The sequence below is a fragment of the Nocardia uniformis NBRC 13702 genome, from assembly GCF_001613345.1.
GTDB lineage: Bacteria > Actinomycetota > Actinomycetes > Mycobacteriales > Mycobacteriaceae > Nocardia > Nocardia uniformis.
Window position 1 is genome coordinate 1 of the sequence record NZ_BDCE01000093.1, and the last position, 55792, is coordinate 55792.

Here is a 55792-nt window from a genome sequence, read left to right on the forward strand (position 1 = left end):
ATGAGCGCACCGCGAGCACCGGCAACCGTAGCTCCGCCACCCGTGGCGACGAGCGTGCGCCCGGAACCGGTGGTCGCGCGCACGCCGGACCGTCGGGCAGCCGCAGCGCTCGCCCGCAGGGCGGTCGCACCCGCGACCAGGCCGCGGCACCGCGCTCCAACCGCTACTGATCTCAGGACCGAATAGCGAACTCCGGCCGTCGAATCGACGGCCGGAGTTCGCTATTTCCGGCCCGACAAGGATCAGGACGCCAACTGCACCTTTACCGTCACCCGGCCACGCTCGTCACGCCGAGCGACGGCGTGCCCGGTCCGGTCCACACCATTGAGGTGCAGTGAGATGGGTCCGCCCTCCCCCAGGAAGTTCCGCCACCACGTCTTCTTATCCGCCATCGCCACACCGATGGTGAGCGTGTCCCCCTTACGCCGGTAGTTCACCGGCGTACTGATGGTCTTCCCCGAACGCCGCCCGACGTAGGTGATCACGACAAATCCGCGCCCCATCAGCCGACCGATCACCGGCGCGTCGATCAGCGCGACGACAGCACCATTCATCCGACGGTTCATCGAACCTACAACCGCTGCGAATCCCACAACATCCTCCTCGTCGCCCCGGAATGTGCCTTGCCCGCCAGCCTACGACTCTCGGGCCGGCAGCGGCGGTTGCGTCCGGCAGCCCGGTAGGGTGCGGCGTACTTCGGTACGCTCGCCCGCGTGTCCGATGTGCGGTGCGCCAGGTCGCGGCGGTCGGGCACCGTACCGTGGTGAATCATCTTGCGGTGACGGTGTTTTCGGTATAGACCCCATCAGTGCGACGCCAGACCCGGTTCGCTCCAGATATCCGGGGTGACAACGGAGATCGAGCGGCCCTGTGGGTCGAGAATACGGCCGAGCAGTTTCTCGTGGCGGAGGGTGACGACGCGTTCGGTCACGTGGAGTTCGGGATGGTCGGTGGCGAGCTGGGTTTCGAAGCGGAGCACGTCGCTGACCGCGTGCAGGCTGGCTTGCAGAATGAGATTGTGCGGGCCGCTGATGGCGGCACAGTTGCGGGTCTGCGGGAGGGCGACCAGAGCGTGGCCGATGCGCTCCAGATCGGCTGCGGGGGCGGTGGCCCAGAAGGTGACGGCTACCGGCCAGCCGCCGAGTGGCCGGGCGAAGTCGCAGCGGAACCGGAGCAGGCCCAGCCTGGTCAATTCGTCTATGCGGCGTTTGACGGTGGCGGTGCCGGTGCCGAGGGTGGTGGCGAGCGCCGCGTAGGAGGCGCGGCCATCATGGGCCAGCGCGGCGATCAGCACGCGGTCGTGGTCGGTGACGCGCCCGCGATCGCGGGCGGACGGTCGTGCCGACGGCGTGGTCAATTGGGTGCGCTGCTCTGGGGCGAGAGCGTCGATCCGCCAGTCACCGCCCTCGGTGAACATATGCGTGACCAGGTGCGCGCGGACGGTGGTGAGGTGCGGAACGGCGGGCAGGATATCGAGGGTGTAGCGCGACATGGCGGCCAGATCATCGGTGGCCACGGTGGCGAGGATCTGATGGGTTCCGGCCGCGCGTTCGAGGGTCAGCATATGCGGATGCGTCGCCAGGTCCGCGATGACGGTGGCGGATTTCCCCGCAGCACAGTCGAGTTCGAGGTAGGCGACGCAGACCCGTTCGAGCAGTCGCGGCCCGGGTGACATACCGACCCACGCCGCGCCGCGCCGATTCAGCCGCTGCCAGCGCCGCGCGGCCGTGACCGGGTCGACGTCGAGCGCACTACCGAGTTCGGTCCACGACGCCCGGGGCCGCAATTGCAGGGCGTGGATGAGCGCGAGTTCATCCTCACTCAGCAACTCACTGTTTTCCTGCATTCAATGGGTCCTCTTCTTAGGATTCCTGCACCTTGACCTAGTCGTCGACTCGATATCGCACAGTAGTGGTGCATACACCGTCGAGGAACAGAGAGGTCCCGGAGATGGCATTCGGCGACTACCAGAACGAGATCTACTTCAATGGGCTGCGCGGCGTGGTCCCCACTCTGCCGATGAAGTTCGAGGAGCTGCGAGATCGAGCCCAGGCCGCGATGCCGCCGTCGATCTGGTCCTATGTGGCGGGTGGCGCGGGCGATGAGCGGACCCAGAACGCCAATGTCACCGCCTTCGACCGCTGGGGGCTGGTCCCGCGCATGTTCGTCGGCGCCAAGGAGCGCGATCTCTCGGTCGATTTGTTCGGAATGACCTTGCCCGCACCGGTCTTCATGGCCCCGATCGGTGTGATCGGCCTGTGCGCGCAGGACGGCCACGGCGACCTGGCAACCGCCCGCGCGGCGGCGCGCACGGGGATACCGATGGTGGCGTCGACCCTCATGGTCGATCCGCTCGATCAGGTTGCGGCCGAATTCGGGGATACCCCAGGGTTTTTCCAGCTCTACACCCCCACCGATCGCGATCTCGCGGCGAGTCTGGTGCAGCGCGCCGAGGCGGCGGGTTACCAGGGCATTGTCGTCACCCTCGACACGTGGGTCACCGGTTGGCGGCCCCGCGACCTGTCGACCGGAAACTTCCCGCAGTTGCGCGGTCACTGCCTAGCCAATTACTTCACCGATCCGGTCTTCCGCGCCGCCCTGTCGAAAACCCCCGAGGAGGATCCGCAATCGGCGATCCTGCGCTGGATTCAGGTCTTCGGCAATCCGCTCACCTGGGATGACCTCCCCTGGCTCCGCTCTCTGACCGATCTCCCGCTGATCGTCAAGGGTATCTGCCACCCCGACGACGCCCGCCGCGCGATCGACGGCGGAGTCGATGGCATCTACTGTTCCAATCACGGTGGCCGCCAAGCCAATGGCGGCCTACCCGCGATCGATGTCCTGCCCGAGGTCGTCGCCGCCGCCAATGGCGTGCCGGTGCTGTTCGACTCGGGCGTGCGCAGCGGCGCGGACATCATCAAGGCGCTCGCGCTGGGGGCGACCGCGGTGGGTATCGGCCGCCCCTACGCCTACGGCCTCGCACTCGGCGGCGTCGACGGCATCGTGCACGTTGTGCGCTCGATGCTCGCCGAGGCCGATCTGATCATGGCTGTCGACGGCTACCCCGCCCGGAAGGACCTCACGCCCGAGGCTCTTCGGCGCGTTCCGAGGTAAGCGCACTCCCGCGCACGTCCGAACCCTTTGCGCTGCGGCCGAGTACCGCCGCGGCCGTAGCGCCGAGGGCGACGACCGCAATGCCCGCGACGAGAGCGGTGGACATACCGGTGCGGAAGCTGTCGAACACGCTGTCCAGCAGCCAGGGTGGTGCGCTGGGTGCCGATCCGACCGCGACGCCCGCCGCCACGGAATCCTCGATGCGGTGGGCGATATCGTCCGGCAGCAGCACCACCGCATCGGAAACGCTATTGCGGTAGACGGTGCTGAATACGCTGCCCAGCAACGCGATTCCGAGCACCGCACCGAGTTCACGGGTGACGTCATTGAGCGCCGAGGCGACACCGTACTTCTCCGGCGGCAGTGCCGCCATAATGGCCTCGGTGGCCGGTGTGGCCGCGAAGGCGATACCGCTGCCGAGCAGGAAGACGCCGAATCCGATCGCAAGGTACGAAGACTCGGCACCCACGCCGCTCATGAGCGCCAAACCGGCCGCGATAAGCGCCATTCCGAGCAGGACGACCGGTAGGAAACCCCATTTTCGGTGCAGGGCAGGCACGATCGGCGAGAACACCATGGCGGCCAACGCCAGCGGCAGCATGGACAGCGCCGCCTGGAACGGCGAGTAGCCCTTCACTAGTTGCAGATATTGCAGGCCGACAATGAAGAATCCGAACATGGCCAGGCATTCGGCGGTGATGACGATGGTCCCGGACGCCAGCCCGGGATTCCGGAACACGCGCGGATCCAGCAGTGGGCGAGGATGTCTCAGCTCCCAGCCGATGAATGCGGCCGCGCCGATCCCGGCGAGCAGGAAGGCCGCGACCACCGGCACGGAGACCCAGCCCCGCTCCGGTCCCTCGATCATGCCGAAGACCAGTGCGGCGACGGCCAGCACCGAGAGCAGTCCACCACCGATATCGACCCGCGCACGGCCCGACGGTGATTGGCGTGGCACCAGCACGGTGGCCACCAGTGTGATCACGGTCAGCGCCACATTGAAGGCGAATACCGAGCGCCACGAGTACCACTCCAACAGCCCGCCCGCGCTGAGCAATCCGATCAGCGCGCCGCCGACCACGACGCCGGACCAGACACCCACCGCGCGCCCGCGCTCCTCCGGCGGGAATACGTGGGTAATGATCGACAGTGTCGTCGGCATGATCGCGGCGGCACCGACCCCGGCGAGGGCCCGCAGCACGATGATCGCCTCGACGTCATCGAAGACCAGTACCGCCGCGGACGAGACGCCGAAGACCAGCAGACCGAGAATCAGCATTGCCTTGCGCCCGTAGCGGTCTCCCAGTGCCCCGGCCAGCATCAGCAGACCGGCGAAGGTAATGCCGTAGGCGTTGACGATCCACAGCAGTTGCGATTCCGTGGCGCGCAGGTCGGTGGCGATATCGGGGACGGCCACCATGAGCGAGGCCATCATGCCCATGACGGCGACCAGCGCCAGGCACATCACCACCAGAATCAGATTGCGCCGCAAGGCACTCGGTACCGGCGTCGCACCGGCGTGCCTCGTATCCATGTGCACCATGTCAGAACTCCTTTCAGGTCGGATGGACGACGGGCGCGATCAGTGGGCGCTCACCCGCATTCCGGCGGGCGGCTTTCCGGCCGGGACGAAGACCGCGGCAGCCGCCGCCACAGTGAGCGCGAGGATCGCGCTGAAGAGGAAGGCGACGGTGAACCCGGAGGTGTCGGCGCCGCCGCTGCGCAGGCTGACCGCCGCGATGGTGGAGATCACCGCGACACCGAGGGCGGCACCGATTTCGTGGAAGGTGGTGACCACCCCGGAGGTCACTCCGGAGTGCGCGTGGTCGACGTGGGCCAGTGCGGTGGTCGTCGCGGTCACGATGACAGCGCCCTGTCCGATGGCCGCGACGCTGAGCCCGAGGATCAGCGCCGTGCTGCCATCCCAGAACGCGGGTACGGCCGCGCCCGCCGCCGCGATCAGCAGCCCGGCCACGCCGACGGGACGGTATCCGAAGCGGCCGATGACGTGACCGGCATTGTGCGCGCCGACAATCGTGCCGAGGGCGATCGGAATGAACAGCAGCCCGGTTATCAACGCCGAATTGCCTTGTCCCTGTTGTAAATAGAACGATCCGAGGAAGAATCCGGTAATCAGCAGGGCGGTCGCCACGAGCATGAGCGCCGCGCCCGCGGCGATCGGGCGCCGTGTCAGCAGCCCCGGATCCAGTAGCGGTTCGGCGGTCGAGCGTTCGACGACGACGAAGACCGCCGCGAGCACCACCGCCGCCGCCAAGGCGCCCAGGGGCAGCGGATCGGCCCACCCAACGTCACCCGCGGTAATCAGCCCGTAGATCGCGGCACCGACAAATGCGGTGGCCAGGAGCGCCCCCACCACATCGATGCGTCGACCGTGCTGGGCCGGACGGACCGGAACGACGCGGGGGATGGCAACCAGCAGTGCGATGCCGACGGGAACATTGACGAAGAAGATCCAGGGCCAGCCCGGTCCGGCGGTGAGCACGCCCCCGATCAGCACGCCGGCGGCAGCGCCGGTGCCGCCCAGCGCACCCCACACGCCCAGCGCCCTATTGCGTTCGGCGCCATGGAAGATCGTGGTCAGGATGGACAGCGCCGCGGGCGACAGGAGCGCCGCGCCGATCCCCTGCCCGACGCGGCCGGAGATCAGCATCGGGGCATTCAGCGCCACACCGGCCAGCAGCGACGACCCGGTGAATACCGCCAAGCCGAGGGTGATCATCCGGCGTGCCCCGAACAGGTCCGCTGCCCGGCCGCCGAAGATCATCAATCCGCCGAACAGCAGGGTGTAGGCGGTAACCACCCATGTGGTGGCGGCTCGGCCCAGCTCCAGGTCCCGGCCGATATCGGGCAGCGCGACGGTGACCACCGTGATGTCGAGGATCAGCATGAACTGGGCGACGGCGAGCACCGCCAGGGCCCGCCACCTGCGTGGATCCGGTGCCATATCGGCGTCGTGGGAGTGCTGAGCGGGCGTCTGCTGATGCACGACGACCTCCTAAGTTGAACGCGGATGTTCGAGTTACGCTCCCACCATAACCTGAACACGCGTGTTCGAGAAGAGCGCGATTCGGGACAGGCGGCGGCGACCGCCGAATCAGGCGAACCACCGGAGCCGCGCTATATTGGCGACACAACCCGTACAGCCCTGTTCGAAATGAGGCGTGGTGTGGCGACAGCAGCAAGCACCGAGCAGTCCGGCCAGAAGCGGGCCGACGCCCGCCGCAATATCGCGGCCATTCTCGACGCCGCCCAGGAATGCCTGATCGCCGACCCCGAGGCGAATATCTCCCATATCGCCAAGCACGCGGGCGTCGGCCGAGTCACCCTGTACGGCCACTTCCCTTCACGGGCCGACCTGATCGACGCGGTCTTCACTCGCGCGGTCACCGAGAGCGACCGCATTCTCGATGCGGTCGACATCGACGGCGACCCCCGCGAGGCCCTGGCCCGCCTCGTCACCGCGTCCTGGAAGATCATCGACCAATTCCGCGCCCTGCTACTGGCCGCGCAGAACCACATTCCGGAAGAACGCATCCGCGCCGCCCACGACCGCCCCATGCGCCGAGTTCGCCGACTCATCGAAAACGGCCGCGCCACAGGCGTTTTCCGCGATGACCAACCCGTACCGTGGATGGTCGCGGTCTATCACAGCGTCGTGCACGGGGCAGCCACGGAAATCACCGCGGGCCGACTGACCGACCAGAACGCGGCCACACTCATCACCGGCACACTGCTCGCCGCCTATTCGCCACAGCCAGCGCCATAACGGGGGCAGCCGGTTCGATAGCGATGAGTTCGGCGAGCTCGCACAGTCTCAACGGATATGAACGCAGACACCGCACCGCACGCGCCCATCCGGCTCTACATGTCCATGTCGCTCGACGGCTTCATCGCCGGACCCGATGACCGCGTGGGGCAGGAACTCGGCCGCGACGGCGGGCGACTGTTCAACTGGCTCGACGACCGCCTGTCGGATGGCCCGAGCGGGCAGGTGTTCAGCGAGGCCATGGCGACCGGCGCGGTGATCTCCGGCCGACGCACCTTCGAGTTGGCCGGCCGCTGGCAGGGCGATCACCACGACGGCGTACCGATCTTCGTTCTGACCCATCACATCGCCGACGACGATATCCCGCCGGGCAGCGCACAATTCGTCACCGATACCGCGGATTGCGTTGCCCGCGCCCGCGCCGCCGCGGGCCACCGTGCCGTCATGGTGCACGGCGCGTCCGCGGCACAGTCCCTCCTGCGGGCCGGTCTCCTCGACGAAATGGAAATCCACCTCGTCAATGTCCTGCTCGGCGACGGCCGACGACTTTTCGACGGCCTGGGCCGCGACCACATCGAACTCGACCTGGTCCGGCAGCTGCAGGCGCGCGACGTCACGCACCTCCGCTACCGGGTGGCGCCGACACAACCCTGATGGCCCCGACCCACCGCCTCGAGATCGACAGGAAGCTGCCCTCGCCGCGTGGCGAGGGCAGTCCGAGCTGGATACGACCGGTTATCAGACCAGTTTCAGTGACCGGCCGATGATCTCCTTCATGATCTCGGTGGTGCCGCCGTAGATGGTCTGGACGCGGGCGTCCATGTACGCCTTGGCGATCGGGTATTCGCGCATGTAGCCGTAGCCGCCGTGCAGCTGTAGGCAGCGGGTGATGAGGTCGAGCTGTTCCTCGGTGCTCCACCACTTGGCCTTGGCGGCGTCTTCGACCGAGAGCTTCTCCTGGTTGAGCAGGGCGATGCAGTGGTCGACGAAGACGCGGACGGCGGTGGTCTTGGTGGCCAGTTCGGCGAGGACGAAGCGGGTGTTCTGCTGGGCGCCAATGGGTTTGCCGAAGGCCTTGCGGTCGCGGACGTACTGGCAGGTGAGGTCCAGGCAGGATTCCATGGCGGCAGCGGCGGCCACGGCGATGGACAGGCGCTCCTGCGGGAGGTTCTGCATCAGGTGGATGAAGCCCTGCCCCTCGGTGCCGAGCAGGTTCTTGCCGGGGACGCGGACGTTCTCGAAGGTCAGTTCGGCGGTGTCCTGGGCCTTGAGGCCGATCTTGTCGAGATTGCGGCCACGGGAGAAGCCGGGCATATCGCGCTCGACCACCAGGAGCGAGAAGCCCATGGCGCCCTTATCGGGGTCGGTCTGCGCGACCACGATCACGATATCGGCGTTGATGCCATTGGTGATGAAGGTCTTGGAGCCGTTGAGGATCCAGTCGCCACCGTCGCGCACCGCGCGGGCCTTGATGCCCTGCAGGTCCGAACCGGTACCCGGCTCGGTCATGGCGATGGCGGTAATGATCTCGCCGCTACAGAAGCCGGGCAGCCAGCGCTGCTTCTGCTCCTCATTGGCCAGATCGACCAGGTAGGGTGCGATCACGTCGTTGTGCAGCATGAAGCCCAGACCCGAGTAGCGGCCGTTGGCGCATTCCTCGGTGACCACCGCGTTGTAGCGGAAGTCCTTCACACCGCCGCCGCCGAACTCCTCCGGTACGGCCATTCCGAGGAAGCCCTGCTTACCTGCCTCCAGCCAGACCGCGCGATCGACGACGCCCGACTCTTCCCACTCCTCGTGGTGCGGGGCTACGTGCTGATCGAGAAACTTGCGGAAGGACTCCCGGAACAAATCGTGTTCGGGTTCGAAAAGGGTGCGCTCCACGCCAACCTCCAAAGTGACCACCAATGGCGACGATGCCAGTGGCATATACGGTACACGGAAGTCGAATCGCGGTTTACTTCTGTCCCCGAAAAAGCGGTCGGTACTGCGACTGTCCCCAGTCCAGCCGCAGCCCGTCCGTTCAGAACGACGGTAAACCTGACCGGGGATTCAGTCGCGGTCGAGAGCCTGCATCGCGCGCCCGAACAGGCTGCGGCCACGATCGGCCCTGCGCTCGGCGAGCAGGAACTCGAGTTCCTCTTCGAGGGATTTGCGGACCAGGCTCTGCAGCTCGTGCGCCGCCTCCTCCTTATCGGAGGCCTCGGCCCACGCACTGGTGTCGATGGGGTCGCCGAGGGAGAAGTAGAAGCGCTCCGGCTTGGGCAGCCAGGTCGGCCCGAGGCCGCGAATCAGCGGCGGCGTGAGACTCGCGCGCAATCCGAGCGCCGTGACCAGATTGCGGACCGGACTCATAGCCGGATGCGCACCGTCGAAGACGACGTCGTACACATCATCGCCACCGACCATCCCCATCGGCACGATCGGCGCTCCGGTCTCGATGGCCATCCGCGCGAACCCGGTGCGCCCCCGCCAATCCAGTACGTACTTCTCGTGCTTACCGCTCATGGCTTCCCGCCCACCACCGGGAAATACGGCCACGATCTCACCCTTGCGCAACAGCGTCGTGCAGTTGTGCCGATTCCCCCGCACAATGCCGAAGTGGTGCAGGAAATCCCGCAGACCCGGCATATCGATCAGCACATTCTCGGCCAGCCCACGCGGCAATCGCCCGGTGCGGCGCAGGATTTCGTGCCCCAGCAACGGTGCGTCCAACCCGCCCGCGAGGGTGTGGTTACCGACCAACAGCACCGGCCCGTCGGTCGGCAACTTCTCCAATCCATGAAATACCGGACTGAACCAGGTCCGCCCCGGCGCCCCCAGCACCTCGAGAAAGCGGCGATCGGTATCGGATAGCCGCACATGCAGCGGCGCTCCGTCGGTGAGCGCCGGTACAGCGTTCTTTTCGGACAAATACGTGACGTTTCCGGACACGAAGTTTCCCTCCCTGCAAGAAATTCGATTACGCCATGGTAACGAAAACCACTGCAGGGCATCGACTATGGGGTACCTACCCCGGAACGTGACTCAGATCACCCGACGTGCGCGAATTCCGTGAGCACTCCGGCCAGCGAACGCGGCACCCTCGCCCGCAGCTGGGTACCGGCCTCGACGTGCTCGGTACTGAGGATGCGGCCGTCGGCGTGAATACGGGACAGCAGGTCGCCGCGCGAATACGGCAGCAGCACGGTGACCTCGACATCGAGTCCACTGAGGATTTCCGCGAGCCGGTCCTTCAGGTCCTCGAGACCCTCGCCCGTTTTCGCGGAGACGAATACCGCCTTCGGCAGGGCACTACGCAACTGGGTCAGTGCCGTCGGATCGCCGGCATCGATCTTGTTGACCACCAAGAGTTCCGGCGGTGCGGGATCGTCGTTTTCGCGCAACACCTCGGTGATGACCTCGCGCACGGCCTTGATCTGCTGATCCGGCAGTGGATCGGAACCGTCGACCACATGCAGCAGCAGATCGGAGCCGGTGACCTCTTCGAGGGTGGAGCGGAACGCCTCGACCAGCTGGGTGGGCAGATGTCGCACGAATCCGACGGTGTCGGTGAAGACGACCTCGCGGCCATCCTCCAGCGCGGCCTTGCGGGTGGTGGGATCCAGGGTGGCGAACAGCGCGTCCTGCACCAGCAGGCCCGCCCCGGTCAGAGAGTTCATCAGGCTGGACTTGCCCGCGTTGGTGTAGCCGACAATGGCCACCTGCGGGATACCGCTCTCGGTACGCCGTTGCCGCTTGGTGTCGCGGGCGGTCTTCATTTCGCGAATCTCGCGGCGCAGCTTCGCCATTCGCTCACGAATGCGGCGCCGATCGGTTTCGATCTTGGTCTCACCGGGACCACGCGTTCCGACACCACCATTGGCGCCCGCGCGACCACCGGCCTGCCGGGACATGGACTCACCCCAGCCGCGCAGACGCGGCATCATGTATTCCATCTGGGCGAGGGAGACCTGCGCCTTACCCTCACGCGAGGTGGCGTGCTGGGCGAAGATATCCAGGATCAGCGCGGTCCGGTCGATCACCTTGACCTTGACGACCTTCTCCAGCGCGGTCAGCTGCGCCGGGCTCAGTTCACCGTCGCAGATCACCGTATCGGCACCGGACTCGAGCACGATGGCCCGCAGCTCCTCGGCCTTACCGGAACCGATGTAGGTGGCCGGATCGGGCTTGTCGCGACGCTGGACGAGGGCATCGAGGACCTCCGAACCGGCGGTTTCCGCGAGCGCCGCCAATTCGGCCATACTGGACTCGGCCTGCGCGGCGGTGCCCTCGGTCCACACTCCGACCAGCACCACGCGCTCGAGGCGCAGCTGCCGGTACTCGACCTCGGTGACGTCGGTGAGTTCGGTCGACAGCCCGGCCACGCGGCGCAGGGCGGCACGTTCATCGAGCTGCTGCTCGCCGACGGTCGGATCGGCGGACCAGCCCTTGCCGGGCTCGTCGTCGAAGTCGTCGGCGGGGGTGAACTCGTAAGTTTCTTGTTTACTCATACGCTTTCCATGATCCCACGAAGGAACCAGACTGCGCATTCGGATATTTCCCGCGAGTCTCAGGCGAGGTCGTGCCACCACTTCGCGGCGATCCGGCCGGAGGCCAGGAGCACCGAGGGACCGCGCAGGGTGGCGGTGCCGTGGTCGATGGCGACGGTGACCTCACCGCCGGGGATGCGCACGCGCACCTGTCCGCCCTCGTTATCGAGGTCGACACCGTCGCGAACCAGTGCGGCGGCGGCCGCCGCGACGGTTCCCGTTCCGCAGGAACGGGTTTCGCCGACACCGCGTTCGTAGACGCGCATATCGACGGCGCCGTCGTCGAGCGGGGTGAGGATTTCGACATTCACGCCGTGCGGGAAGACACCACGGTCGAAGGTGGGGGCGGCGGCGAGATCGAGACCCGCGAGGGTCGCGAAGGTCAGGGTCGGGTCGACGCAGGCCAGGTGCGGGTTGCCGACGTCGATGCCGATTCCGCTGAATTCGCGGCCGCCGAGTGTCGCGGTGGATTCGCCGAGCCGGCGTACGCGGCCCATGGCGACGGTGACCTCACCGTGGATGTCATCGGCGTGATGCACGGTGACCGGGCGGGCACCGGCGCGACTGCCGACCACGAATTCCGTGCCTGGCTGCAGTCCGGTGGCGGCCAGGTAGTGCGCGAATACCCGCACCCCGTTGCCGCACATCTCAGCGATGGAACCGTCGGCATTGCGGTAGTCCATGAACCAGTCGTCGGCGCCGACGCCCTCGGGCAGGTCGGCGAGCACACCGGTCTCGATGAGCGCGCTCGTGCGGGCCACCCGCAGCACACCATCGGCGCCGAGGCCGCGTTGGCGATCGCACAGCGCCTCGACGCGCGCCTCGGTCAGTTCCAGCCACGCGTCGGGATCGGGCAGCACCACGAAATCGTTCTGGGTGCCGTGCCCTTTGCTGAATTCGATATCAGCGATATCAGCGGCGCTCTCGGTCTCCATAGTCCTCATCGCAACAGCCGGCGTTGCCGGGAAATTTCGTACAGGGCCACCGCCGCGGCCGCGGGCGCGCCGAGCGGGCCCGCGTTCGAGACGCTGACCAGCTCATCGCACACCGGAGCCCAGGTCGAGCCGAGGGTTTCGGTCTCGTCACCGAGCACCAGAATGGTCGCGCCGCCGAAGTCCACTTCGTCTAGCGCCATCCCGCCGCGATCGTCACCGCCGACGATACGGGGGTCGAGGCCGCGGGCTTCCAGGGTGTCCCGGAAAGCCGACACCTGTGCCGGGCCGGGGACACGGAAAACCGGAATGGCGAACAGTGCGCCGTCGGAGGCGCGCACCGCCTGCGGATCGTAATGGTCTGCGCCGGAACCGGTCACGAATACCGCGGCCGCACCGAAGGCGGCCGCCGAGCGGATCACGGCACCGAGGCGCAGCGCCGACGCGGGCTGGTCGATCACCACCACCACCGGCAGGTCCTGCGGGCTGCCGGGTGCGAACTCCTCGAGTCCGGTGCGCTGCGAAACCGCGATGGCCACCAGCTCGGGCACCGATTCGGCGGGTTCGGCCAGCTCCGCCATGAGTTCGGGGACGAGCCCGACACTCGGTACTCCGCTGGTGTCGATGACCCGTCGCGCCCACTCCGATGGTTCGGGCGGACCCAGCCGGTAGACCAGAGTCTCCAGGGGCCAACCGGTTTCGAGAGCGCGGGCGATCGCGCGCTCGCCGTAGACGAGGAAACGACCGTCGCGGGCACGTCTGGCGCGATTGTTCAGATACGCCTGCCACACCGGGACCGAAGCGTTGCGAGTACTGCCGCGTTGCGTCACTACCGAACTCGTTCCTGTTCCTCGAGGAGGGCCAGCGTCGTCACCACCAACTGCGGATCGGCGCCATCCACCCAGTGCACCCGGGGGTCTCGGCGGAACCACGAGCGCTGTCGTCGAACATAGCGCCGGGTGCCGATGAGGGTGCGTTCACGGGCATGGTTCAGGTCGTATTCGTTGTCGAGGTACGCCAGGACTTGTGCGTACCCGATCGCCCGGCGCGCCGTAACCCCTTCGCGCAGACCGTGATCGAGTAGGCCGCGCACCTCGTCGACCAGCCCGGTCTCGAACATGTGCGCGGTGCGGAGCTCGATTCGGGCGTCCAGTCCGGCGGTTTCGCGGTCGACGCCGATAATGGTTGTCCCCCAGCGCGGTTCACCGATGGTCGGCGCCGACGCCGCGAAGGGTCGGCCGGTCAGCTCCACCACCTCCAGCGCGCGCACCATGCGGCGGCCGTCGGTGGGCAGGATGGTCGCCGCCGCCACCGGGTCGGCGGCGCGCAGGGCCTCGTGCACCGCGACCAGGCCCTGGTCCTCGAGCATCCGCTCCCATTTGGCGCGGATCTCGGTATCGGTCGCCGGGAAATCCCAATCGTCGAGCAGCGCTTGCACGTACATCATCGAACCGCCGACGATGACCGGGGTGTGGCCGCGCGCCATAATCGCTTCGACATCGGCGCGGGCGGCGGTCTGATAGGCGGCGACGGTGGCGGTCTCGGTGACGTCGAGGACATCGAGCTGATGGTGTGGGATGCCGCGCCGTTCGGCGGGCGGCAGTTTCGCGGTGCCGATATCCATGCCGCGATAGAGCTGCATGGCGTCGATATTGACGATCTCACCGTTCAGCCGCTGCGCCATATCCAGTGCCAGATCCGACTTCCCGGTGGCGGTGGGACCGACCACGGCGATCGGGTGGATCACCGCGAGTCTCCCGGCCGCCAGACGCTCACGTGATAGCCGACGCCGAAAGGCGCTGCCGCGTAGCTGGTCTCGACCAGCGGGTCGACCGGGTCGGCGGCGAAGAGGCCGGCGAGCGCCTGATAGGCCGGGCGACCCGCCACGCACAGCTGCTCGCAGAGTTCGGAATTCAATGCCGCGAGCCCCTCGCGGTCCCCCGCCGTGAGTGCCCGGTCGATCTCGGTCTGTACGGCTGTGGCGCGCTCGTCGAAGTAGCGCGGCGAGGCGGTGGACAGGGTTGCCGCCCCGTCGCCGACGACCAGTACGCCGGTCGGCGCGGCGTCGGAGTCGAGCTCCTCGCGCAGTCGGGCACCGAACTTCCGCGCCGCGTCGCCAGGGGTGTGCTCGGCGAGGAGCCGGGCCTGCGCGACCGTGTTCGGGGCGAGGATTCCGCGCAGCCAGCCACCGATCAGCACCGGCAGCGGCAAACTCGGATCGGCGCGGGTGCCATTGCCGAGCGCGGCGGCCGACAGCCCGACGGGCAGGTCGAGCCCGAACCCGCGAAAGGTGCCCACCGCCTCCGGACCGATATGCCGGTCGGTATCGGATACGCCGACGACGACCCACCGCTGCGCCCGCTCCGACAGCGCTTCGACAGCGTGGAAGACCGCCGCCCGAACCGCCGCCACCTGGCCGCCCTCCGCCACACCCGCCGCACCCCCCATTTCGGGCACCAGCACGGGCGGCGAGGGAACCAGGGCCGCAACACTGAACACGCCGTCAACCGTAGCGCTAACCCGCCACACCAGCCCCACCCCGCCCGCGCCGCCGCGCGGTGACGCGGCCCGCAAACGCACCATTTCACCACTCAGCCTGGTTGAATGGGGTCAAGCTAGAGGGATGACCAGGGCGTAACCAGGCAGCCGTGACGCGCGGCAGGGACGAGGAGCAATGACCGACAACAGCGGAAACGAGAAGGCTACCCAGCCGGAGTCGACCCCGACCCCGACCACTGCGCCTCGACCGGACGCGGTAGCCGCGAAACGACCGTCACCAGTCCCCGGACCCGCCGGCAACCGTCCCGGCGGCCCGGCCCGCAAACCCGGCACCGAAGCCCCCAAGCCGCATGCTGTGAAACCCGCTCCCGGACAGACGCATGCGCACCCGCATCCGATCGTGGTGCCCACCGTCAGTGATCCGAGCCAGTACGGCCGGGTCGACGAGGACGGCACCGCCTGGGTCAAAACCGCCGACGGCGAACGGGTCGTCGGCTCCTGGCAGGCCGGTGACGCCACCGAGGGCCTGGCCCACTTCGGCCGCCGCTTCGACAATCTGGCCACCGATGTCGTCCTGCTCGAGGAGCGCTTGGCCGCCGGTGCCGATGCCCGCAAGATCAAGGCCGATGCCGCCACGCTTGCCGAGTCGTTGCCGACAGCCGCTGTTATCGGCGATATCGACGGTTTGGCGAAGCGGCTGCGGGCGATTATCGAACACTCCGACGAGGCGGCCGCGCACGCCAAGGAGGAGAAGGAACGCGCCCGGCACGAACACACCGAACGCAAGGAAGCCCTGGCTGCCGAGGCCGAGCAGATCGCCGCCGAATCCACCCAGTGGAAGGTCGCGGGCGATCGGTTGCGGGAAATCCTGGACGAGTGGAAGACCATTCGCGGTGTGGACCGCAAGGTCGACGACGCGCTGTGGCGACGCTTCTCCAAGGCCCGCGAGGCGTTCAACCGCCGCCGCGGCGCGCACTTCGCCGAACTCGACCGCGAACGCGCCTCGGCCAAGACGTCCAAGGAAGAGCTGTGCGTCCGGGCCGAGGAACTGTCGACCTCCACCGACTGGGTGGGTACGGCCGCGGTATTCCGCGATCTGCTCACCGAGTGGAAGGCCGCCGGGCGCGCGCCACGCGAGGCCGACGAACAGCTGTGGAAGCGGTTCAAGGCCGCGCAGGACGTCTTCTTCGCCGCCCGTAATTCCGCCGCCAATGAACGCGATGCCGAATTCGAGCAGAACGCCACGGCCAAGGAAGAACTCCTGGCGGCCTACGAGCACATCGACCCGAACGCCGACCTCGATGCCGCCCGCGCCGCCCTGCGCGATCTGCAGGAGAAGTGGGACGGGATCGGCAAGGTGCCGCGCGAACGCATCCACGAGCTGGAAGGCCGACTGCGGGCCATCGAGAAGAAGGTCCGCGAGGCCGTCGACGCCCAGTGGAAGCGCAGCGATCCGGAGGCGATGGCGCGGGCGGCCCAGTTCCGCGAGCGCGTGACGCAATTCGAGGAGCAGGCGGCGAAGGCACAGGCCGCAGGGAAGACCCGCGACGCGGAAAAGGCACTGGAACAGGCGAAACAATGGCGGGAATGGGCGGAAGCGGCGGAGGGTGCGGTCAGTCAGCGCTGAGCGAGGACGTAACCGCACCTGACTTCGGTACCGAGCGGGTCGCACCCGACTCCGAGCTGGACGAGATCGAAGTCGGGTGGTGGCCCACCTTCGAGAAGACCCCGAACCGGCTCACGTTCGCCGGGCTATTCGTGCTGGGCGTGCTCGCTGGCATCGTGCTGACGATTGTCTGCATCTTCGTGATGATCTGGGTGCTGTGGCCCGTTGCGCTCCTGGTCGGGCCGATTGTCGCGCTGGTGATCTGGCTGCTCTTCGCCGCTTTCAACGTGCGCAGTGAAGAGCGGAATCCGACCAGGTTGTGGTTCCTGGCCGGATTCGGTGTCATCACTTGCTTCTTCGGTATCTGGACGACGCTCAGCTTGATCGGCTGGATGCTCGACTAGCTCACTTGTCGTCGTCGCCGGTGAGGAAGCGCCGGTCCGTGTCCTCCGCGGCGGCCGCGGCCTGGCGGCGGCGCTCTTCGGCCTCCAACTGGACGATGGTGCGGCTCCACACCACCCGGACCCAGTGGAAGGTGAGGACGATGGCGGCGATGACCGCCAGGATCAGGCCGATGCCCGGACCCGAGACCTCGTAACTACCGAGGCCGGGGGTCTGGCGGTGCCAGATGGAGAAGACACCGAAGACGGTGGATACGGCGGTGCCCGCCACCGCGATCCAAGCCAGGGCCCAGCGGCGGGTGACCAGCGCCAGCACCGAGAAGCCGATGCCGAAGACGACCACGAACCACTCGAAGATCCGCGACGGCAACCCGATATGTTCCTGCTGCGCGGCGGCATCGTAGAGCAGCACATCGAAGCCGCGGGCAGCACCGGCGTGCGGCAGTACCAGCGACAGCAGCAGCACGAACACCGCCCCGGCCACGACCAGGGCGCGCGCGCCCGGGTCGATCTCCCCGGCGATCTTGCGTTCCACCGCGTCGAGTTCGGAGCGGAATGCGTCGAAATCCTGGTCCTGCTCGGCTGACTTCATCGTCTCCTCGTTCGTCTCGGCTGAAAACTCTTGTGCCGCTGGATCATCGGGGCGGTCGCGATCGTCGTCGCGGCCGGAGTCAGCGGCACCCTTGCCATCGCTCATAGCGCGCCATTCTGTTCGATAGCGGAAGATTCCGACCTCGAGCGCGCCGGAAGGACGGGTGCCGACATCAGCGAAGGCGAGATCACGCCGAACAACCGCCGGTATCGCAGCCGCTCACGACCGGCTCGAGCGCGGGTGCGCCGAGACGCGGCAACCCCAGTCCGACGCCGATGGGCGCGGTCTTCGGGGTGATCCCGCGCTCGCTGGCGTCGCCCGCGCGGGTGCGGCGGTGATCGCGAACCTCGCTGTCGGCGATCAGGTGATGCGGAGCCGCCTCGGTGATATCGACGGTAATCAGGTCACCGGGCCGGATTTCGGTGCCGGGCACGGGATTCGCGGGCGGGCGGAAGTGCACCAGGCGGCCGTCGCGGGCGCGGCCGCTCATGCGGGCGGTGGTGGCGTTCTTCTTACCCGAACTGGTCTCGGCGACGAGCAGTTCCACCTCGGTACCGATCAGCGCCTGATTGGCTTCCAACGACACCTGCTCCTGCAGGGCGATGAGGCGCATATAGCGCTCCTGCACCACTTCCTTGGGCAGCTGGTCGGGCATATCCGCGGCGGGCGTGCCGGGGCGGATGGAGTACTGGAAGGTGTAGGCGCTGGTGAACCGCGCCTGCCGCACCACATCCAGGGTTTCCAGGAAGTCCTCCTCGGTCTCGCCGGGGAAGCCGACAATAATATCGGTGGTGATGGCCGCGTGCGGCATTGCCGCCCTGACCTTTTCGATAATGCCCAGGTACTTCGACTTCCGGTACGAGCGGCGCATGGCCTTGAGTACGCGGTCGGAACCCGACTGCAGCGGCATATGCAGTTGCGGGCAGACATTGGGGGTCTCGGCCATCGCCTCGATCACGTCATCGGTGAATTCGGCCGGATGCGGGGAGGTGAAGCGCACCCGTTCGAGGCCCTCGATCGCACCGCAGGCGCGCAGCAGTTTGGCGAAGGCGCCGCGGTCGCGCTCCTCGGTCGGATCGGCGAAGGAGACACCGTAGGAGTTGACGTTCTGGCCCAGCAGCGTCACCTCCAGCACGCCCTGATCGACCAGGGCCTGCACCTCGGCCAGCACATCACCGGGGCGGCGGTCGACCTCCTTGCCGCGCAGCGCGGGCACGATGCAGAAGGTGCAGGTGTTGTTGCATCCCACCGAGATGGACACCCACCCGGCGTAGGCGGATTCGCGCTTGGCGGGCAGCGTGGACGGGAAGGCTTCCAGGGATTCGATAATCTCGACCTGGGCTTCCCGATTGTGGCGGGCGCGCTCGAGCAGCACCGGCAACGAGCCGATGTTGTGGGTACCGAACACCACATCGACCCAGGGGGCCTTCTTCACGACCGTATCGCGATCCTTCTGGGCGAGGCACCCGCCGACGGCGATCTGCATACCGGGGCGCTCGGCCTTGATGGGCGCGAGATGGCCGAGGGTGCCGTAGAGCTTGTTATCGGCGTTCTCCCGGACCGCGCAGGTATTGAAGACGACCAGATCGGCGGTCGCACCGGCATCGGCCTTGACGTACCCGGCTTCCTCGAGCAGTCCCGAGAGGCGCTCGGAATCGTGCACATTCATCTGGCAGCCATGGGTGCGGACCTCATAGGTCCGCGCGCTCTCGAGGTCCACCGAGTCACGTGTCGAAACCTGCGCCAACGAATTCACCTGTCCAGGGTAAAGGCTGCCGATTTCGGTCGTCTCACCCCATGGGACTATGGGTGACCTGGCTCTCCGCCGTAGCCGGGACGTCAATCCCCGGTTACGGCGCGATGTCGAGTCGAGGCACAGTCTCGCTGCGGGGACCAAAGGCGAGCATTTCGGGCACGTTCCCTCTAAGGTCACTGGTCATGACCGACGCCGTCCCATCCCTCACCGAAGACGCGCCGATGATCTCGATGCGCACAGTGGACAAGCACTTCGGTGCCCTGCATGTGCTGCAGGACATCAACCTGGAGGTCCCGAAAGGGCAGGTCGTCATCGTGGTGGGGCCGTCCGGCTCCGGTAAGTCCACGCTCTGCCGCACCATCAATCGCCTCGAGACCATCGACTCCGGCACCATCGCCATCGACGGCGTGCAACTGCCCGCCGAGGGCCGGGCTCTCGCCAGGCTGCGCGCCGACGTGGGCATGGTGTTCCAAAGCTTCAATCTGTTCGCGCACAAGACCATCCTCGAAAACGTCATGCTCGCACCGGTGAAGGTGCGCGGTATCGATAAAACCAAGGCCCGCGCCCGCGCCATGGAACTGCTGGAGCGAGTCGGTATCGCCAATCAGGCCGATAAGTACCCGGCCCAGCTCTCCGGCGGCCAGCAGCAGCGCGTCGCCATTGCCCGCGCGCTCGCCATGAGCCCGAAGGTCATGCTGTTCGACGAGCCCACCTCCGCGCTCGACCCGGAAATGGTTTCCGAGGTGCTCGAAGTGATGGTGCAGCTGGCCAAGGACGGGATGACCATGGTCGTGGTCACCCACGAGATGGGCTTCGCGCGTAAGGCGGGCAATCGCGTGCTGTTCATGGACGAGGGCCGGATCGCCGAGGACACCGATCCCGACACGTTCTTCACGGCACCGAAATCCGAACGCGCCAAGGACTTCCTCGGCAAAATCCTCAGTCACTGACGCCACCCGTTTTCACTAGAGAGAAGGATTCGATGAGCTTCAAGAAGACGCTTCGGCTCGCCGCCGGGATGATCGCCATCGCGGTCGTCGCCAGCGGTTGTGGCGGTGGTGACGACAAGACCGCCACCGAGAACGCCGCCGACGGCAAGCTGACCATCGGCATCAAGTACGACCAGCCGGGTCTGGGACTGCGCAATAAGGACGGCTCGTTCAGTGGTTTCGACGTCGACGTCGCCACCTATGTGGCCGACAAGCTGGGCGTGAAGGCCGAGGACATCACCTTCAAGGAGGCGCCGTCCGCGCAGCGCGAAACCCTGATCGAGAACGGGCAGGTCGATTTCATCGCCGCCACCTACTCGATTACCGATAAGCGCAAGGAGAAGGTCGATTTCGCCGGACCGTACTACATTACCGGCCAGTCGCTGCTGGTGCGTTCGGACAACACCGATATCAACGGTGCCGAATCGCTGTCCGGTAATAAGAAGCTGTGCTCGGTGAAGGGCTCCACCCCCGCGCAGAACATCAAGGACCAGTACGCCAAGGATGTTCAGCTGCAGGAGTACGACACCTACTCGCTGTGTGTGGAGGCGTTGAAGGCCGGGGCCGTGGACGCGCTCACCACCGATGACGTCATTCTGCGCGGTTTCGCCGCACAGAACCCGGGCGCGCTGAAGGTTGTCGGCGAGCCGTTCACGGTCGAGAAGTACGGCATCGGCGTCAAGAAGGGCGATACCGAATCGCGCGACAAGATCAATGACGCCATCCAGGACATGATCACCAGTGGTGCGTGGGCCGCGGCGCTGGAGAAGAACTTCGGCGAGACCACCGGCTTCCAGGTTCCGGCCGCGCCGGAGATCGACCGGTACTGAGTTGACCCCGTGTGCCGGGCGGAGGCGACTCCGCCCGGCACACGACGTATTTCGGACGGAGGGATGCGTACGCCGTGTTCGACTTGATCTCTGATTATCAATCCCAGCTGCTCGACGCCTTCTGGGTGACCGTCAAACTGACCGTCCTCTCGGGAGTGCTGGCGCTGGTCCTGGGCACGATAATCGCCGCCATGCGAGTGTCGCCGGTGCCGATCGCGCGCTGGGTGGGCACGGCCTACGTCACCGTCTTCCGCAACACCCCGCTCACGCTGATCATTGTGTTCTGCTCGCTGGGCCTGTACTTCCAGCTGGGGATCACGCTCGCGGCCGAGGGAACGAATGATCTGGCGGAGAACAACTTTCGCTGGGCGGTAATCGGATTGGGTGTCTACACGGCGGCTTTCGTCTGCGAATCGCTGCGCTCGGGCATCAATACGGTGTCGCTGGGGCAGTCGGAGGCGGGACGTTCACTGGGGCTGACTTTCACCCAGAATCTGCGAATGGTGGTGTTGCCGCAGGCTTTCCGCGCGGTGATCGCACCACTGGGCAGCGTACTGATCGCCTTGACGAAGAACTCCACCGTCGCCGCCGCCATCGGTGTCGGCGAGGCCGCCTACCTGATGGCGGAGATGATCGAGATCGAATCCGCGACCCTGGTCATCGGCGCGATCTTCGCCTTCGGCTTCGTCATCCTGACCCTGCCCACCGGCCTGCTCTTCGGCTGGCTGGCCAAGCGATACGAGGTAGCCCGATGAGCGCCGTATCCGTTCTCTACGACGCCCCCGGCCCCAAGGCGCGGGTGCGCTACACGATCTACTCGATCGTGGTGGCCGCGGTGGTCCTCGGGCTCGCCTGGCTGGTCTTCCGTGGCCTCGACGCCAAGGGCCAGTGGGCCGGCGATAAGTGGGAACCGTTCCTGGAAGGGCAGATCTGGACCACCTATCTGCTGCCCGGTATCCGGGGCACCCTGGTGGCGGCCGTGCTGTCGATTACCTTCGCTCTGGTCATCGGCATGCTCTTCGGCATTCTGCGCATGTCGGAGCACCGCATCGTGCGGGTCGTCGCGGGCACCATCGTGGAATTCGCCCGCGCGATCCCGGTGCTGATCCTGATGATCTTCCTGTACGCGGTCTACTCGCAGTACAACGTCTTTCCGAGTACCCAGCTCGCACTCGCCGCGGTAGTGACGGCACTGACCATCTACAACGGCTCCGTTATCGCGGAGATCGTGCGCTCGGGCATCAAATCGCTGCCGAAGGGCCAGACCGAGGCCGCGGTCGCGCTGGGTATGCGCAAGTCCCAGGTGATGGCCGCGATCCTGCTGCCGCAGGCCATTACCGCCATGCTGCCCGCGCTGCTGTCGCAAATGGTGGTGGCACTGAAGGATTCGGCGCTCGGCTACCTCATCGGTTACGTCGAGGTGGTGCGCTCCGGCCAGCAGTTGGGTGCCTCCGAGCAGATCACCTTCCAGGCGCTGATCGTCATCGCCGCCATCATGATCGCCCTCAACTACTCGCTCACCTGGAGTGCGACCCGGCTGGAGCGCTGGCTGCGCACCCGCAAGCGCGGGGGGCGGACGGTCGTGGGCGCGGACAGCACATTGACCGCCACCCCGGGGATGGACCTCACCATCGGTAAGTAGGCAGCAGTGGGTGTCGAGCGCGCGGGGCCGGTCCTCGCGAGGACGAGCTGCGTGCGCTCGACATGCTCATCGGTATCTACCGGTCTCACCGACGGGCAGCCGGTAATTCGGCTCAGCGATAGGCCATTCGACCCCGCGGGCTAACGACACAGCGCGGCGGCGAGGCGGACGGCGACGTCGGTGGTGAGCGGATCTCGACTCACTGCCAGGCGGTACCAGAGCAGGCCGTAAGCCTGCTCGACGAGGAGTTCGAGGTCGGCATCGGGGAGTTCGCCGCGTGCCTGTCCGCGTTCGAGAATGCGATGTAGCGTCGCACGGCGATCGCGGGCGAATTCCGTGAGGAGGTCGGCGGTCTGCGAATCATGTTGCGCCTCGGCGAGAATCGCGCGCAGCAGCGGTGCGGCCGGTGGACCACTGACGGCAGCGAAGGTCGAGCCGAGGAATGTCGCCAGGTCGTCGAGTACTCGGCCGGTATCGGGTTCGGGGGCGCGCGTGCGTGCCCATTCGGCCATGGCGTCCAGGAGTACCGCGCCCTTCGAGGGCCACCAGCGGTAAATGGTCTGCTTGCTCACCCCCGCCGCCGCCGCGATCTGGTCCATGGTCGCGTGCACTCCCCCGGATTCAGCCAGTAGCTCGGTCACCGAGACCAGAATCGCTTCTCGCGCAGCTGGATTGCGGCGTCTGCCGGTATGCGGTCGTTGCGGGGACATTGGCACGATTCGAAGTCTACCGTTGACGGAACTGAGAGTCTCGACAACACTTGTAAGTACTACCAGTTCCGACAATGGAGTGTGATCATGACAACCACCGCAGCCAAACGCAGACGTGTCACCTGGTTCCATCGGCGCATCGCCAACCCACTCATGCGCTATGTCGCCGGGTATCTGCCGGGCAGTGCTCTACTCGAGACCACGGGGCGGCGAACGGGACTCCCCCGGCGCACCCCGGTCGGCGGACGAATCGTCGACGGGGCCTTCTGGATGGTCAGCGACCATGGGGTGGCTTCGAACTATGTCCGCAATATCCTGGCCGAACCCCGTGTGCGCGTGCGGATCAGGGCCCGATGGCAGGAGGGGACGGCGCAGCCGATGCCGGACGACAACGCCCGCGAGCGGCTGCGTAGCCTGCCGGTATTCAACAGCCTGCTGGTGCGGGCGCTCGGCACCGAATTGCTGACCGTACGCATCGACCTGCGGCCGTAGGCGAACTCGCCGGTGCGCCAGCCGATCGGCGCGACAGCCCGTGGCGCGAATGCCGCGACCCCGCCGAACCGGCGTCAACCCATCGCGTCGGTGCGCCCCGGTGTGTGGCTACCATCGCCGCCATGACCGGAGATATGACGCCCGACCAACTCGCCGACCGCACCGCACGCGCTCTCGACGCGGCCGTCACCGCGGGACGCAAGCTCGGGCTCACCGTGACCGAGCCGATTGTGCTCCACGATATGTTCTCCGTTGTCGTGCATCTAGCGCCCGCGCCCGTGGTGGTTCGGGTGCCGACGGTGCTGCCCGCCTATGTCGACGTGGATTTCCTCGCTGCGCGGCAGCGGGTGGAGCTCAATGTGGTGGCCTGGCTCGCCGGACAGGGACATCCGGTGATCGCGCCGAGTCCACTGGTGCCACGGGAACCGGTGGTGCGCAATGGCTTCTCGATGACGTTCTGGCAGCTCGTCGAGTTGGACAAGGGCATCGAGCCTGACTACGTACACAATTCGAGACTGGTCGCCGACCTGCACGTGGCGCTGCGCGACTATCCGGGTGAGCTGACTTTCCTGTCCACGGCCGAACCGAAGTTCGTCACCGACGGACTTGCCGTGTTGGAGAGACGTCCCGACCTGCTCGACCCGGCCGATCTCGATCGGGCACGACGCGAATGGGCGGTGCTGGAACCGGTCGTCGGTTCACGCGCGGGGTTCGAGGCGGCGTTCCCCGGAATCGACCTGCAACCGATCCATGGCGACGCGCCCGCCGCCAATATCGTCAACACGTCGGGCGGCGAGCTGTACTCCGACTTCGAACTGGTCACGCTCGGACCGGTCGAGTGGGATCTGGCGGCCTTCGGCCCCGAATGCGAGGCCGCCTACGACTCCGCCGCACGGCAGCGCGGGTTGCGGCCGCTCGACCAGCGCGTCATGCGGGTCATCAACGCGATCGGTATGTCGCGGGCGGTCGCATGCCTTGCGCTCGCACCGCAATTGCCGATGCTCGTGGAGGCGATGAAACCGGCCGTAGAGCACTGGCGCACACTGCCTTTCGCCGGCGGGCTGCGGGACTGACCGGCCGCCTCACCCTCGCGGACGGACCGGGAGATCGGCCATGCCGCGAATCAGCAGACTGTTCTGCCAGTGTGGGGTGAACGCCTGATCCGCCAGATCGAGGTCCGGGAAACGGTGCAGTAGTGCCGTGAAGGCGATCTCGGCTTCCAGACGGGCCAGTGGCGCGCCGACACAGAAGTGGATGCCGTGACCGAAGGCCACGTGACCGGAGGCGTTCGCGGTGATATCGAGGTGGTCGCCGCTGTCGTAGCGGGCGGGGTCGCGGTTGGCGGCCGCCAGGGCGATATAGACGAGTTCGCCCGCGGGAATATCGATCTCGCCGACGCGGATCGCTTCATCGGTGAAGCGGACGGTGGCCCAGCCGACCGGGCCGTCGTAACGCAGGAACTCCTCGATCGCGGCGGGTACACCGGCCGGATCGGCGCGCAGGGCCTGCCATTGAGATCTGTTGCGCAGCAACGCATAGGTGCCGTTGGCAATGAGATTGACGGTGGTTTCGTGCCCGGCGACGAGAAGCAGGAAGGCCATTGCCACCAATTCCTGCTCATCGAGCCGGTCGCCGTCTGCGGTGGTGTGTATCAGGCCCGAGAGCAGATCATCACCCGGCTGTGCCTGCTTGGCCGCCACCAGTTTGCGCAGATACTCCGACATTCCCACCGTGGCGGCACTGCGTGTCTCGAGGGCTTCACCGGAGCTGACCAGCACCCTGGTCCAGGCCTGGAAATCGTCGCGCTCGGCGAACGGCACACCGAGTAGTTCGCAGATCACGGTGACCGGTAGCGGGTTCGCGAAGGCCTGCATCAGGTCGACTTCATCGTGGACCGACATCTCGTCGAGCAGCCCGGCGGTGATCTCCTCTATGCGTGGCCGCAGCGCCGCCATGCGTCGGGGTGCGAAGGATTTGTTGACCATTTTCCGCAGCCGGGTGTGTTCGGGCGGATCGCTATTGAGCATATGGGAGGCCAGCGCCTGGGTAGTGGCATCGGTGAGTATGCGCGCGCTCTTGCGCTCGAAGAGGTGGTAGAGATCGGTGGAGTTCTTGCGCAGCCGGTGATCGGCCAGGGCCGCACGGCCCTCGACATGGCCGATGATCACCCAGCTGGGGATGCCGCCCGGGAATTGCACATGATGGACGGGGCCCTGCGCCCGCCATCGGTCGTAGTACTTGTGCGGGTCGGCGTGGAAATCATCCCCCACCAGTTCGATCGGTTTCGAAGCCTCGATGTCGACCATGCGATCACGCTACCGAAACCATTGCCGCGCCGCCGTTTTCGCAGCTGAGCGGACTCTCCCGGGACCGCTCGATGCCGCGAGCGGCTAGTGCGAGTCCGGCTCGGTCAGGTCCATATCCGCCCTGTCCGCCAGTTCGGCTTTCACCACGGTGAAGGCGGTCGACTGGTTGTAGCCGCGCCGGGCCAGCATGCCGACCAGTCGCCGCAGGATCTTCTCGCGGTCCAGATCTCGCGGGAGGGTACGGAGTTTGCGCCGGACCAGTTCGGCGGCGCGCTCGTACTCGTCGTCGTCGGTAATGGCGGCCAGTGCCGGTTCGGCGTCCTCGTCGGCCACGCCTTTGCGACGCAACTCCTGGATGAGTGCCCGTTTCCCCTTACCGGAGAAGGTGTGCCGCTGGTGCACCCACTGTTCGGCGAACGCGGCATCGTCGATGAGCCCGACCTCGGTGAGCCGATCGAGCGCACGGTTCGCGATCTCGACCGAAAACCCTCTGGCGGCAAGTCGATCCGCCAGTTCGGCGCGGCTGCGGGCGCGATCCCCGAGCAATCGCAGGCACACATCCTTGGCCTGAGCCTCGGTACCGCCGCCGGGCAACCCGCCGTCGGAGTCCTCCGCGCCCTCGCCTGACCGTCGCCGACCGCGGCCACGGCCACGCCCGCGCCGCTCGGACCCTCCGCTCGATTCTCCGAAAGAAGCCTCGTCGCCTGCGTCCGTTCGCCGTCCGCGACGCGCATACCGATCGGAGCTGTCGTCGAACTCAGCGGTATCGGGATCGAATCGCTCCCCGGCTTCAGTGCCCGAGGATTCGCCCATCCTGGAGTCGGTCCGCTCCCCCGTGTCAGAAGCGAACCCCCACTGGCCCGCACCGAGGCCGGCGGATTCCTCCGCGCCGAGGCCGGACCATTCATCCGCACCGGAGCCGAATCGCTCGTCGGTGTCAGAGCCGAACCGCCCCACCGGCCCGGAACCGAACCGCTCGCCCGCCTCGGGGCTGAACTCATCCGTTTCGGAGGGGGCTGGCGACGCTTCCTCCCGCCGCCGCCCCCATGACGAGTTCTGGCCAGCCTCAGCACGGCGCTCACCTCGTGCGGAACGGCGCTGTGTGCGACCCGGTTTTGTATTCGGATAATCCGCTTCGGCACGGGCGTACTCGCGGCCGCCGTAGGGGGCGGTGTCGACCGCTCCGGAGCCGGTGCCACGGCCCTGCGCGGACAGTTTGTCCAGCTGTCGGCGCAGCCGTTCGATGGCCTCCAGGCGGGTGTCACCCGACCCCGGCCGCTCGGGCCGGGAGTCGGGGGATTCCCGATATGTCATCGCAGGTTTCGTCCGAATCAGAAGTCGGCCGGAGCCGCCTCATCGGTCGCGGTGACGTCGGCACCGATACCGAGCTTCTCCTTGATCTTCTTCTCGATCTCATCGCGCACGTCGGTGTTCTCGAGCAGGAATTTACGGGCGTTCTCCTTGCCCTGGCCGAGCTGGTCACCCTCGTAGGTGTACCAGGAGCCGGACTTGCGGACGAAGCCGTGCTCGACACCCATATCGATGAGCGAGCCCTCCTTGGAGATGCCGTGGCCGTAGAGGATATCGAACTCTGCCTGCTTGAACGGCGGGCTGACCTTGTTCTTGACGACCTTGACGCGGGTGCGGTTACCGACCGCGTCGCTGCCGTCCTTGAGGGTCTCGATGCGGCGAACGTCGAGGCGGACCGAGGCGTAGAACTTCAGCGCCTTACCACCGGTGGTGGTCTCGGGCGAGCCGAACATGACGCCGATCTTCTCGCGCAGCTGGTTGATGAAGATGGCGGTGGTGCCGGAGTTGTTCAGCGCACCGGTCATCTTGCGCAGCGCCTGGCTCATCAGTCGGGCCTGCAGGCCGACGTGGCTGTCACCCATTTCGCCCTCGATCTCGGCGCGCGGCACCAGGGCGGCCACCGAGTCGATAACGATGATGTCGATGGCGCCGGAGCGCACCAGCATGTCGGCGATCTCGAGGGCCTGCTCACCGGTATCGGGCTGGGAGACCAGCAGGGCATCGGTATCGACGCCGAGCTTGCGGGCGTATTCGGGATCGAGCGCGTGCTCGGCGTCGATGAACGCCGCCACACCGCCGAGGGCCTGCGCATTGGCGACCGCGTGCAGGGCAACCGTGGTCTTACCGGAGGATTCCGGACCGTAGATCTCGACAACGCGACCACGCGGCAGACCACCGATACCGAGCGCGACATCCAGCGCGATGGAGCCCGTCGGAATCACCGAAATAGGCTGGCGCTGCTCCTCGCCCAGTCGCATGACCGCGCCCTTGCCGAAGCTCTTCTCGACCTGCGCCAACGCCAGGTCGAGTGCCTTGTCGCGATCAAATGCCTGTGGTGCCATCGTCTGGTCCCCTTCTCGATGGGTGAGTCTCAATCTGTGGTTGGCGCCCACGTTAGAGGGCGGCACCGACAAGTTCCGCCCCGAGCTTAGACGAACAGGTGTTCGATGCAATCAACACGCCCCGCGACACGCAGAACCAACCCGGCAAACGCGTCCGTCACCATCCCGGACTGATCCGGTCGCCGCCCACGAGCGTCTGCGCCTGCTTGAAGACGCGCAGCGCCGAGGTCACCTCCACATCGGTAATGCCGTCGAGCCCACCGAGCCGCTCGGTGAGGTAGCGATACAGGTGCGCGGTGTCGCGGCAGGTGAGGGCGACCACCAGATTGGTGGGGCCGGTGGTCGCCGCGACGAAGGCGACCTCCGGATGGGTGGCGATGGCCCGGCCCACCGTTTCCAGATCGGCGGGCCGGGTGCGCAGCCACAGCGCCGCGCGGGTGGTGTAGCCCATGCGGGTCAGCGCGAAATCGAGATCGAAGTACAGCACCCCGGAGAACACCAGTTCGGCCATCCGACGTGCCACACGCGTTGCGCTCCAACCGGTTTCGTCGGCGATCTGCGCGTACGGCGCACGGCCGTCGCGAGCCAGCATCGCCAACATGATCTCGTCGGCGCGGGAAAGCTCCGGCGGCGTATCGGCACCGGCCATATCCTGCCAGGAGCGACGGGTACCCAACTCGCGCAACTGATCCGCCGTGAACAGACCGCTCCAGCGCGGCCATTCCTCGTCGAGCTCGAAACGGTGCATCACCTCGTGCGCGATCAGGCCGGTGACCTGTCGAGCGCGCGGAATCACATTCAGCAGCAGTGCGTCTCGGCGCTCCATGGTCCGCGGGTGGCTGACACACAGCACCTCCGAACCCGTCGACAGCAATGACACCCAGCTCAAATCCACCTGCCGCGCCAGCGATTCCGCGAGCCGGACCGCACCGTCGGGGGTGGATCGAATGCGCAATACGAAACGGGCATGCCCGAGCGGAACAATATTGACCTGCCCGGAGACATGAACCATGCCGCGCTCGCGCAGTGACCGATACCGTCTCGCCACGGTCTGTTCCGAGACATCGAGAATCGCGCCCAGCTTGGCGAATGGAATACGAGCATCGACCGTCAGCGCATGCACGATCTGCTTGTCGAGCGTATCGAGAATGGAGGAATCCTCCGGCACAGCATCCAACACAGGAGGAATCTAGCGCGAAAAGTCCTCCAGATATGAAGAAGCCAGCGCCCATCACAGTCTTGACGGCGAAACCGTTCGACTCTGGAGGTTGCTGTGCGGAAATGGTTCCCCTTACTCGCCGCGTGCCTGGGCACGCTGATACTGCTCATCGACGTCACCATCGTCACCGTGGCGCTGCCCGATATCGCCGCGGATCTCGAGACCGGCCTATCCGGATTGCAGTGGGTGGTGGACGGATACGCGCTGGCACTGGCGGCGCTGCTACTGGTGTTCGGCGCGCTCGCCGACCGACTGGGCGCGAAATACCTCTATCTCACCGGGCTGGCGGTGTTCGCCGTGGCATCCCTGGCATGCGGCATCGCCGGATCGGTGACGATTCTCATTGCGGCGCGCGCGATTCAGGGGCTAGGCGGCGCGGCGATGTTCGCGACCACACTGTCGCTGCTGCACGCCACCTATACCGGTCGCGATCGCGGAATCGCCTTCGGCGCGTGGGGCGCTGTGGCCGGTGCCGCGGCCGGACTCGGCATGGTGCTCGGTGGAGTCCTCACCGATCTGCTGTCGTGGCGGTGGATCTTCCTGGTGAATCTGCCGATCGCGGCGGTAGCGATCATCATGTCCGCCATGGTGTTCCCGGCGTCACGTCGGCAGCCGGCACGCGGTGTGGACGTGCCCGGCATGGTGGCGTTCGCGATCGCGGCGACGGCCCTGGTATTCGGGATCATTCGCGGTGGTGAGCATGGGTGGACCGATACCGTCGCTGTCCTGGCACTCTTGGTGGGCGTACTGGCGACAGCGCTCTTCGCGCAGATCGAATCCCGCAGCACCGCACCGATATTCCCCCTGGCTCTGCTGCGAAACCGATTTTTCGGCGCGACCCTGATCGGCGCGGCCGGGCAGACCTTCGCCGGATTCGCGAGCGCACCACTGCTCTCACTGTGGCTGCAGCAGCAGTTGCACCTCTCCCCGCTGCGCGCCGGCCTGGCCATGCTGCCGATGGCGGCGGCCGCGTTCCTGGTGTCCGGAGTTCTCGGTCGGCACCTGCACGCGCTCGCCCCACGCTGGTCGATCGGTGCGAGCCTGGTGCTGATAGGGGTTGGTACCGGACTGCTCACCCTTATCAGTGTCGAATCGTCGTGGGTGGCACTGATTCCCGGGTTCCTCGTGATCGGCGTGGGTGTGGGCGTCAGTTCACCGGCACTGGTGGCGGTCGGAATGGCCGCAGTGCCACCGCAGCAGAGTGGGACGGCGGCCGGTGCGGTGAATACGGCGCGGCAATTGGGGCTGGCGATGGGAGTCGCGGTGTTGGGCAGCGTATTCCACCGGGTGGGCGGTGCCGATCATGCGGTGGACCTGGCGAGCTTCATCGACGGCCTGAACGCGGCGTGCCTGGTGGCGAGCGTGGTAGGTGTGGTGCTAGGACTACTGGCTTTCGCGCTGTTCCAGCGCCGCACACCAGCCACATCGACCGACATCAGCGACGCCGTGCTCGTCGGGTAGTCGCCTTACGGAGAAGGCTGTCCCGCCATGGCGTGCCGTGGCGGGACGTCGCCGCCCTGCTATGTCCCAGCCCTACCGGATCGGCAGTAGCGCGTCCGCTTCCTCCGACCCACGTGGGCCGAAGATGCGCCGTTCGGATTCGGCGATGTCGGTGTCGTTGATGCTGGCCTCGCGGCGCGACATCAGGCCTTCGGGGGAGAACTCCCACAGTTCGTTGCCGTAGCTGCGGTGCCACTGGTTGTTCTCGTCGTGCCACTCGTACTGGAAGCGGACGGCGATGCGGTTGTCGGTGAAGCTCCAGAGTTCCTTGCGCAGGGCGTAGCCGTTCTCGGTGGCCCACTTGCGCTTCAGGAAGTCCACGATCTCGGCGCGGCCGGTCAGGAATTCATCGCGATTGCGCCATACCGAATCCTCGGTGTAGGCCTGGGCGACCTTTTCGGGATCGCGGGTGTTCCAAGCGTTTTCGGCGGCGCGCACCTTGGTCTTCGCCGACTCCAGGTCGAACGGGGGCAGTGGGGGTCGCATGGCGGATCCTTTCGGGAGAAGGTTCAGGGGTTCACGGGGGACAGTTCGGATGCGCCCCAGCGCAGTGGGCTCGCATTGGTCATCTCGACGACCTCGGCAATGGCGAAGTCGACTGTGGCTTGCGCACCTGAAGCGAAGGTTGTTTCGTCCCAGGTTATTTCGGCGGTGCCGGTGAGTTGCAGGGTCGACCCGGTGCGCCAGTTCGGGATCAGCAATCCGCAGCGCGGGTCGGCGGCGATATTGCCGAGGGTCATGAACATGGAGTTGCCGCGGTAGTCGGGCCAGCGCAGGTGAGTGGGGGAAAGTACCTGTAGGAAGCCTGGATTACCGCCGCGGTGAGAAGCGTCGGCATTGCCGTCCCGGTCTGCGGAGGCGATGAAGAAGGTGTCGGAGGCCGTGACCGTCTCCCGCTGGACGGGGTCGAGTTGCGCGGATCTGCGCACCGAAACCTGTGTGCCGCCGCTCCACTCGTCGATACTGCGACGGGTGATGTATTTCGGGCAGTTGGAGTACACCTGCTCGGTGGTGACACGCAGGCCGGTCGCGGTCGGCTCGGCAATACCGTTGGCGCGCATGCGGCGACGGCGTTGAGGTTGCAGCGCGATCATGCCGATGTGCTTGGTCGAACGCAGGGCTTCGGCGAGTGGGTCGCCGGGTGCGGGCACCGCGTCCACGACAATGGCTCGGTCGGCGGTGGCGCGGGCGAATCCGGCCGGGCCGACCAACTGGCTGGCCCAGAGATTTCCCGTATCGTCCGCGGCGGCGATCACGATCATCGGCTGTTCGGCGAGAAATGCCGCCGCGGTGTGCGGAATGTCGGCACGAATCATGCGTCCGACGTGCTGGGCGATATCGGCCTGTCCCATGCGCTGCTGGACGGCCAGTTCACCGGGGTGGTAGCTGACGGTCATCGGATCCTCCGGAACGAATCTATGGAACGCGCTGCGGCTCAGAAGAATCCGCAGGTCGGCGCGGAACCGCCGGGGGCAGGGGCAGACTCGGCACCACTCGGGGCGTAGACCTCCAACCGGATCCCGTCGGGATCGGCGAAGAAGATGCCGCCGGAGGCCGCGCCCTCACCGTGGGCAACGACGCCGTCATGAGCGAAGGTCACCTCGAGTTCCTTCAGTACCGATTCGACCGCCCGCACCTGGTCGATGGTCTCGACCTGGAACGAGAGGTGATGCAGACCGGGAGTTTCGGCGGAGAACTCGCCATCGCTCTGCTGCCACAGCGTCAGCTGGAGCTGACCGTCGGAGCCGAGGAAGGCGAAGCGCTGCGCGCCGCCGGTGCTGGCACCGAGCTGCTCGAAGCCGAGAGCGCGGCGGTAGAAGTCCACCGAACGGGTGAGGTCGGTGACGTTCAGACCGATGTGACCGGTGGCGAGCTGGGGTGCGGTGACGGTGGTCATGAGATCCTCCCGGGAAGTTCTAACTGGTGCATTTTGTTTTACCGGTTAGAACATAGAATGAGCGCGAACCCACTGTCAACCCCCATCGGAAAGTTGAGTGGTTAGAATGGCAGTGCCTCAGCTGAATCCTCCAGGGAGCTGGTTAACCTCAGATATGCCCGTTCCACGTCCCCACCTCGGCGAACCACTCGCAATAGACCTGCTCAACACCCGTTGGGCGGGCGCGGACGGCATCGAGGACCTGCTCACCGACGTGGCGGGCCTGCGGCAATGGCTCGCCGACAATGACCTCACCGACCGCTGCGTCGCCGACGAGGCGACCCGTCAGGCTGTCATCGACAGCCGCGAAGCGGTTCTGCGCGCGATCCGCGGCGAAGGCGTCGACGACCTCAACCGGGTCCTCGAGCACGGCCGCATCCGCCGCACGCTCACCGCGACCGGCCCCGCCGACGAAGTGGAAGTACCGCGACCGGAGTGGCTACCGGCTTGGTTGGCCGCCGACAACCTGCTGCACCTGATCGACACCCCCGACCGCATCAAACAATGCGCGCACCCGCACTGCGTGCTCTGGTTCTACGACACGTCGAAGAACGGCGCACGCCGCTGGCACTCCATGGCGACCTGCGGCAATCGGGTCAAAGCTACCCGCCACTACGCCAAGAAGATCAGCGATCCGGCCGACGACTGATCGAACTACCAGCGCGCCTTGGGCACATCGAATTCCGTGCACAGCGCGCGCCAGACATCGCGGGGGTCAGCACCGTCGGCAATCGCCTGGGCTCCCGTGCGCCCCCACGCGGGCAGTACATGATCACTCAGCAGCGCATCACCACGCGCCGCGCCGAATTCGGTGTACAACAGCTCCTGGAACTCCGTCAACCGCACGGCCGCGAGCCTACGCCAGCGCGAATCCGCCGAAACGACCACCGCACCGCCACCCCGCGCCCCCATGCGACACGCGCACCGCGCTACTCGACGCGCCCGCGGATCGCGCGTCAGCGACACCGGTGCGGACATGCGCGAATACTGTGACCACCCCGGAAGGTCCGTGGGCGGCGCCGCTACGCGCGCACTCCCTCGAGCACCTCATGGCAGACCCGCACCGGATCGGAGACCACGCCCGCGTCGGCGGCGGCCTTACGAGCGGCGGCGGTAAACGAGGGACTGTCGAGCACCTGCCGTACGGCGGAGCGAACCGATTCCGCCGTCAGCGGACGCACCAGCACCGAACTACCTTGACGGACAGCACGATTGGCCAGCTCCCACTGATCTCCGCCGCCGGGGACGGTGACGACCGGCACTCCGGCGAGCAGCGATTTGGCCAGCAGACCATGTCCGCCACCACCGACGACAACCGCGGCGTGACGCAGGATCTCGTCCTGCCGCCCCAAACCAGCGGTGGCCCAGGGCGGCAGGTTCGCGGGCGGGGTGTCGAGCATGGAGATCGCCACGCGGACACCCGTACCGTCGAGCGCTTCCAGCACGGTTTCGGCCATACCGGTCACACCGGTGTGCGCGGTGGAGGGGGCGACCATGACCAGCGGTTCATCACCGGCCGGCAGGTCGAGAATATGGTGGGTCGGCTCCCACAGCAGCGGGCCGACCAAGTGGGCGTTCTCCGGCCAGTCCGGGCGCAGCACCTCCAGGGCGGGCAGTGTGGCAATGAGTCGAGCCGCGGGCCCCGGATCCTGCGGCGGCAGACCGACACTCACCCGTGCCCGCGTCCGCTGCTCCTCCCCCTGTCGAATATTGCGCGCGGTCATGGTGCGCAGCACCGCATCCCGGGCCCGCCCCCGCATACCCTCGCCCGGCGCCAACCCGCTCCCGATGGGCGGCAATGCCTTCGACGGCTGATACAGCGGATGCGGCGACAACTCCACCCACGGCACCTTCAACCGCTCGGCCGCCATCCCCCCACCGGCGGTCAGCACATCCGACACCACCAGTTCCGGCAGCATGGCCCCCAGATCCGGCAGAATCTCACTCGAAATATGCGCCGCCCGTTCATGAATCCGCTGCCCCGCATCGCCATCGTCATCATCGACCCGAGGCGCGAGCCCCCGCAGCCGCCGCACCCCGATCCCGGCCGCCATGGCGATATCGAACCACCGGGGCCCGGTGAACAAGACCGGCTCATCACCTGCCGCCAGAAACCGCGAACACAATGCGATCGCCGGGAACGCATGCCCCGGATCCGGTCCGGCCACCACCGCTACTCGCACGCGCCCAGCCTGCCACATCCGAGGTCGAACGTCCGGGCCTACACCCCTCTGGGCATTCCTGGCGTCTTTCGGAGGTCGGAACGCAATCGACAGCCGCGCCTCGGACATACTGGTCGGTCATGCTTAAATGCGCATATTTCCGTTTAGGTATTGTCCGCGATCGCGACGGTTGTTCGACAGCGACGCGGCTGCCTACGTTCAACGGATGCGAATCCAGCTCATCACCCTCGTTGTGGAGCAGTACGACCCGGCCATCGCCTTCTTCGTGGACCTGTTGGGCTTCGATCTGGTGGAAGACTCCCCCGCGCGCACCAATGATGGCCGCCCGAAACGCTGGGTCGTGGTGCGACCACCCGGCGCCGAAACGGCCATCCTGCTCGCTCGGGCAGACGGCGACCCGCAGGCCGCCGCGGTGGGGCGGCAGGTCGCGGGCCGGGTCGGGTTCTTCTTGCAGGTGGACGACTTTCGGCTCGCCTATGACCGAATGGTCTCGGGCGGGGTCGAATTCGTGACCGCTCCGCGCAGCGAACCGTACGGCCGCGTGGCGGTCTTCCTCGATATCGCCGGGAACCGCTGGGATCTGCTCGGTCCCGACCGGCCTCAACCGCCGAAGTAGTAGAGCTCGAATCCGGTGGCGCGGTCCGCGGGGAAGCCGTCGATGGGGCCGGTGGACATATCGACGATGGCGCGGGCCTGGTCGGGGACCGGGTCGGGACTGAGGGCCTCCAGGTAGCGGCGGTGGGCGATGAGGGATTCGACGGCGGGTTCGATGGTGGCGGTGACATCGACCGCATGGGTGGGCTTCGAGCCCATGACGGCGGCCCAGCGCGGGGACCAGATGGGGAGGTCGGCCAGGTCGGGGAAGATCCACTCGTTGCCCGCGTCGGAGATGGCGTCGAGGGCGGCGCGGCCGACGGCGCGATGGTCGGCGCTATTGGCGTAGCCGGGGGCCCAACCGTCGCCGAAGTTGAACAGCACCACCATCTCTGGGCGGTGTCGGCGAATGGCGGCGGCCAGGTCGCGGCGCAGGGCGAGGGATTCCTCGACCCGGCCGTCCGGATAGCCGAGGAATTCGACCTCGCCGACCCCGACCGATTTGGCGGCAGCGATCTCCTCTGCCTCGCGCAGCGGCCCGGACTCCCCGGGCGGAAGCCCGGCGATTCCAGCTTCACCGCTGGTGACGAGCACATAGCGAATGTCTTTGCCCTGCCTGGTCCAGCGGGCTACTGCGGCGGCCGCACCATATTCGATGTCGTCGGGATGCGCGACGATGACAATGCCGCGCTCCCAGTCCTCGGGTAGCTGCTCCATACCTGCATTCAACACCCGACCCACTCGTCTCGGCACGCCTCGGACGGCATTACCGAGGTTGAACGCCAAGGGTCGGCATTGACGAGGCTACTGGGGTGTGGATTCCGGCCAAGAACACGCCGGAATGACGAGCTGACCCGGTGGTGGCGGGGTCGCACACGTTGTTCGGAGCCACATTCACAGCGCTCCCAGCACTCCCTCGAAGGCCGCTTCGGCCGCACCCAGCAATTTGAGATCGGCTCCGAGCGTGGACTTTTCGATGCGGACGCCGCCGAGTGCGCGGCTCACGATGCTGCGGCGGCGGACTCGCTCCGCCACATCGGCCACCACCTCGTCCGGCAGGGCGGTGAACAGGTCGCCCAGCACCACCAGTTCCGGGCCGAGTACGTTCACGACATTGACCAGGCCGAGGGTCAGCCAATCCGGGTAATCGCCCAGTCGGCGTACCGAATCACTGCCCAGGGCGCGCTGGCCGACCTCGGTCTCCCAGCAGCCCTCATTGCCGCAGTGGCAGGCGCGGCCGCCGGGATGCACGGTCATATGCCCGATTTCGCCGAGGTATCCGGCGGCTCCGCGCAGCAGTTTGCCCTGGGCGATGAGTCCGCCGCCGACACCGACATCGGCGGAGACGAATACCGCGTCGCCGGAGTCGCGCCCCGCGCCGCGCACATGTTCGGCGAGCGCGCCGAGTTCGGCGTCATTGGCAACCACAATCGGGACACCCAGCACGCCACCCATGCGCCGCCCGAGCGCCACTTCCGTCCAGCGCAGATTGGCGGCGGCGTGCACGTGGCCGTCGGCGCGACGCACCACGCCGGGCACCGAAATACCGGCGGCGACGGCACGCACCCCGAGATCCTCGGCCAGCAAGTGCGCCGATTCGGCCACATGGGTGATCAACTCGTCCGGATCACGTTGCCGCCCATGCAGATTCCAGCTGTTGCGGGCCAGGATCTGCCCGCCCAGGCCGACGAGCGCGATCACGGCGCGCTCGACCTGCACGTCCACGGCCAGCACCACCGCCGCCTGCGGTTTCGGCAGCACCAGTAGCGACGGCCGCCCCGCCCCACGCGCCGGCGGTACGGCTTGCCGGGGCACCCGTTCCTCCACGAGCCCGACCTCGGCCAACCCGTCCACCAACATTTTAATGGTGCTGCGGTTGAGTCCGAGATCCGTCGCCAATGCCGCCCGGGTGGCGGGTCCACCGGTGTGTAGCAGCCGGAGCAGGCTCGACCGGTTGTAGCGGCGCACCTCGTCCGGGCGGGCGACGGTCATGCTTTAAGAGATACCACTGCCGGGAAAGCCATTGCCGCCCTCACTGCCGCGTCGCGGCATTGCGACGCCGCGACAGCGCATCGACGGTGGCAGCCAGCAGCAGCACCAGACCGGTGACGATGGATACCACCGCGGCGGGTTGCCGCAGCAGGCCGAGGCCATTGGCCACCACGGCCAGTACCGCGCCGCCGACGACGGCATCGGCGACCCGGCCCTTACCGCCGAACAGCGAGGTGCCGCCGATAACCGCCGCACCGACCGCGAACAGCAGCGTATTGAGTCCACCCGCCTGCGGGTCCACCGAACCGACCTTGGACGAGTAGACGATCGCGCCGATTGCCGCGCAGGACGAACTGATGACGAAAACACTTGCCCGCAACTGAGTTACATCGATACCTGCACGCCGCGCCGCTTCCCGATTCCCACCGACCGCGTAGATGTGCCGACCGTAGGTGGTGCGGTTGAGAACGTAGGTGCCGATGACGAGCAGCGCCAGCACAATCGGCACCACATACGGCACGCCGGAGATCTCGATGAGGTCGCTCGGCGAGCGGTTCACGGTGAGCAGAATCGTCACCACCGCCGCGAATCCGGTGAGCGCCACCACCTTCGCCACGACCAGCGGTGTCGGCTGGGTCACCAGTCCGCGCCTGCGCCGCAGCACATGTCCGCCGAGGGTGACCCCCGCATAACCACCGGCCGCCACCACGAACAGTAGCCAGCTGCCGACGGTCGACAGATTGCCATTGGCGACCTGGTCGAGCACATGCGAGGAGCTGATACCGAATACCCCACCCTCCCCGATGAGCTGCAAGATCACGCCCTGCCAGGCCAGGAACAGCGCCAATGTCACCACGAAGGACGGCATTCCGATCTTGGCGATGAGGAAGCCGGTAATACAGCCGATGGCGGTGCCCACGCAGACGGCGAGGAGCATCTCCACCCACGGGTTGGCTTCGAATCCCACCGCCGCGATGGCGACACCGAGCAGACTCATGAATACCCCGGGCCAGATCCGCAACAGCGCCGCCAGCAGCGCGGCCAGCAGAAGTAGGGCGATAAAGGCCACGAAGACGGTGGATCCCATGCCCGACAGCAGGTTTCCATTCTCGACGTAGTGCATGGCCAAGATCGCGCCCGCCACTCCGGACGCGGTACCCGCGGAGAGGTCGATCTCGCCGATGAGCAGCACGTACACAATGCCGATGGCGATAATGGTCTGCCCCGCGCCCTGTGCCAGCAGATTGGCGATATTGTTGAGCGAGAAGAAGACGTCCGACAGGATCGAGAACAGCACCACCAGTGCGATGAGCCCTAATATGGCTGGTAGCGAACCAATATCACCGGAGCGCACCCGAATTACATAGTCGCGCACCGCTTCCCGGGTCGACATGGTGGTGGTGTCTATCCCGAAATCTGCCGTGGGCGAGCTGGACACGGTCGCCACGCCGGGATCGGAAACCTTGGTCAGGTCATGCTTTTTCACAGCACCGCCGCTTCCGGTCGCGCCAACCCGAGTCCACCGGATCGGCCCGCGGTAATGAGTTCGACCACCTGTGCGTGGGTGACATCGGCGGTGCGCACCTGCGCCGCCATCCGGCCCAGGTACAGCACCGCGATCCGATCGGCCACCTCGAAGACATCGGCCAGGTTATGGCTGATCAGCACCACTCCGAGCCCCTGTTCGGCGAGCCTGCGCACCAGGTCGAGGACCTGCCGGGTCTGCGCCACCCCGAGCGCGGCGGTCGGTTCGTCGAGCAGTACCAGATTGCTGTTCCACAGCACGGCTTTGGCGATGGCCACGGTCTGTCGCTGCCCGCCGGACAGCGACGCGACGGGCATGCGTACCGACTGCACCGTGCGCACTCCGAGCGAGGCCAGGGTGCGCCGGGCCGCCTCCTCCATACTCGCCTCGTCCATCAGCCACGGCCGCCCACGTTCGCGGCCGAGGAACATATTGGCGACAATATCGAGATTGTCGGCGAGTGCGAGATCCTGGTAGACGACCTCGATACCCAGTGCGGCAGCGTCTTTCGGGCCGTGCAGCCGCACTTCCTCGCCCTTGAATCTGACCGTGCCGGATTCGGCGGCGTGGATTCCGGCGACGCATTTCACCAGCGTGGATTTCCCCGCGCCATTGTCGCCGACCAGTGCGGTGACCGATCCGGCCGGCACATTGAAGTCCACATCGTGCAGCACATGCACCGGGCCGAAACTCTTGTTCAGCCCGGTGATGTCGAGCAGCGGCTCACTCACGACCGGATCAGCCGATGCCGAGCTCGGTGCAGGTGGCGCGCAAGTCACCGCCGCAGATGTCGTCGGCCTTCACATAGCCGGTGTCGATCACCGTTTTGACCTGCGCCTTGGTAATCGTCTGCGGGGGCAGCAGGACCGATTTCACATCGCGGTCGCCCTTGGGGTCCTTACTGACGCCCTGCGCCAGCGCATCCGCGGCGGCCGCATCGCCCTTGGCAAGGGCCACAGCGAGTTTGGCGGCGGCCTGGGCCTCGTCCTGAATGGGCTTGAACACGGTCATGTACTGGTCACCGCGCAGCGTCGCCTTCAGCCCTTCGACGGTGGCGTCCTGGCCGCTGACCGGCACGCGGCCATTGAGACCGTTCTTCTTCAACACCGTGATAACCGCACCGGCCAGGCCGTCATTGGCGGCGACCACGCCGTCCACCCTGCCACCATTGCCGGTGAGCAGCTGTTCGAAGATGGTGCCGCCCTTCTGGTTATCCCAGCCGTCGATGGCCTGGCTGTGCACCAGCTTCAGCACGCCCGAATCGTAGAGCGGATCGAGGATATTCCGCTGCCCCTGGTGGAAGAGGGTGGCGTTGTTGTCGGTCGGCGCGCCCTCGATTTCGATGACCTCCGCGCCCGGCTTATCCTTCAGGGCATCGGCAATGGCCTGACCTTGTAGTTCACCGACACGCACATTGTCGAAAGAGACGTAGTAGTCCGAGGATCCGCCGAGGCTGAGGCGGTCGTAGTCGATGGTGGGGATACCTGCCCGCTTCGCCTTGGCGGCTACCGAACTGCCGATCTCACTATTGATGGCGGCGATAATGAGCACCTTCACGCCCTGGGCGATCATGCCGTCGGCGAGGGTGCTGAATTTCTGGACATCACCCTGCGCGTTCTGCACGTCGGCGTCGAAACCCTCTGCTCGCAGGGCTGTTTCGAGCATGGGTTTATCGAAGGATTCCCAGCGCGCGGAGGTGGCGGTTTCCGGCAGGATCACGCCGACCGTGCCGTTCGCACCGCCGCCCGGCGCAGCGGTTTGGTTGTCGTTTTCGCTCGTGGAGTTGGAGCCGCACGCGGTCAGGGCCAGTAGCCCCGACATGGCCAGCGCGCAGGCGACGTACGCCGGGCGGCAGGTGCGATGGGAATTCCGGGACAGCAGACGGTTTTTCGTCCTCATCGGGGTGACCTTTCGAGCAGCGGTCACTGGGTGGTGGCCGCCCACCGAATAAATGTTGTGGGCAACAACATATGCGAAGGCGGTCACACCCGATGGGGAATCGCCCGAATCAGGGCAGCAGAACTACCTTTCCGCCCGCATGGCCCTCGATGACGAACTCGTGCGCGGCGGCTGTCTCGGCGAGCGGGTAGGTCGCGGCGATCACCAGATCGAGTTTGTTGCCGGACAACAGGTCCAGGAGTTCGCGCCAGGCATTGCCGCGGATCTCGGTGCCGGGATCGGCTCCGGGTCCCGCGCCGAGACCCTTGATCTCGGTCTCGGCCACGCGACCGAAGGCGGCGATGGTGGCGATGCGACCGCGGTCGGCGACCAGTTCCAGGGACACATCGACTGCCTCATCGGTGCCGACGGTATCGATCGCGGCATCAATTCCATTGGGGGCCAAGGCCCGTACCCGGTCGATCAGGCCCGGTCCGTACTCGACGGGCTCGACGCCGTAACCGCGCAACCGCTCATGTCGCGATGGCGCGGCGGTACCGATTACGCGGGCGCCACGGGCGACGGCGAGCTGTGCGGCGAGCGAACCGACACTCCCGGCCGCGCCGTGAATGAGAACCGTATCCCCCGCGCTGACCCCGGTGGCGGCGAGTGTGTGGACGGCGGTCCCGCCGACGGCCTGCACTCCGGCCGCGACCTCCCAGCTCACGTCGGCGGGCTTGGGTATGACGCGCGCCGCTTTCGTCGTGACGGCGGTGGCGTAGCCGCCCTCCGGGCGGGCGAGCACCTCATCACCGACTCGAATCGGCCCGCCGGGTCCCACGGCATCGGCGCCGACGGCGGTCACGACCCCCGACACCTCACCGCCGAGCCGCATCGGCAGCGCCTTCGGATCCTTACCGAACGCACCGCTGTAGCGCTTGTAGTCGAAGGGATTCACCCCGGCCGCACGGACCTCGATGGTGACCTCGCCCGGGCCGGGCGCGGGTACCTCGACCTCGGTAGCGGTCAGAACTTCGGGGCCACCGTATTCGGTGGCGACGATCGCAGTTGCCATAGCGCGGACAACGTCGCGTTCCCGCACGCTGTTCCCGACGCGGGCGGTGGTATCGAAGAGTAATGGGCCGCCCGGCATCCCGAGGGATTCCGAACGGCCCGACTCGGCGCGTGCGCGCCGACTAGAGCTTGTTGACCGGCGACTTGTCCGAGGATCCGGATACCGCCTTGTAGAGCAGGTACAGCCCGAACACCACCAGGCTGATCATGAGAATCGGGAACAGGCCCTTGATCAGCGCGCCGATAATGGCGAGCGCGATCCATGCGACCGCGACCACGCCGATGATCTTCCACAGCATTACTACCTCCAGAAAGTCTCCCGAACCGGCAAGCGCGCGATCCGACACACTCCATCCTGACAGGCCGAGGATGGAAAAACACCAGGTCATCAGCGATATCGGGGAAAATTCCGGGTATACCCTGAGGTTTTTCGGGTCAGGTCTGGTGCTTGATCAGGCCCTGCCAGCCCCAGCGTGGGGTGGGCCCCGGGGTGCCCAGGTCGGTGCCGACCGGGTCCTGCGACACCTCGCGGGCGATCGCGGTACCCCACTCGAAGTAGTCGAATACCTGACGGCGCAACTGCGGCTCGGCGGGCAAGGTCTGCTCGATCGCGTCGCTCATCAGCTCCAGCCAGCGTGCCCGATGCTCCTCGGTAATCCGCAGGCCGAGATGACTGTTCAGCAGCGCCTGGTGACCGCCGAGCTCCGCGCTGAAAGTGGCGGGACCACCAAAGATCTCTGCCAGCCAGAGCGCGACGTGATCGACGTGGGTCACGGTGAAGTTCGCGAACACCGGGGCCAGCAGTTCATCGGCCAGGACGCCCTCGTAGAAGGCGTTGCTCAGGCGGCATAGCCCGTCGAGGCCACCGACAGCCTCGAATAGTGTGCGCTCGGCGTTCATACTCACACAATTACACGAACTTGCCAGCGGTGCAGCGCGGGCGCGGACGATGCGGGTGCGGTACGAGAGAGACCTGCCGACGGCGGGTCGTGCGGCAGCAGGCGTCAGGACTGCGGCGGGGTAGCGCGGTAGCGGCTGTCAGCCAGGTCGGTGAGTGCTTGCGCCCAGCCGTCGAGCCGGTCGGCGGCATCGCGGAGGTTGACCATGGCCCAGCCGAGATCGTCTGCGAGGGCGGCACTTTCGGGGACGGCGAGGACTCGGACGGCGGCGGAGACCATCTGCTCATACTCGGTGACACCGGTATCGAGGCGGGCCGTGGCCGCGCGGATGTGATCCGCCAGTGGCGAATTGGCCTGGCCGAGTATGCCCGCGGCGTCCTCCATAGCAGCGATGTCGGCGGCCAGGGCATGCAATGCGGCGGCACCCGAGGCGGCGGTTTCGACAGTATCGGTGAGGTCGTCGACCGGGAGGCGGCCCGATCGGGAGATCTGGTTGCCGAGGCCGTGCATGGCACGTTCGGCGCGTACCAGGCGCGAAATCGCCGCTCGCGCAGCCGAACGCAGGGGTGGCAGACGTCGTGGCCGGAACGCCGCCGGAGGCAGGGGGTCCTTGCGCAATTGCAGGTAGCGCTTGGTGGTGACGGCCGCGCCGGTCACCAGCGCCACCGCGCCACCGCCGACGACGACCACCGCCCAGGCGGGAGCCGAGATCAACACCAGGCCGATGGTGCCGATGGTGGTGACGCCCGAGGCGGTTCCCAACCGCAGACTCCGCCGCCGCACCCGCCGTCGCTTACGCAACTCGCGCTCACGCGGATCGGCCCAGCGCCGCACCGCCGAGAACGCCTGCTCCCCCATCCCCCGCAAGGTCTCCGGCAGTCGCTGCGTCAAATCCTGAGGCTCGACCCCGGCCGGAGCCAACATCTCTCGGAAAGCCTCGGTAGCCCGTGCACGCGGGCCTCGGACACCACGACCGCCAGTAGGCTCACCGCTGGTCGACTCGGTGGCACGCCTCCCGCGGCGAGCACCAGGCCCGGTGGCGGCGAAATCCGGGCCACCAGTGCCCGACATCGACCCCGAATGACGCCGGGGCCCGCGAGCGTCCGCTGAACCGGTGGCATCTGCGCTCGACGACATCGCATCGCCTTGATTCGCCCCGCGCGCAGAGCCGTTGTCCGGCATGTGATTCACACCGTGGTCAGGCGTCGATTGCTGTTCTCGGTGTCGCCGCGTGCCGCTATCGACCGGTCCGCCCTGATCGGCCGGTGCCCACACCTCACGCACCACACCGATATCGAACCCGGGCAACGGATTCCATGGACGACCCGGGTCGGGCAGCGCCTCGGCGGCATCACCGAATCCGGGCGGGCGGGACGGCTGGCCGACGGGATAGCGGGCGGTAGGGCCGGAATTCTGTTCGGCAGCGGTATTCCCACGCTGCGGTGAGGTGGTGCGGTACGAAGTCGCTTCGGCACCCGACTCCCCGCCGACCCGGCCACCCGGTGTGCCGTAGGACGGACTGAGCGAGCCCAGCTGGGCCGGGTACCGCTGCGTCGCATCGGGTTCGGCGGGCCGTCGTGCCGATTCCGGCACCGAGCCGCGCTGCGCGCGTTCTCCGGCGGCCGGATACCGACCGGTGGAGCCGGAATCCGGTCCGGCGGAGGCGTTCTCCGGACGTGTCGACGTGCCGTCGGTGGGGACCACTGGGATCGGGAAGCCCGGTGGCGGGACGGCCGCCCGCTCGGCTACCGGTTTGCGGCGGAAACGGGCGCGGGTGATCGCGGGCTCGCCCTGTGCCCGCGACTTCCCCATCGGTCGAAAACCTTTCGGTTACTGCTGCTGTGCGCTGCGGTCCTTGTTGAGCTGCGCCGCGGCCGGGTTCGCGGCGGGCTGACCCTGGTTGAGCTGCGGGGCCGCTTCACCGGAGGGCAGGGCGTCGCCGCGCATGGAGGCGCGGATCTGCTCGAGGCGGCTGTGGCCGGCCATCTGGACGGAGGCCTGCTGCACCTCCATCATGCGACCCTGCACGGTGTTCTGGGCCAGCTCGGCCGAACCGAGGGCATTGGCGTAGCGGCGTTCGATCTTCTCGCGCACCGCGTCCAGGCTCGGGGTGCTGCCGGGGGCGGAAAGAGTGGAGTCCATCTGCTGCAGGGAGGCCGAAACCTGCTCCTGCATCTTCGCCTGCTCCAGCTGGGACAGCAGCTTGGTACGCTCGGCGACCTTCTGCTGCAACAGCATCGCGTTCTGCTCGACCGCCTTCTTGGCCTGCGCGGCGGCCTGCAGCGACTGATCGTGCAGCACCTTCAGGTCCTCGACGGACTGCTCGGCGGTTACCAGCTGAGCGGCGAACGCCTCGGCGGCATTGGTGTACTGGATCGCCTTCTCGGTATCGGCGGCACTCGACGCCTGGTCGGCCAGCATGACGGCCTGGCGGGCGTTGGCATTGAGCTTCTCCACCTCGTCGAGCTGGCGGTTGAGCTTCATCTCCAACTGGCGCTGGTTGCCGATCACCGACGCGGCCTGCTGTGACAGGGCCTGATGCTGGCGCTGGGCTTCCTCGATAGCCTGCTGGATCTGCACCTTCGGATCCGCGTGCTCTTCAATCTTGGAGTCGAAGAGGGCCATCAGGTACTTCCAGGCCTTGACGAACGGATTAGCCATCGATTGATCCCGCCTCCATCTGACGTGTCGCGCATCTCTGTGCGACATAGTGCGCGACCGTCACGCACCCCGTTGTGTCCCTATCCTCCACTGCGCGGCAGTCGTTGTTGCGATTGTCGATGGTCACGCCGGACCATCGCTGCACGACACCTCTGACACGAAGCCTACCGAGAATTTATCCCTTTTCGCCGCCACCGCACAGCTCACACTCGTTATAGCGCCGGTGATCAGTCGGCCGCGACCAACACCAGACGGTCCGATTTGGGCGCGGGGATGACAATGCGGGGGCCGAACGCGCCGTCTCCACCGCGTGGCGTCGAACCGGCACCGGCCGCCATCGCCACCGCCGCGGACGCATTAGCTCCAGCGGCGCTGGCACCCGCCGGCACCGCTTCCTTGCGCTCGGTGTCGCGGGTGGGCGCCGACGGTGCGGCAGCCGTGCGTTCCGGCTCGCGACGGGCCTGATCAGCGTCGGCCATGGTGGCGCTCACATCGAAGAGGACCTGTGCCAGCGGTAGGTCCAGGGCCTGGCAGATGGCAGCCAGTAGTTCGCTGGAAGCTTCTTTACGGCCGCGCTCGACTTCCGACAGATAACCCAGACTCACCCGTGCCGAGGTGGAAACCTCACGCAGCGTCCGGCTCTGGGCAACCCGAGCACGCCGCAGACTCTCCCCGATTGCTTCTCGCAGCAGCGTCATCTCGTTCTCCTCACTCATCGCCGGACTCAGCGTCTGACTGGACAACGTCCAGCACCGCCCGCGCGTTCCCGGCCCCTCAACCGCTCCGCAAGCTGCGGAGCAGTTCGGTGACCGCGGCACGAACCGCGCTCACCCTGATCGTCCACCGGTCTCCCGACAGTTTCAACCGGACGACCTCGGTGCCCTCTGGTCCGGACAGTCCAAGGAATACCGTGCCGACCGCGCGCCCGTCTTGCGAATCGGGTCCGGCGACACCGGTCAGCCCGATTCCCCAGTCGGCTCCGCAGCGGATTCGCGCGCCCACGGCCAGCTGTTCCGCGGTACTCGCGGCCACCGGACCGTCGGTCGCAAGTGTATCGGCGCTCACACCCGCGAGTGTTTCCTTCAGATCAGTGGCGTACACGATCAGCCCGCCGCGCAGCACCGCGCTCGCACCCGGAACTCCGGCGAGGGTGGCCGCGAGGAGTCCGGCGGTGAGCGATTCCGCGGTGGCGACGGTCTGCCCGCCACTGCTCAGCGCGCGGACGAGGTCGGCGGCGGGCACCTCGGCGGTCAGCGGATCGGTCGAGGGGTGGCCGGTCATGGGACGGGGCCCGTCAGACGGAGTGGCGGGGCGAGCCGAACCAGAGCCGGGCCGCCTGCACCACATAGTCGAGACCGGTCGCGACGGTCAGCGCCACCGCGATGTACATCAGTCCCATGCCGAATGTCACCCACGCGCCCGCGAGCGGAAGTACCAGTACCGCGATGGCGACCGACTGCACCAGCGTCTTGAGTTTGCCACCGCGACCCGCCGGGATGACACCGCGGCGGACCACCGCCAAGCGCAGCAGGGTGACGCCGATTTCCCGGACACCGATCACGACGGTGATCCACCACGGCAGATCGCCGAGCACGGACAGGCCGACCAGGGCCGCGCCGATGAGCGCCTTATCCGCGATCGGGTCGGCCAATTTGCCGAAGTCGGTGATCAGGCCGTACTTACGGGCCAGCTGTCCGTCGAAGCGGTCGGTAATGGCGGCGACGCCGAATATCGCGGCGGCGATCCAGCGCCATCCGGTGTCGTGGCCGTCCGCAGCGAACAGCGCCATCAGGAACAGCGGAACCAGGACGATGCGCAGAATGGTCAGCACATTGGCGATATTCATCAACGGCACGACGGCCGGTTCCATAGCACTCGAGGTGTCCGCGCGAGGCCCCGATACGAATCCGGAGCGCGGTGCGCTCGCTCCGGCCCAGCGGCCTTCTTCACGCTGCACCGTCACCAGCGCCCCCACCGGCCGCTGAATCGGCCATGGGACCCGGATGATTCCGGGGAGCAAGAGGGCTGGATGTCGGACACACCCCCAGCCTATCGGTACCGGAGCCGACTACTGTGCACCCCATGACAACACGGGTACCTCACAGCGGTTCGGTAGGCGGCGCGGCGGCGGGCACACCGCTGGTGCGCCGCGCCCGCACCTCTGATGTGCCCGAGATCAAGCGCCTGATCGACATCTACGCCGGCAAGATCCTGCTGGAGAAGAACCTGGTCAACCTGTACGAGGCCGTACAGGAATTCTGGGTCGCCGAACTCGATGGACAGCTCGTCGGCTGCGGGGCGCTGCATGTACTGTGGGCCGATCTCGGCGAGGTGCGCACCGTGGCCGTACATCCCGGCGTGAAGGGTGCGGGCGTCGGACACCTCATCGTGGAGAAACTGATGGTGGTGGCGCGGGAGCTGGAACTGCGGCGACTGTTCGTCCTCACCTTCGAGGTGGACTTCTTCGCGCGCCACGGCTTCGCCGAAATCGACGGCACTCCGGTGACCGCCGAGGTCTACGCCGAAATGTGCCGCTCCTACGACACCGGCGTCGCCGAATTCCTCGACCTCAGCTACGTCAAGCCCAACACCCTCGGGAATACCCGAATGCTGTTGAACCTCTAACTGTTTCAACCCTCCGCTACCCAGAAAGCCACGCCTGTGCCGATCTTCGCCGTCCACTACACCTACTCCGACGCCACCGTTCCCGGCCGCACCGAACACCGCCCGGAACACCGCGCGTGGCTCAATAACCTCGTCGACCAGGGCACCGCCCTCACCAGCGGCCCCTACCCGGACGGCACCGGCGCGCTCATCATCGTCCGCGCCGATGACGCCGACGCGCTCGCCAAGCTGCTGCCGCAGGACCCGTTCGCCCAGCTGGGGCTCATCGACAATGTGCGATTCGTCGAATGGCTGCCGGTCATGGGCGCGTTCTCGGAGTAACCATGCCAATGCCACCGGCCTACCGAAAGGTGCACCGCCACAACGGATAACTAGGGGTCGAAGTGACTCAGCCCGGTCTGGTAGGCGATTACGACCAGTTGCGCGCGGTCGCGTGCGCCCAGTTTCACCATCGCCCGGCTGACGTGCGTGCGAGCGGTAGCCGGGCTGAGGAACAAGGCGGCACCGATCTCGTCGTTACTCATGCCTTGCCCGACCAGTGCCACCACTTCGCGCTCACGATCGGTCAGCACCGCGAGCCGGTCCTCGGCGGACTTGGCGGCCCTGCGCTGCGCGGTGACCTGGCTGATGAGGCGTCGGGTGATCCGGGGGGCGAGCAGGGCGTCCCCGGCGGCGATCACCCGGATGGCGTGCAGGAGTTCGGCGGGGCCCGCGTCCTTGAGCAAGAATCCGCTCGCGCCTGCCGCCAGGGCCTCGAAGACATTGTCCTCGGTGTCGTAGGTCGTGAGGATGAGAACCTTGACCTGTTCCAGCCCGCCGGTCGCGGCGATCTGGCCGGTGGCGCGGATCCCGTCCAGCCGTGGCATGCGGATATCCATGAGAACGACGTCGGGACGGGTGGCGCGGGCTAGTTCGACGGCTTCCGCGCCATTTGTGGCCTCACCGACCACCGTGATGTCGTCCTCCAGGTCGAGCAGAACTTTGAAGCCGGATCGGACCAGGCGTTCGTCGTCGGCGAGTAGCACCTTGATCGGTGGCGTGACGTTCACGGGCGCGACCCCACCGGGGCGAGCGGCAGGTAGGCGATGATGTCGAACCCACCATCGGGACGCGACTTCGCGTCGAGTTCACCGCCGAGCAGTTGGCAGCGTTCGCGCATTCCGACGATCCCTCGACCGGTCGTGGCCGAGTTGGGGGTCGGGACGTGCGTGGAGTCGCGGCGGCCCTCGTCGGCCACCCGTATCCTCAGGGCATCGATGCCCGGCTCGAGCGACACAGTCACGCGGGTCGGTCCGACGTGCCGGATGACGTTGGTAATCGCCTCCTGCACAATGCGATACGCGGCGCTACCTACCGCGCTCGGGAGTGGCGTTACCGGCGAGGTCTGTTCGATGGTGATGTCGAGCCCAGCATTGCGGGCCTTATCGGCGAGTTCGCGCACCTGGTCGAATCCGGGATAGGGCTCGCGTTCGTCGCCGTCGCGCAGGACACCGAGGATGGCGCGCATTTCGTGTAGCGCGCGCGAACTGGTCTGCTCGATGGTGCGCAGCGCTTCCCGGGCCTGTTCCGGTCGTTTGTCGAGTACGTGTGCGGTGACACCGGATTGCACATTGATAATGGCGATGGCGTGGGCGACGGTGTCGTGTACTTCGCGCGCGATGCGTAGCCGTTCGGCGTCGACCCGCGCCCGGGTCTCCTCGTCGCGAGACCGTTCCGCCAGTTCAGCCCGTTCTTGTGCATCGGCGGCGATGACACGACGAGACCGGACGGATTCGCCGAGCGTTGTGCTGATCACCGACGCACCGATCCGGAAGAACACCCAGCCGATGGCCACGCGCGGTTCGATATCGGCCGCGGCGATCAGCCAGCCGAGGGCCAGCGCCGTGATTCCGCCAGCGGCGATCATCAGGGTCCGGCGCCCGTCGCCGTAGGCGGTGAGGGTGTAAAGGGCCACGAAGAGGCTGAGATAGGAAAGCCGGTCGGGGAAGTCGAGGCCGAAGTAGATCAGGCTGGCCACCGCGGTGATCGTGAACACCAGCATTGGTCGGCGGCGGCGGAGGGCGATGGCCACACCACTCACGACCAGCAGGGCATATCCGAAGGCCGACACGGGTTTCGGTACCGGTTCGAGTGGCACCGGGATCGCGGCGCTCTGCACCTGGACCACGGTGACGAACAGCGCGAGTAGCACATCCGGTAACCAGGCGGGCCGGCGTGTGAACCAGGCGGACAACTGTTGCGATACCGCCCGCAGATCCATGCGGCGATCGTACGGTACTCAGGGAAGTCGAACGGCCGCTCAGACGCGTGATCGACTACGTCCACCGACGTAGCTCAGCGGGATCGCCCTGCGCGGTTTCACGTATACGGTGTCACCCGTCGCAGGACTCGGAGCGAGGCCGGTCGACGCGACGATCGACGCCATGAAAAAGGTCTTCACCGGTATGGCGGCCCTGCTGCTGCTCGCCGTCATCGCACAGTTCTATTTGGCCGCGGGCGGCGCCTTCGATACCGCGCCCAATGAGGAATCCTTCCAACCACATCGCATGCTCGGCAACGCGATACTCGTCTTCGCGTTCGTGGTCACGATTGCCGCCGCCATCGCCCGGATGCCGGGCCGACTCATCGGACTGTCGGGTTTGGTCGCCGGGTTGGCGATCGTGCAATCGGTGATCCGGGAAATCGCAAAATCACTCGGTGACGGCACCAGCGCCAGCGGCTTGATCTTCGGCCTGCACGCGATCAACGGGCTGGTCATCCTCGGCGTGATCGGGATGATTGTGCGGCAATCGCAACGGATTTCGTGGACGCCGGTCGATCTCGCCCGAACTTCGTCATGACGACCGCCACCTGGATCCTGCTGGACCACGGCGTCGCGCTGCTGACCGTCATCGTGTGGTTCGCGGCGGGTGTCACCCTGTCGCTGCGCTGTGTCCGGCTCGCCCGCGTTCTCCTGGTCGCGGCGCTACTGGTGACCTCGGCCCGGGCGGTGTCGGTAGCTGTGCTGGCGGGTAGGGGCTGGTGGTTCGTTCAGGAGAAAGTGCTCCTCGGGCTGCCGATGATCGGAGTGGCCGCACTGGCCGCCACGGTGATCACCGGGCCGCGGCTGCTCGCCCGAGTCGAAGCCGCCCGGCAGCCCGAAACTATCGATGCCGCAGGCGTTGTCGCGTTGCTCACAGCTGCTTACGCCGCATTGGCAGGTTTCGTGGTGACCTTCCTCTTCGGATACCCGCTGACGCTCGGCACCGCGTTGCTGACGATCGCACTCGTCTGCGCCGGCGCGCTGCTGACGGTGCGAGTGCTCGCGACATCGGACGCCGACGAGGCATCGGATATCGATCCGACCGGGCCGGAGGTTTCGCGCCGCCGCTTTTTCGGCTTCGCTGGTGGTCTGGTGGTCGTCGGTGCGGCGGCTACCGGTGTGGGTCTGTCCGTGCGCCCCGGCGCGTCGATGACCGATGGTGGTGGTCCCGATCCGATATCCCGTACGGCCGTCTCGGTGACCGATCTGCGGTGTACCGCCGCACCGGCACCGGGTGGCGTCCGGCGCGAATATGTCTTGGAGGCAAGGAAAGCCACGCTGCGCTCGGAGTCCGGGCATGACATCGACGCATGGACCTTCGACGGCACGGTGCCCGGCCCGCCGATTACGGCTGTCCGGGGCGATCTCATCGAGGTCACACTGGTCAACCACGATATCGACGACGGAGTAACCCTGCACTGGCATGGCTACGACGTGCCGTGTGGAGAGGACGGTGCGCCGGGCGTCACCCAGGACGTGGTGCGGCCCGGCGGCGAATTCGTCTACCGGTTTCGAGCCGACCAAGCCGGAACCTACTGGTACCACACGCATCATGCGTCACACCTCGGCGTGCGCCGGGGGCTTTACGGCACTCTCGTCGTGAAACCCCGCACCGAAAACCACACCGAGCAACTGGATCTGACGCTGCCCGTGCACACCTTCGACGGCATCGCCACGATCGCGGGCGGACTCGAACACCTCGCACCGGCAGGTACCACGGTACGGCTGCGAATAATCAACACCGACTCAGATCCACACCGATTCGCATTAGCGGGCACCGCATTCCGGGTGGCGGCCGTCGACGGCCGCGACCTCGAACGACCCGGCGAGATCAGCCGGATCGGGCTGCGACTGCCCGCATCCGGACGCTACGACCTGGTATTCGATATGCCGAGCACCCCCGTAGCGCTGATACTCGACGACCATGCCCCCACCGTGTGGCTGCGACCCCGGTCCGATGCCCCGGACACCGAACCGTCCACATCGGGCACCGCGAGCTGGCCCGAACTCGACCTGCTGACATACGGCACCTCGGTCCCGGTCGCATTGCGCACCGCCACCGCCGACCGGCACTTCACCCTGGTTCTCGACCGTGGGGTGGCTATGGTCGACGGAACACCGGCATACGCACAGACTGTCAACGGCCGCGGGCACCCGTCGATCCCCGATCAGCTTGTCGACGAAGGCGATATCGTGCGCTTCACCGTGGTCAACCGCAGTCTCGAGACCCACCCCTGGCATCTACACGGCCACCCGGTGCTGATCCTCTCCAGAGACGGGACGGCGTCATCGGGCAGCCCACTGTGGGTCGACACCTTCGATGTTCGCCCCGGACAGGTATGGGAGGTCGCCTTCAGAGCCTCGAATCCGGGCATCTGGATGAACCACTGCCACAACCTGCCCCATGCTCATCAGGGGATGATGCTGCAATTGCGCTACGACGGTGTCACCAGCCCATTCGACGGTATGCATGCCGTCGGGGCGAGCCACAACCACCCGTAGCCGCCGCGATCGGCTACCGATCACCCTGCGAATAAATCGGTTTCGTTCGGGAAACTCCGGTGTTAGCGTGAATTCAGCGAAATCCACCGACGACAGGAAAGGCGGTCACCATAACGATGTTGCAGCTTCAGCAGAACCAGCGCGGGATCGACCGTACCTTCCTTCTTCGCGTACGTATCGCCGTACGGAGTGGTCCCTAGATCTCCCCTACCCGAGATCACCGAAAGGGGTCGCTCCACGGCACATCGCCAGGAGCGACCCCTTTTCCGTGTCTATTCCCTCGTAGCCCAACTGGCAGGAGGCGTCGGATTCAGAATCCGGACAGGGTGAGTTCGAATCTCACCGAGGGAACCCAACTTTCACGCCCCGCGCACCTCAGCGTGGAGTAGATGTCAATGGCGATATCCGCGCGGGGCCGAGTGTCCGTAGCTCAAAGGAAGAGCTCCTCTCTACGAAGGAGGAGGTTGGAGGTTCGAATCCTCTCGGGCACACCAGCACCATCTTCACACTATGGCGGGGGGCAATACGTCCGCGCGCGGGTGGCAGCAGTTTCTCCAGGATGCCGATACGGCGGTGCCGCCGGATCGGGTGGCTGTTCGGCGGGAAAGCCGCCGTGATCGGGCTGGGCGATACGGCTCTCGGCCTGACCGTGTTCCTGGTGGACACGCTCACTCGATAGGACGGCCGGTCGGCGGTGCGATGCCCGCCGATCGGCGGGGCAACTACCGAAATCCGCCGGATGGTCCGCGACCCGTGCTGCGGAGCGAAAACGACCGAGGTGTCCACTGGCCGCCTACGAGATTCCCGAACTGCCCCTGCCTGATATTCGCGACTTCTTCCGGCAGGTGATCTGGCGTGGCGGGACTTCCAGGATCATTCGGAGCTCGCACGCAACCCTGGCCTCGACCGATCATCCCCGGCTCGGCGACCGGTACTGTCGCATCTGGACTCCGGTGGCGAGCACCCTGAAACTCATCACGGATTGGCGAACTGTGTGGCGAACTCCCCGAGGGGCTCGATTTCGGTGATCACGTCGATCAGCACACCACTGGGGTCGGCGACGATGAAGTGTCGCTGCCCGAATTCCTCACTGCGCAACTCCAGTTCGGGGTGGAGTCCTTCGCTGACGACGAGCCGTTCCCACTCCGCGTCCACGTCCTCGACCTCGAAGTTGAGCAGCAATCCCTGTACGGGCCTGCGATACGCCTCGGGAACCGTCGGGTGGGTGTAGTCGAGCAGGGCCAGTTCGTACGGCTGTTCGCCCGGTCGACGCAGGCTCACATACCAGTCGGCTTCGAAGGTCACGTCGAACCCGAACAGCCTGGTGTAGAAGTCACGGGACTCCTGGATTCGCGATGTACCAATGACCGGATAAAAGCTGGTGAGTTTCATGAGGGTATCCCTGAGTTCGTAGATGTATGGTGTCGGCGCCCTGCATATCCAAGGCGGTGGGATGTAGCTGATCTGGGTTCCAGCCTGTCCCGCAGCGGATTTCGTGCGAACCGAACTCGAGACTGCCCGCTACGCGTAGCCCGAACAACACGGAAATTCCATAGCTGGCGATTACATCCGCTTATCCATCGTGCTCCCAGCGGCCGGGTCGAGACATCTGGGCCGTTGCCGATCCGACAGCGGGCTGACGCCTGGTGCGGTAGCTGTCGCGGCTGTCGGCGAGCAGCAGGTCCGGCGCTTCCATGGCGGCGAAGTGCCCGCCGCGGTCGCACTCGGTCCAGGCGACGCGCGCTGTCGAGCGCGGCCCGCCACCACCGTCCGGCAGCGGTGACATGCGCTGTGCCTGATCCCAGCGCACTGTCGATTCAGCGGACTCGATGTTCCCGGAGGTATCCGCCGAGTGACGGTATCCACCCCTGCCGATGGCGGGTTTGCGTGCCGGGTTCGAATCAGCCCGAACCCGAATAGCATTGGCGGCCTTTCGGTTACCGGTGCGAGACGCACGACCGGTCAGCACAGGGCGTCGGCGCGACCATGGACCCTTCAGGAGCGCGGCAGCCGCAGTTCGACGCGGAAACCGCCATCGCCGGTACGACCACTGAGCAGCTGCCCGTCCAACAGTTCCGCACGCTCGCTGGCGCCGCTCCGTAATGCCGCGACGGTCGCCCATCGACTGGACGGTGGCGCGAAGTCGTTTACCCGGCAATGGTTTTCGGCTAGCCCGGTGCGGCGAACCGATTCATGCCGTATCGGCAGTCGAGGTGGGCTCAGTCGTCGCGGAATTGTTCGACACGGTGCGATAGACGTTCGGTGAAGGTTTCCGCCCACACCTGTGACTCGTCGCCGACCTGGGGCGGTGTCCGCGGCGCGGGCACAACCGCGGGGAACGC

General features: G+C 66.6%; 59 protein-coding genes and 2 tRNA genes (1 of these 61 cut by a window edge). 20 read left to right on the plus strand and 41 right to left on the minus strand.

Annotation, left to right across the window (positions count from 1 at the left end; all coding sequences use genetic code 11):
* Window positions 1–242 precede the first annotated feature (242 nt).
* Both NU1_RS34000 and NU1_RS34005 read right to left on the minus strand, forming a co-directional pair.
* Entirely contained in the window at window positions 243–554 is a 312-nt protein-coding gene (locus NU1_RS34000; RefSeq protein ID WP_245720436.1) for a nitroreductase/quinone reductase family protein, read from the minus strand.
* A gap of 251 nt (window positions 555–805) precedes the next feature.
* Entirely contained in the window at window positions 806–1846 is a 1041-nt protein-coding gene (locus tag NU1_RS34005) for an Lrp/AsnC family transcriptional regulator (protein ID WP_067527893.1), read from the minus strand.
* A gap of 104 nt (window positions 1847–1950) precedes the next feature.
* Here NU1_RS34005 and NU1_RS34010 point away from each other — a divergent pair, with 104 nt between their 5' ends.
* Window positions 1951–3114: an alpha-hydroxy-acid oxidizing protein gene (locus NU1_RS34010; protein WP_067527895.1), complete on the plus strand. Its 1164-nt coding sequence runs from the start codon at window positions 1951–1953 to the stop codon at window positions 3112–3114.
* Here the strand turns inward: NU1_RS34010 and NU1_RS34015 are convergent.
* Window positions 3080–4657 carry an MFS transporter gene (locus NU1_RS34015; RefSeq protein ID WP_084522071.1) on the minus strand — a complete coding sequence of 526 codons (1578 nt, stop codon included), beginning with the start codon at window positions 4655–4657 and terminating at the stop codon, window positions 3080–3082. The genes NU1_RS34010 and NU1_RS34015 overlap by 35 nt on opposite strands.
* A 39-nt stretch (window positions 4658–4696) precedes the next feature.
* Window positions 4697–6121, minus strand: a complete 1425-nt coding sequence (locus NU1_RS34020) for an MFS transporter (RefSeq protein ID WP_212762144.1) — start codon at window positions 6119–6121, stop codon at window positions 4697–4699.
* A 180-nt stretch (window positions 6122–6301) separates the two neighbouring features.
* On the opposite strand from NU1_RS34020, the gene NU1_RS34025 reads away from it, so the two are divergent.
* Together NU1_RS34025 and NU1_RS34030 are read left to right on the plus strand one after the other, a co-directional pair.
* A complete protein-coding gene (locus tag NU1_RS34025; RefSeq protein ID WP_245720437.1) occupies window positions 6302–6901 on the plus strand; it encodes a TetR/AcrR family transcriptional regulator in 600 nt (199 codons plus the stop codon).
* A gap of 57 nt (window positions 6902–6958) precedes the next feature.
* Window positions 6959–7555 (plus strand): dihydrofolate reductase family protein, encoded by a 597-nt coding sequence (locus NU1_RS34030; RefSeq protein ID WP_067527897.1) that lies wholly within the window; start codon window positions 6959–6961, stop codon window positions 7553–7555.
* 84 nt (window positions 7556–7639) lie between these two features.
* Here NU1_RS34030 and NU1_RS34035 read toward each other — a convergent pair whose 3' ends face one another.
* The 7 genes from NU1_RS34035 to NU1_RS34065 form a co-directional block, all read right to left on the minus strand.
* Complete coding sequence (locus NU1_RS34035) at window positions 7640–8785, minus strand: acyl-CoA dehydrogenase family protein (RefSeq protein WP_067528046.1); 1146 nt, start codon at window positions 8783–8785, stop codon at window positions 7640–7642.
* 168 nt (window positions 8786–8953) lie between these two features.
* On the minus strand, window positions 8954–9835 hold the full coding sequence (locus NU1_RS34040) for a lysophospholipid acyltransferase family protein (protein ID WP_245720438.1): 882 nt from the start codon (window positions 9833–9835) through the stop codon (window positions 8954–8956).
* A 98-nt stretch (window positions 9836–9933) separates the two neighbouring features.
* The gene (gene hflX / locus NU1_RS34045) at window positions 9934–11394 is read right to left on the minus strand and encodes a GTPase HflX (RefSeq protein ID WP_067527900.1); all 1461 of its coding nucleotides are present in this window, start codon (window positions 11392–11394) and stop codon (window positions 9934–9936) included.
* Window positions 11395–11453: 59 nt separating this feature from the next.
* Complete coding sequence (dapF, locus tag NU1_RS34050; protein WP_067528051.1) at window positions 11454–12335, minus strand: diaminopimelate epimerase; 882 nt, start codon at window positions 12333–12335, stop codon at window positions 11454–11456.
* A gap of 38 nt (window positions 12336–12373) precedes the next feature.
* Window positions 12374–13195 (minus strand): TrmH family RNA methyltransferase, encoded by an 822-nt coding sequence (locus NU1_RS34055; protein ID WP_067527902.1) that lies wholly within the window; start codon window positions 13193–13195, stop codon window positions 12374–12376.
* Window positions 13195–14112 (minus strand): tRNA (adenosine(37)-N6)-dimethylallyltransferase MiaA, encoded by a 918-nt coding sequence (gene miaA / locus NU1_RS34060; RefSeq protein WP_067527904.1) that lies wholly within the window; start codon window positions 14110–14112, stop codon window positions 13195–13197. Before miaA ends, NU1_RS34055 begins: the two co-directional genes overlap by 1 nt.
* Window positions 14109–14864, minus strand: coding sequence for a class III extradiol ring-cleavage dioxygenase family protein (locus NU1_RS34065; protein ID WP_067528053.1), 756 nt, complete (start codon window positions 14862–14864; stop codon window positions 14109–14111). Before NU1_RS34065 ends, miaA begins: the two co-directional genes overlap by 4 nt.
* A gap of 175 nt (window positions 14865–15039) precedes the next feature.
* Between NU1_RS34065 and NU1_RS34070 the strand changes: the two genes are divergently transcribed.
* Both NU1_RS34070 and NU1_RS34075 read left to right on the plus strand, forming a co-directional pair.
* A complete protein-coding gene (locus NU1_RS34070; RefSeq protein ID WP_067527905.1) occupies window positions 15040–16491 on the plus strand; it encodes a DUF349 domain-containing protein in 1452 nt (483 codons plus the stop codon).
* The gene (locus NU1_RS34075) at window positions 16452–16874 is read left to right on the plus strand and encodes a CobD/CbiB family protein (protein WP_067527907.1); all 423 of its coding nucleotides are present in this window, start codon (window positions 16452–16454) and stop codon (window positions 16872–16874) included. Before NU1_RS34070 ends, NU1_RS34075 begins: the two co-directional genes overlap by 40 nt.
* Before the next feature lies 1 nt (window position 16875).
* Here NU1_RS34075 and NU1_RS34080 read toward each other — a convergent pair whose 3' ends face one another.
* Complete coding sequence (locus NU1_RS34080) at window positions 16876–17463, minus strand: Rv2732c family membrane protein (protein ID WP_067528055.1); 588 nt, start codon at window positions 17461–17463, stop codon at window positions 16876–16878.
* A gap of 187 nt (window positions 17464–17650) precedes the next feature.
* A complete protein-coding gene (gene miaB, locus NU1_RS34085) occupies window positions 17651–19183 on the minus strand; it encodes a tRNA (N6-isopentenyl adenosine(37)-C2)-methylthiotransferase MiaB (RefSeq protein WP_281221285.1) in 1533 nt (510 codons plus the stop codon).
* A gap of 257 nt (window positions 19184–19440) precedes the next feature.
* On the opposite strand from miaB, the gene NU1_RS34090 reads away from it, so the two are divergent.
* The 4 genes from NU1_RS34090 to NU1_RS34105 all read left to right on the plus strand — a co-directional run bounded on the left by NU1_RS34090 (window position 19441) and on the right by NU1_RS34105 (window position 22680).
* Entirely contained in the window at window positions 19441–20169 is a 729-nt protein-coding gene (locus NU1_RS34090; protein ID WP_067528059.1) for an amino acid ABC transporter ATP-binding protein, read from the plus strand.
* A gap of 32 nt (window positions 20170–20201) precedes the next feature.
* Window positions 20202–21038 carry a glutamate ABC transporter substrate-binding protein gene (locus NU1_RS34095; protein ID WP_067527909.1) on the plus strand — a complete coding sequence of 279 codons (837 nt, stop codon included), beginning with the start codon at window positions 20202–20204 and terminating at the stop codon, window positions 21036–21038.
* Between the two features lie 74 nt (window positions 21039–21112).
* A complete protein-coding gene (locus NU1_RS34100; RefSeq protein WP_067527911.1) occupies window positions 21113–21793 on the plus strand; it encodes an amino acid ABC transporter permease in 681 nt (226 codons plus the stop codon).
* Window positions 21790–22680, plus strand: coding sequence for an amino acid ABC transporter permease (locus NU1_RS34105; protein ID WP_067527913.1), 891 nt, complete (start codon window positions 21790–21792; stop codon window positions 22678–22680). The genes NU1_RS34100 and NU1_RS34105 overlap by 4 nt, the downstream gene beginning before the upstream one ends.
* 140 nt (window positions 22681–22820) lie before the next feature.
* Here NU1_RS34105 and NU1_RS34110 read toward each other — a convergent pair whose 3' ends face one another.
* Entirely contained in the window at window positions 22821–23321 is a 501-nt protein-coding gene (locus NU1_RS34110; RefSeq protein ID WP_169815183.1) for a TetR/AcrR family transcriptional regulator, read from the minus strand.
* Between the two features lie 156 nt (window positions 23322–23477).
* Between NU1_RS34110 and NU1_RS34115 the strand changes: the two genes are divergently transcribed.
* Both NU1_RS34115 and NU1_RS34120 read left to right on the plus strand, forming a co-directional pair.
* Window positions 23478–23882: a nitroreductase/quinone reductase family protein gene (locus NU1_RS34115; protein WP_067527918.1), complete on the plus strand. Its 405-nt coding sequence runs from the start codon at window positions 23478–23480 to the stop codon at window positions 23880–23882.
* A gap of 122 nt (window positions 23883–24004) precedes the next feature.
* Complete coding sequence (locus NU1_RS34120; protein WP_067528061.1) at window positions 24005–24955, plus strand: phosphotransferase family protein; 951 nt, start codon at window positions 24005–24007, stop codon at window positions 24953–24955.
* A gap of 9 nt (window positions 24956–24964) precedes the next feature.
* On the opposite strand, the gene NU1_RS34125 is transcribed toward NU1_RS34120, so the two are convergent.
* The 4 genes from NU1_RS34125 to NU1_RS34140 all read right to left on the minus strand — a co-directional run bounded on the left by NU1_RS34125 (window position 24965) and on the right by NU1_RS34140 (window position 29740).
* Window positions 24965–26188 carry a cytochrome P450 family protein gene (locus NU1_RS34125; protein WP_067527920.1) on the minus strand — a complete coding sequence of 408 codons (1224 nt, stop codon included), beginning with the start codon at window positions 26186–26188 and terminating at the stop codon, window positions 24965–24967.
* A gap of 84 nt (window positions 26189–26272) precedes the next feature.
* Complete coding sequence (recX, locus tag NU1_RS34130; RefSeq protein WP_084522080.1) at window positions 26273–27001, minus strand: recombination regulator RecX; 729 nt, start codon at window positions 26999–27001, stop codon at window positions 26273–26275.
* Between the two features lie 518 nt (window positions 27002–27519).
* Window positions 27520–28560, minus strand: coding sequence for a recombinase RecA (gene recA / locus NU1_RS34135; RefSeq protein WP_067527922.1), 1041 nt, complete (start codon window positions 28558–28560; stop codon window positions 27520–27522).
* 157 nt (window positions 28561–28717) lie between these two features.
* Window positions 28718–29740, minus strand: a complete 1023-nt coding sequence (locus tag NU1_RS34140; protein ID WP_067527924.1) for an Lrp/AsnC family transcriptional regulator — start codon at window positions 29738–29740, stop codon at window positions 28718–28720.
* A gap of 93 nt (window positions 29741–29833) precedes the next feature.
* Here NU1_RS34140 and NU1_RS34145 point away from each other — a divergent pair, with 93 nt between their 5' ends.
* A complete protein-coding gene (locus NU1_RS34145) occupies window positions 29834–31240 on the plus strand; it encodes an MFS transporter (RefSeq protein ID WP_067527926.1) in 1407 nt (468 codons plus the stop codon).
* Between the two features lie 72 nt (window positions 31241–31312).
* On the opposite strand, the gene NU1_RS34150 is transcribed toward NU1_RS34145, so the two are convergent.
* The 3 genes from NU1_RS34150 to NU1_RS34160 are packed head-to-tail and all read right to left on the minus strand — an operon-like array spanning window position 31313 to window position 33176.
* Window positions 31313–31765, minus strand: a complete 453-nt coding sequence (locus tag NU1_RS34150; RefSeq protein WP_067527928.1) for a nuclear transport factor 2 family protein — start codon at window positions 31763–31765, stop codon at window positions 31313–31315.
* A gap of 23 nt (window positions 31766–31788) precedes the next feature.
* On the minus strand, window positions 31789–32676 hold the full coding sequence (locus tag NU1_RS34155) for a pyridoxamine 5'-phosphate oxidase family protein (RefSeq protein WP_067527930.1): 888 nt from the start codon (window positions 32674–32676) through the stop codon (window positions 31789–31791).
* A 38-nt stretch (window positions 32677–32714) separates the two neighbouring features.
* A complete protein-coding gene (locus NU1_RS34160; RefSeq protein ID WP_067527932.1) occupies window positions 32715–33176 on the minus strand; it encodes a VOC family protein in 462 nt (153 codons plus the stop codon).
* A 154-nt stretch (window positions 33177–33330) separates the two neighbouring features.
* On the opposite strand from NU1_RS34160, the gene NU1_RS34165 reads away from it, so the two are divergent.
* Window positions 33331–33864, plus strand: a complete 534-nt coding sequence (locus NU1_RS34165) for a CGNR zinc finger domain-containing protein (RefSeq protein WP_067527934.1) — start codon at window positions 33331–33333, stop codon at window positions 33862–33864.
* A gap of 5 nt (window positions 33865–33869) precedes the next feature.
* Here the strand turns inward: NU1_RS34165 and NU1_RS44495 are convergent, their stop codons facing one another.
* Window positions 33870–34061, minus strand: coding sequence for a DUF3046 domain-containing protein (locus NU1_RS44495; protein ID WP_067528065.1), 192 nt, complete (start codon window positions 34059–34061; stop codon window positions 33870–33872).
* 176 nt (window positions 34062–34237) lie between these two features.
* Complete coding sequence (locus NU1_RS34175) at window positions 34238–35398, minus strand: glycosyltransferase (protein WP_218027874.1); 1161 nt, start codon at window positions 35396–35398, stop codon at window positions 34238–34240.
* A gap of 205 nt (window positions 35399–35603) precedes the next feature.
* On the opposite strand from NU1_RS34175, the gene NU1_RS34180 reads away from it, so the two are divergent.
* Window positions 35604–36014: a VOC family protein gene (locus NU1_RS34180; protein ID WP_067527939.1), complete on the plus strand. Its 411-nt coding sequence runs from the start codon at window positions 35604–35606 to the stop codon at window positions 36012–36014.
* Here the strand turns inward: NU1_RS34180 and NU1_RS34185 are convergent.
* The 13 genes from NU1_RS34185 to pgsA all read right to left on the minus strand — a co-directional run bounded on the left by NU1_RS34185 (window position 35999) and on the right by pgsA (window position 47891).
* Window positions 35999–36709 (minus strand): PIG-L deacetylase family protein, encoded by a 711-nt coding sequence (locus NU1_RS34185; protein WP_067527941.1) that lies wholly within the window; start codon window positions 36707–36709, stop codon window positions 35999–36001. The two genes, NU1_RS34180 and NU1_RS34185, sit on opposite strands and share 16 nt — an antisense overlap.
* 177 nt (window positions 36710–36886) lie before the next feature.
* Window positions 36887–37984, minus strand: coding sequence for an ROK family transcriptional regulator (locus NU1_RS34190; RefSeq protein WP_067527943.1), 1098 nt, complete (start codon window positions 37982–37984; stop codon window positions 36887–36889).
* Between the two features lie 40 nt (window positions 37985–38024).
* On the minus strand, window positions 38025–39470 hold the full coding sequence (locus NU1_RS34195) for a sugar ABC transporter permease (protein WP_245720439.1): 1446 nt from the start codon (window positions 39468–39470) through the stop codon (window positions 38025–38027).
* Window positions 39467–40240 (minus strand): ATP-binding cassette domain-containing protein, encoded by a 774-nt coding sequence (locus tag NU1_RS34200; protein ID WP_067527945.1) that lies wholly within the window; start codon window positions 40238–40240, stop codon window positions 39467–39469. The genes NU1_RS34195 and NU1_RS34200 overlap by 4 nt, the downstream gene beginning before the upstream one ends.
* Window positions 40241–40247: 7 nt before the next feature.
* Entirely contained in the window at window positions 40248–41408 is a 1161-nt protein-coding gene (locus tag NU1_RS34205) for a sugar ABC transporter substrate-binding protein (RefSeq protein ID WP_084522081.1), read from the minus strand.
* Between the two features lie 109 nt (window positions 41409–41517).
* Window positions 41518–42462, minus strand: a complete 945-nt coding sequence (locus NU1_RS34210) for an NADP-dependent oxidoreductase (RefSeq protein WP_067528071.1) — start codon at window positions 42460–42462, stop codon at window positions 41518–41520.
* A gap of 121 nt (window positions 42463–42583) precedes the next feature.
* Window positions 42584–42808, minus strand: a complete 225-nt coding sequence (locus tag NU1_RS41975; RefSeq protein ID WP_157553399.1) for a hypothetical protein — start codon at window positions 42806–42808, stop codon at window positions 42584–42586.
* 88 nt (window positions 42809–42896) lie between these two features.
* Window positions 42897–43361: a group II truncated hemoglobin gene (locus NU1_RS34215; RefSeq protein ID WP_067527947.1), complete on the minus strand. Its 465-nt coding sequence runs from the start codon at window positions 43359–43361 to the stop codon at window positions 42897–42899.
* 104 nt (window positions 43362–43465) lie between these two features.
* Complete coding sequence (pspM, locus tag NU1_RS43580) at window positions 43466–45172, minus strand: phage shock envelope stress response protein PspM (RefSeq protein WP_245720440.1); 1707 nt, start codon at window positions 45170–45172, stop codon at window positions 43466–43468.
* Between the two features lie 18 nt (window positions 45173–45190).
* Window positions 45191–46021, minus strand: coding sequence for a phage shock protein PspA (pspA, locus tag NU1_RS34225; RefSeq protein WP_067527949.1), 831 nt, complete (start codon window positions 46019–46021; stop codon window positions 45191–45193).
* A 227-nt stretch (window positions 46022–46248) separates the two neighbouring features.
* The gene (locus NU1_RS34230; RefSeq protein ID WP_371859863.1) at window positions 46249–46737 is read right to left on the minus strand and encodes a helix-turn-helix domain-containing protein; all 489 of its coding nucleotides are present in this window, start codon (window positions 46735–46737) and stop codon (window positions 46249–46251) included.
* A gap of 58 nt (window positions 46738–46795) precedes the next feature.
* On the minus strand, window positions 46796–47302 hold the full coding sequence (locus NU1_RS34235; RefSeq protein WP_067527951.1) for a CinA family protein: 507 nt from the start codon (window positions 47300–47302) through the stop codon (window positions 46796–46798).
* Between the two features lie 13 nt (window positions 47303–47315).
* A complete protein-coding gene (gene pgsA / locus NU1_RS34240; RefSeq protein ID WP_067527953.1) occupies window positions 47316–47891 on the minus strand; it encodes a CDP-diacylglycerol--glycerol-3-phosphate 3-phosphatidyltransferase in 576 nt (191 codons plus the stop codon).
* A 212-nt stretch (window positions 47892–48103) separates the two neighbouring features.
* Between pgsA and NU1_RS34245 the strand changes: the two genes are divergently transcribed.
* On the plus strand, window positions 48104–48646 hold the full coding sequence (locus NU1_RS34245; protein ID WP_067527955.1) for an amino-acid N-acetyltransferase: 543 nt from the start codon (window positions 48104–48106) through the stop codon (window positions 48644–48646).
* Between the two features lie 36 nt (window positions 48647–48682).
* Window positions 48683–48967, plus strand: coding sequence for a YciI family protein (locus tag NU1_RS34250; protein WP_067527956.1), 285 nt, complete (start codon window positions 48683–48685; stop codon window positions 48965–48967).
* Window positions 48968–49017: 50 nt separating this feature from the next.
* On the opposite strand, the gene NU1_RS34255 is transcribed toward NU1_RS34250, so the two are convergent.
* Both NU1_RS34255 and NU1_RS34260 read right to left on the minus strand, forming a co-directional pair.
* On the minus strand, window positions 49018–49695 hold the full coding sequence (locus NU1_RS34255) for a response regulator transcription factor (RefSeq protein ID WP_067527958.1): 678 nt from the start codon (window positions 49693–49695) through the stop codon (window positions 49018–49020).
* Window positions 49692–50906 carry a sensor histidine kinase gene (locus NU1_RS34260; protein WP_067527960.1) on the minus strand — a complete coding sequence of 405 codons (1215 nt, stop codon included), beginning with the start codon at window positions 50904–50906 and terminating at the stop codon, window positions 49692–49694. Before NU1_RS34260 ends, NU1_RS34255 begins: the two co-directional genes overlap by 4 nt.
* 163 nt (window positions 50907–51069) lie before the next feature.
* Here NU1_RS34260 and NU1_RS34265 point away from each other — a divergent pair, with 163 nt between their 5' ends.
* From NU1_RS34265 to NU1_RS34280, 4 genes are all read left to right on the plus strand, one after another.
* A complete protein-coding gene (locus NU1_RS34265; RefSeq protein ID WP_067527962.1) occupies window positions 51070–51486 on the plus strand; it encodes a DUF6220 domain-containing protein in 417 nt (138 codons plus the stop codon).
* The gene (locus tag NU1_RS34270; protein ID WP_067527964.1) at window positions 51483–53450 is read left to right on the plus strand and encodes a multicopper oxidase family protein; all 1968 of its coding nucleotides are present in this window, start codon (window positions 51483–51485) and stop codon (window positions 53448–53450) included. The genes NU1_RS34265 and NU1_RS34270 overlap by 4 nt, the downstream gene beginning before the upstream one ends.
* 276 nt (window positions 53451–53726) lie before the next feature.
* A tRNA-Leu gene (locus NU1_RS34275) sits at window positions 53727–53801 on the plus strand.
* 68 nt (window positions 53802–53869) lie between these two features.
* Window positions 53870–53944, plus strand: a tRNA-Arg gene (locus NU1_RS34280).
* A 481-nt stretch (window positions 53945–54425) separates the two neighbouring features.
* Here the strand turns inward: NU1_RS34280 and NU1_RS34285 are convergent.
* The 3 genes from NU1_RS34285 to NU1_RS34295 form a co-directional block, all read right to left on the minus strand.
* Window positions 54426–54842: a VOC family protein gene (locus NU1_RS34285; RefSeq protein ID WP_067527966.1), complete on the minus strand. Its 417-nt coding sequence runs from the start codon at window positions 54840–54842 to the stop codon at window positions 54426–54428.
* 181 nt (window positions 54843–55023) lie between these two features.
* Window positions 55024–55236, minus strand: a complete 213-nt coding sequence (locus NU1_RS41980) for a hypothetical protein (protein ID WP_157553401.1) — start codon at window positions 55234–55236, stop codon at window positions 55024–55026.
* Between the two features lie 433 nt (window positions 55237–55669).
* Window positions 55670–55792, minus strand: partial view of a hypothetical protein gene (locus tag NU1_RS34295; protein WP_067527970.1) — the final stretch only. Its footprint extends 162 nt past the window's final position; the window shows 123 of its 285 coding nt (coding positions 163–285); its start codon lies off the right edge, out of view; it ends in the stop codon at window positions 55670–55672.

What these genes read in the sequence shown, in the direction of transcription:
- NU1_RS34285 (WP_067527966.1), bottom strand. Translation starts at nt 54,842, where the DNA reads ATGAAACTCACCAGCTTTTATCCGGTCATTGGTACATCGCGAATCCAG.
- NU1_RS34000 (WP_245720436.1), bottom strand. Translation starts at nt 554, where the DNA reads ATGAATGGTGCTGTCGTCGCGCTGATCGACGCGCCGGTGATCGGTCGG.
- NU1_RS34155 (WP_067527930.1), bottom strand. Translation starts at nt 32,676, where the DNA reads ATGACCGTCAGCTACCACCCCGGTGAACTGGCCGTCCAGCAGCGCATG.
- NU1_RS34160 (WP_067527932.1), bottom strand. Translation starts at nt 33,176, where the DNA reads ATGACCACCGTCACCGCACCCCAGCTCGCCACCGGTCACATCGGTCTG.
- NU1_RS34210 (WP_067528071.1), bottom strand. Translation starts at nt 42,462, where the DNA reads ATGGCAACTGCGATCGTCGCCACCGAATACGGTGGCCCCGAAGTTCTG.
- NU1_RS34090 (WP_067528059.1), top strand. Translation starts at nt 19,441, where the DNA reads ATGATCTCGATGCGCACAGTGGACAAGCACTTCGGTGCCCTGCATGTG.
- pspA (WP_067527949.1), bottom strand. Translation starts at nt 46,021, where the DNA reads ATGGCTAATCCGTTCGTCAAGGCCTGGAAGTACCTGATGGCCCTCTTC.
- NU1_RS34165 (WP_067527934.1), top strand. Translation starts at nt 33,331, where the DNA reads ATGCCCGTTCCACGTCCCCACCTCGGCGAACCACTCGCAATAGACCTG.
- recA (WP_067527922.1), bottom strand. Translation starts at nt 28,560, where the DNA reads ATGGCACCACAGGCATTTGATCGCGACAAGGCACTCGACCTGGCGTTG.
- NU1_RS34095 (WP_067527909.1), top strand. Translation starts at nt 20,202, where the DNA reads ATGAGCTTCAAGAAGACGCTTCGGCTCGCCGCCGGGATGATCGCCATC.
- NU1_RS34030 (WP_067527897.1), top strand. Translation starts at nt 6,959, where the DNA reads ATGAACGCAGACACCGCACCGCACGCGCCCATCCGGCTCTACATGTCC.
- NU1_RS34185 (WP_067527941.1), bottom strand. Translation starts at nt 36,709, where the DNA reads ATGGAGCAGCTACCCGAGGACTGGGAGCGCGGCATTGTCATCGTCGCG.
- NU1_RS34005 (WP_067527893.1), bottom strand. Translation starts at nt 1,846, where the DNA reads ATGCAGGAAAACAGTGAGTTGCTGAGTGAGGATGAACTCGCGCTCATC.
- NU1_RS34080 (WP_067528055.1), bottom strand. Translation starts at nt 17,463, where the DNA reads ATGAAGTCAGCCGAGCAGGACCAGGATTTCGACGCATTCCGCTCCGAA.
- NU1_RS34215 (WP_067527947.1), bottom strand. Translation starts at nt 43,361, where the DNA reads ATGAACGCCGAGCGCACACTATTCGAGGCTGTCGGTGGCCTCGACGGG.
- recX (WP_084522080.1), bottom strand. Translation starts at nt 27,001, where the DNA reads ATGGGCGAATCCTCGGGCACTGAAGCCGGGGAGCGATTCGATCCCGAT.
- pspM (WP_245720440.1), bottom strand. Translation starts at nt 45,172, where the DNA reads ATGGGGAAGTCGCGGGCACAGGGCGAGCCCGCGATCACCCGCGCCCGT.
- NU1_RS34125 (WP_067527920.1), bottom strand. Translation starts at nt 26,188, where the DNA reads ATGGTCGACATCGAGGCTTCGAAACCGATCGAACTGGTGGGGGATGAT.
- NU1_RS34260 (WP_067527960.1), bottom strand. Translation starts at nt 50,906, where the DNA reads ATGGATCTGCGGGCGGTATCGCAACAGTTGTCCGCCTGGTTCACACGC.
- NU1_RS34010 (WP_067527895.1), top strand. Translation starts at nt 1,951, where the DNA reads ATGGCATTCGGCGACTACCAGAACGAGATCTACTTCAATGGGCTGCGC.
- NU1_RS34075 (WP_067527907.1), top strand. Translation starts at nt 16,452, where the DNA reads ATGGGCGGAAGCGGCGGAGGGTGCGGTCAGTCAGCGCTGAGCGAGGAC.
- hflX (WP_067527900.1), bottom strand. Translation starts at nt 11,394, where the DNA reads ATGAGTAAACAAGAAACTTACGAGTTCACCCCCGCCGACGACTTCGAC.
- pgsA (WP_067527953.1), bottom strand. Translation starts at nt 47,891, where the DNA reads ATGGAACCGGCCGTCGTGCCGTTGATGAATATCGCCAATGTGCTGACC.
- NU1_RS34150 (WP_067527928.1), bottom strand. Translation starts at nt 31,765, where the DNA reads ATGCGACCCCCACTGCCCCCGTTCGACCTGGAGTCGGCGAAGACCAAG.
- NU1_RS41980 (WP_157553401.1), bottom strand. Translation starts at nt 55,236, where the DNA reads ATGTCACCGCTGCCGGACGGTGGTGGCGGGCCGCGCTCGACAGCGCGC.
- NU1_RS34235 (WP_067527951.1), bottom strand. Translation starts at nt 47,302, where the DNA reads ATGACCGGCCACCCCTCGACCGATCCGCTGACCGCCGAGGTGCCCGCC.
- NU1_RS34270 (WP_067527964.1), top strand. Translation starts at nt 51,483, where the DNA reads ATGACGACCGCCACCTGGATCCTGCTGGACCACGGCGTCGCGCTGCTG.
- NU1_RS34230 (WP_371859863.1), bottom strand. Translation starts at nt 46,737, where the DNA reads ATGAGTGAGGAGAACGAGATGACGCTGCTGCGAGAAGCAATCGGGGAG.
- NU1_RS34190 (WP_067527943.1), bottom strand. Translation starts at nt 37,984, where the DNA reads ATGACCGTCGCCCGCCCGGACGAGGTGCGCCGCTACAACCGGTCGAGC.
- NU1_RS34180 (WP_067527939.1), top strand. Translation starts at nt 35,604, where the DNA reads ATGCGAATCCAGCTCATCACCCTCGTTGTGGAGCAGTACGACCCGGCC.
- NU1_RS34245 (WP_067527955.1), top strand. Translation starts at nt 48,104, where the DNA reads ATGACAACACGGGTACCTCACAGCGGTTCGGTAGGCGGCGCGGCGGCG.
- NU1_RS34205 (WP_084522081.1), bottom strand. Translation starts at nt 41,408, where the DNA reads ATGAGGACGAAAAACCGTCTGCTGTCCCGGAATTCCCATCGCACCTGC.
- NU1_RS34070 (WP_067527905.1), top strand. Translation starts at nt 15,040, where the DNA reads ATGACCGACAACAGCGGAAACGAGAAGGCTACCCAGCCGGAGTCGACC.
- NU1_RS34120 (WP_067528061.1), top strand. Translation starts at nt 24,005, where the DNA reads ATGACCGGAGATATGACGCCCGACCAACTCGCCGACCGCACCGCACGC.
- NU1_RS34015 (WP_084522071.1), bottom strand. Translation starts at nt 4,657, where the DNA reads ATGGTGCACATGGATACGAGGCACGCCGGTGCGACGCCGGTACCGAGT.
- NU1_RS34115 (WP_067527918.1), top strand. Translation starts at nt 23,478, where the DNA reads ATGACAACCACCGCAGCCAAACGCAGACGTGTCACCTGGTTCCATCGG.
- NU1_RS34265 (WP_067527962.1), top strand. Translation starts at nt 51,070, where the DNA reads ATGAAAAAGGTCTTCACCGGTATGGCGGCCCTGCTGCTGCTCGCCGTC.
- NU1_RS34105 (WP_067527913.1), top strand. Translation starts at nt 21,790, where the DNA reads ATGAGCGCCGTATCCGTTCTCTACGACGCCCCCGGCCCCAAGGCGCGG.